Source organism: Streptomyces sp. NPDC018947 (assembly GCF_044390505.1).
Classification (GTDB): domain Bacteria; phylum Actinomycetota; class Actinomycetes; order Streptomycetales; family Streptomycetaceae; genus Streptomyces.
On sequence record NZ_JBIRZD010000010.1, the window covers coordinates 160,053 to 216,314 of the forward strand.

51 protein-coding genes, 5 tRNA genes and 1 pseudogene (1 of these 57 cut by a window edge) are annotated in these 56,262 nt (G+C 71.8%); 19 read left to right on the plus strand and 38 right to left on the minus strand.

Annotation, left to right across the window (positions count from 1 at the left end; translation table 11 throughout):
- Positions 1–121: 121 nt before the first annotated feature.
- A complete protein-coding gene (recG, locus tag ACH499_RS20415) occupies positions 122–2,347 on the minus strand; it encodes an ATP-dependent DNA helicase RecG (RefSeq protein ID WP_356200740.1) in 2,226 nt (741 codons plus the stop codon).
- A 49-nt stretch (positions 2,348–2,396) separates the two neighbouring features.
- Complete coding sequence (locus ACH499_RS20420) at positions 2,397–4,097, minus strand: DAK2 domain-containing protein (protein WP_356200738.1); 1,701 nt, start codon at positions 4,095–4,097, stop codon at positions 2,397–2,399.
- A 264-nt stretch (positions 4,098–4,361) separates the two neighbouring features.
- Here ACH499_RS20420 and rpmB point away from each other — a divergent pair, with 264 nt between their 5' ends.
- Positions 4,362–4,547, plus strand: coding sequence for a 50S ribosomal protein L28 (gene rpmB / locus ACH499_RS20425; protein ID WP_003993230.1), 186 nt, complete (start codon positions 4,362–4,364; stop codon positions 4,545–4,547).
- A 193-nt stretch (positions 4,548–4,740) separates the two neighbouring features.
- Here the strand turns inward: rpmB and thiD are convergent, their stop codons facing one another.
- Positions 4,741–5,538: a bifunctional hydroxymethylpyrimidine kinase/phosphomethylpyrimidine kinase gene (gene thiD, locus ACH499_RS20430; protein ID WP_356200736.1), complete on the minus strand. Its 798-nt coding sequence runs from the start codon at positions 5,536–5,538 to the stop codon at positions 4,741–4,743.
- On the minus strand, positions 5,535–6,503 hold the full coding sequence (locus ACH499_RS20435) for a thiamine-phosphate kinase (RefSeq protein WP_356200734.1): 969 nt from the start codon (positions 6,501–6,503) through the stop codon (positions 5,535–5,537). The genes thiD and ACH499_RS20435 overlap by 4 nt, the downstream gene beginning before the upstream one ends.
- Positions 6,504–6,730: 227 nt before the next feature.
- Between ACH499_RS20435 and ACH499_RS20440 the strand changes: the two genes are divergently transcribed.
- Both ACH499_RS20440 and ACH499_RS20445 read left to right on the plus strand, forming a co-directional pair.
- On the plus strand, positions 6,731–6,964 hold the full coding sequence (locus ACH499_RS20440) for an Lrp/AsnC family transcriptional regulator (protein WP_030612688.1): 234 nt from the start codon (positions 6,731–6,733) through the stop codon (positions 6,962–6,964).
- 20 nt (positions 6,965–6,984) lie between these two features.
- The gene (locus ACH499_RS20445) at positions 6,985–7,467 is read left to right on the plus strand and encodes a DUF3515 domain-containing protein (protein ID WP_399017384.1); all 483 of its coding nucleotides are present in this window, start codon (positions 6,985–6,987) and stop codon (positions 7,465–7,467) included.
- A 30-nt stretch (positions 7,468–7,497) separates the two neighbouring features.
- Here the strand turns inward: ACH499_RS20445 and ACH499_RS20450 are convergent, their stop codons facing one another.
- The 3 genes from ACH499_RS20450 to ACH499_RS20460 all read right to left on the minus strand — a co-directional run bounded on the left by ACH499_RS20450 (position 7,498) and on the right by ACH499_RS20460 (position 10,559).
- The gene (locus ACH499_RS20450) at positions 7,498–8,655 is read right to left on the minus strand and encodes a D-alanine--D-alanine ligase family protein (protein WP_399017387.1); all 1,158 of its coding nucleotides are present in this window, start codon (positions 8,653–8,655) and stop codon (positions 7,498–7,500) included.
- 93 nt (positions 8,656–8,748) lie between these two features.
- Positions 8,749–9,759, minus strand: coding sequence for an NAD(P)H-dependent glycerol-3-phosphate dehydrogenase (locus ACH499_RS20455; protein ID WP_399017389.1), 1,011 nt, complete (start codon positions 9,757–9,759; stop codon positions 8,749–8,751).
- On the minus strand, positions 9,756–10,559 hold the full coding sequence (locus ACH499_RS20460) for a lysophospholipid acyltransferase family protein (protein ID WP_356200727.1): 804 nt from the start codon (positions 10,557–10,559) through the stop codon (positions 9,756–9,758). Before ACH499_RS20460 ends, ACH499_RS20455 begins: the two co-directional genes overlap by 4 nt.
- A 143-nt stretch (positions 10,560–10,702) precedes the next feature.
- Here ACH499_RS20460 and cofC point away from each other — a divergent pair, with 143 nt between their 5' ends.
- Positions 10,703–11,341: a 2-phospho-L-lactate guanylyltransferase gene (gene cofC / locus ACH499_RS20465; RefSeq protein ID WP_356200725.1), complete on the plus strand. Its 639-nt coding sequence runs from the start codon at positions 10,703–10,705 to the stop codon at positions 11,339–11,341.
- A gap of 9 nt (positions 11,342–11,350) precedes the next feature.
- A complete protein-coding gene (locus ACH499_RS20470) occupies positions 11,351–11,554 on the plus strand; it encodes a hypothetical protein (protein WP_356200723.1) in 204 nt (67 codons plus the stop codon).
- Positions 11,555–11,659: 105 nt separating this feature from the next.
- On the opposite strand, the gene ACH499_RS20475 is transcribed toward ACH499_RS20470, so the two are convergent.
- From ACH499_RS20475 to leuC, 4 genes are all read right to left on the minus strand, one after another.
- Positions 11,660–12,313: an HU family DNA-binding protein gene (locus ACH499_RS20475; RefSeq protein WP_356200721.1), complete on the minus strand. Its 654-nt coding sequence runs from the start codon at positions 12,311–12,313 to the stop codon at positions 11,660–11,662.
- 136 nt (positions 12,314–12,449) lie between these two features.
- On the minus strand, positions 12,450–12,680 hold the full coding sequence (locus tag ACH499_RS20480; RefSeq protein ID WP_356200719.1) for a hypothetical protein: 231 nt from the start codon (positions 12,678–12,680) through the stop codon (positions 12,450–12,452).
- A 285-nt stretch (positions 12,681–12,965) separates the two neighbouring features.
- On the minus strand, positions 12,966–13,559 hold the full coding sequence (gene leuD / locus ACH499_RS20485) for a 3-isopropylmalate dehydratase small subunit (protein ID WP_399017392.1): 594 nt from the start codon (positions 13,557–13,559) through the stop codon (positions 12,966–12,968).
- Positions 13,560–13,564: 5 nt separating this feature from the next.
- The gene (leuC, locus tag ACH499_RS20490; RefSeq protein WP_356200715.1) at positions 13,565–14,995 is read right to left on the minus strand and encodes a 3-isopropylmalate dehydratase large subunit; all 1,431 of its coding nucleotides are present in this window, start codon (positions 14,993–14,995) and stop codon (positions 13,565–13,567) included.
- Between the two features lie 195 nt (positions 14,996–15,190).
- On the opposite strand from leuC, the gene ndgR reads away from it, so the two are divergent.
- Entirely contained in the window at positions 15,191–15,907 is a 717-nt protein-coding gene (gene ndgR, locus ACH499_RS20495) for an IclR family transcriptional regulator NdgR (RefSeq protein WP_010984119.1), read from the plus strand.
- A 119-nt stretch (positions 15,908–16,026) separates the two neighbouring features.
- On the opposite strand, the pseudogene ACH499_RS20500 reads toward ndgR, so the two are convergent.
- A pseudogene (locus ACH499_RS20500) lies at positions 16,027–16,308 on the minus strand (monooxygenase family protein); the annotation flags it as partial.
- 71 nt (positions 16,309–16,379) lie between these two features.
- Here ACH499_RS20500 and ACH499_RS20505 point away from each other — a divergent pair.
- Positions 16,380–17,024, plus strand: coding sequence for a MerR family transcriptional regulator (locus tag ACH499_RS20505; protein ID WP_356200713.1), 645 nt, complete (start codon positions 16,380–16,382; stop codon positions 17,022–17,024).
- Between the two features lie 46 nt (positions 17,025–17,070).
- On the opposite strand, the gene ACH499_RS20510 is transcribed toward ACH499_RS20505, so the two are convergent.
- From ACH499_RS20510 to ACH499_RS20550, 9 genes are all read right to left on the minus strand, one after another.
- Positions 17,071–17,143 (minus strand) — tRNA-Glu (locus tag ACH499_RS20510).
- A 28-nt stretch (positions 17,144–17,171) separates the two neighbouring features.
- A tRNA-Gln gene (locus ACH499_RS20515) sits at positions 17,172–17,243 on the minus strand.
- Between the two features lie 21 nt (positions 17,244–17,264).
- Positions 17,265–17,337 (minus strand) — tRNA-Glu (locus ACH499_RS20520).
- Between the two features lie 62 nt (positions 17,338–17,399).
- A tRNA-Glu gene (locus ACH499_RS20525) sits at positions 17,400–17,472 on the minus strand.
- Between the two features lie 39 nt (positions 17,473–17,511).
- Positions 17,512–17,583 (minus strand) — tRNA-Gln (locus tag ACH499_RS20530).
- 93 nt (positions 17,584–17,676) lie between these two features.
- Positions 17,677–18,411 (minus strand): HAD family hydrolase, encoded by a 735-nt coding sequence (locus tag ACH499_RS20535; protein WP_356200711.1) that lies wholly within the window; start codon positions 18,409–18,411, stop codon positions 17,677–17,679.
- 95 nt (positions 18,412–18,506) lie between these two features.
- Positions 18,507–19,991 carry a glutamate--tRNA ligase gene (gene gltX, locus ACH499_RS20540; protein ID WP_399017395.1) on the minus strand — a complete coding sequence of 495 codons (1,485 nt, stop codon included), beginning with the start codon at positions 19,989–19,991 and terminating at the stop codon, positions 18,507–18,509.
- Positions 19,984–20,760, minus strand: a complete 777-nt coding sequence (locus ACH499_RS20545; RefSeq protein WP_399017397.1) for a fumarylacetoacetate hydrolase family protein — start codon at positions 20,758–20,760, stop codon at positions 19,984–19,986. Before ACH499_RS20545 ends, gltX begins: the two co-directional genes overlap by 8 nt.
- 182 nt (positions 20,761–20,942) lie before the next feature.
- Entirely contained in the window at positions 20,943–21,131 is a 189-nt protein-coding gene (locus ACH499_RS20550; protein WP_356200706.1) for a hypothetical protein, read from the minus strand.
- A 603-nt stretch (positions 21,132–21,734) separates the two neighbouring features.
- On the opposite strand from ACH499_RS20550, the gene ACH499_RS20555 reads away from it, so the two are divergent.
- From ACH499_RS20555 to ACH499_RS20590, 8 genes are all read left to right on the plus strand, one after another.
- Positions 21,735–25,619 carry a nitrate- and nitrite sensing domain-containing protein gene (locus ACH499_RS20555; protein WP_399017399.1) on the plus strand — a complete coding sequence of 1,295 codons (3,885 nt, stop codon included), beginning with the start codon at positions 21,735–21,737 and terminating at the stop codon, positions 25,617–25,619.
- A 9-nt stretch (positions 25,620–25,628) separates the two neighbouring features.
- Positions 25,629–26,042 (plus strand): roadblock/LC7 domain-containing protein, encoded by a 414-nt coding sequence (locus ACH499_RS20560; RefSeq protein ID WP_003973453.1) that lies wholly within the window; start codon positions 25,629–25,631, stop codon positions 26,040–26,042.
- 111 nt (positions 26,043–26,153) lie between these two features.
- Positions 26,154–26,552 carry a DUF742 domain-containing protein gene (locus ACH499_RS20565; protein ID WP_003997626.1) on the plus strand — a complete coding sequence of 133 codons (399 nt, stop codon included), beginning with the start codon at positions 26,154–26,156 and terminating at the stop codon, positions 26,550–26,552.
- Complete coding sequence (locus ACH499_RS20570) at positions 26,533–27,108, plus strand: ATP/GTP-binding protein (protein WP_356200703.1); 576 nt, start codon at positions 26,533–26,535, stop codon at positions 27,106–27,108. The genes ACH499_RS20565 and ACH499_RS20570 overlap by 20 nt, the downstream gene beginning before the upstream one ends.
- A 402-nt stretch (positions 27,109–27,510) precedes the next feature.
- Positions 27,511–30,780, plus strand: a complete 3,270-nt coding sequence (locus ACH499_RS20575; protein WP_399017401.1) for a nitrate- and nitrite sensing domain-containing protein — start codon at positions 27,511–27,513, stop codon at positions 30,778–30,780.
- Between the two features lie 10 nt (positions 30,781–30,790).
- Complete coding sequence (locus ACH499_RS20580) at positions 30,791–31,204, plus strand: roadblock/LC7 domain-containing protein (protein ID WP_004983065.1); 414 nt, start codon at positions 30,791–30,793, stop codon at positions 31,202–31,204.
- Between the two features lie 94 nt (positions 31,205–31,298).
- A complete protein-coding gene (locus tag ACH499_RS20585; RefSeq protein WP_356200700.1) occupies positions 31,299–31,880 on the plus strand; it encodes a DUF742 domain-containing protein in 582 nt (193 codons plus the stop codon).
- A complete protein-coding gene (locus ACH499_RS20590; RefSeq protein ID WP_356200698.1) occupies positions 31,861–32,442 on the plus strand; it encodes an ATP/GTP-binding protein in 582 nt (193 codons plus the stop codon). The genes ACH499_RS20585 and ACH499_RS20590 overlap by 20 nt, the downstream gene beginning before the upstream one ends.
- A 193-nt stretch (positions 32,443–32,635) precedes the next feature.
- On the opposite strand, the gene ACH499_RS20595 is transcribed toward ACH499_RS20590, so the two are convergent.
- Positions 32,636–32,827 carry an acyl-CoA carboxylase epsilon subunit gene (locus ACH499_RS20595; protein WP_356200695.1) on the minus strand — a complete coding sequence of 64 codons (192 nt, stop codon included), beginning with the start codon at positions 32,825–32,827 and terminating at the stop codon, positions 32,636–32,638.
- Positions 32,828–32,844: 17 nt separating this feature from the next.
- A complete protein-coding gene (locus ACH499_RS20600; protein WP_356200694.1) occupies positions 32,845–34,428 on the minus strand; it encodes an acyl-CoA carboxylase subunit beta in 1,584 nt (527 codons plus the stop codon).
- A 354-nt stretch (positions 34,429–34,782) separates the two neighbouring features.
- Here ACH499_RS20600 and ACH499_RS20605 point away from each other — a divergent pair, with 354 nt between their 5' ends.
- On the plus strand, positions 34,783–35,382 hold the full coding sequence (locus tag ACH499_RS20605; protein ID WP_356200693.1) for a YceI family protein: 600 nt from the start codon (positions 34,783–34,785) through the stop codon (positions 35,380–35,382).
- On the opposite strand, the gene ACH499_RS20610 is transcribed toward ACH499_RS20605, so the two are convergent.
- Positions 35,369–35,707 carry a cysteine hydrolase family protein gene (locus tag ACH499_RS20610; protein ID WP_399017501.1) on the minus strand — a complete coding sequence of 113 codons (339 nt, stop codon included), beginning with the start codon at positions 35,705–35,707 and terminating at the stop codon, positions 35,369–35,371. The two genes, ACH499_RS20605 and ACH499_RS20610, sit on opposite strands and share 14 nt — an antisense overlap.
- 277 nt (positions 35,708–35,984) lie before the next feature.
- Here ACH499_RS20610 and ACH499_RS20615 point away from each other — a divergent pair, with 277 nt between their 5' ends.
- Entirely contained in the window at positions 35,985–37,151 is a 1,167-nt protein-coding gene (locus ACH499_RS20615) for a Cmx/CmrA family chloramphenicol efflux MFS transporter (protein WP_399017404.1), read from the plus strand.
- Between the two features lie 364 nt (positions 37,152–37,515).
- Here ACH499_RS20615 and ACH499_RS20620 read toward each other — a convergent pair whose 3' ends face one another.
- The 6 genes from ACH499_RS20620 to ureA all read right to left on the minus strand — a co-directional run bounded on the left by ACH499_RS20620 (position 37,516) and on the right by ureA (position 44,916).
- Complete coding sequence (locus tag ACH499_RS20620; protein WP_399017406.1) at positions 37,516–38,862, minus strand: hypothetical protein; 1,347 nt, start codon at positions 38,860–38,862, stop codon at positions 37,516–37,518.
- A gap of 60 nt (positions 38,863–38,922) precedes the next feature.
- Entirely contained in the window at positions 38,923–40,527 is a 1,605-nt protein-coding gene (cimA, locus tag ACH499_RS20625; RefSeq protein WP_356200687.1) for a citramalate synthase, read from the minus strand.
- Positions 40,528–40,835: 308 nt separating this feature from the next.
- Positions 40,836–41,438 carry a TetR/AcrR family transcriptional regulator gene (locus ACH499_RS20630; RefSeq protein ID WP_356200685.1) on the minus strand — a complete coding sequence of 201 codons (603 nt, stop codon included), beginning with the start codon at positions 41,436–41,438 and terminating at the stop codon, positions 40,836–40,838.
- Between the two features lie 9 nt (positions 41,439–41,447).
- Positions 41,448–42,482 carry an agmatine deiminase family protein gene (locus ACH499_RS20635; RefSeq protein ID WP_356200684.1) on the minus strand — a complete coding sequence of 345 codons (1,035 nt, stop codon included), beginning with the start codon at positions 42,480–42,482 and terminating at the stop codon, positions 41,448–41,450.
- A gap of 23 nt (positions 42,483–42,505) precedes the next feature.
- Positions 42,506–44,215: an urease subunit alpha gene (locus tag ACH499_RS20640; protein WP_399017409.1), complete on the minus strand. Its 1,710-nt coding sequence runs from the start codon at positions 44,213–44,215 to the stop codon at positions 42,506–42,508.
- Positions 44,212–44,916, minus strand: coding sequence for an urease subunit gamma (gene ureA, locus ACH499_RS20645; protein ID WP_399017411.1), 705 nt, complete (start codon positions 44,914–44,916; stop codon positions 44,212–44,214). The genes ACH499_RS20640 and ureA overlap by 4 nt, the downstream gene beginning before the upstream one ends.
- A 144-nt stretch (positions 44,917–45,060) precedes the next feature.
- Here ureA and ACH499_RS20650 point away from each other — a divergent pair, with 144 nt between their 5' ends.
- Complete coding sequence (locus ACH499_RS20650; RefSeq protein ID WP_399017413.1) at positions 45,061–46,515, plus strand: cytosine permease; 1,455 nt, start codon at positions 45,061–45,063, stop codon at positions 46,513–46,515.
- A 129-nt stretch (positions 46,516–46,644) separates the two neighbouring features.
- Here the strand turns inward: ACH499_RS20650 and ACH499_RS20655 are convergent, their stop codons facing one another.
- From ACH499_RS20655 to ACH499_RS20680, 6 genes are all read right to left on the minus strand, one after another.
- Positions 46,645–47,733 (minus strand): branched-chain amino acid aminotransferase, encoded by a 1,089-nt coding sequence (locus tag ACH499_RS20655; protein ID WP_356200677.1) that lies wholly within the window; start codon positions 47,731–47,733, stop codon positions 46,645–46,647.
- 261 nt (positions 47,734–47,994) lie between these two features.
- Complete coding sequence (locus ACH499_RS20660; RefSeq protein WP_356200675.1) at positions 47,995–49,047, minus strand: 3-isopropylmalate dehydrogenase; 1,053 nt, start codon at positions 49,045–49,047, stop codon at positions 47,995–47,997.
- Between the two features lie 81 nt (positions 49,048–49,128).
- Positions 49,129–49,260: a hypothetical protein gene (locus ACH499_RS20665; protein WP_302898735.1), complete on the minus strand. Its 132-nt coding sequence runs from the start codon at positions 49,258–49,260 to the stop codon at positions 49,129–49,131.
- A 249-nt stretch (positions 49,261–49,509) separates the two neighbouring features.
- Complete coding sequence (locus ACH499_RS20670; protein ID WP_399017416.1) at positions 49,510–50,052, minus strand: GNAT family N-acetyltransferase; 543 nt, start codon at positions 50,050–50,052, stop codon at positions 49,510–49,512.
- Positions 50,053–50,135: 83 nt separating this feature from the next.
- Positions 50,136–51,767, minus strand: a complete 1,632-nt coding sequence (gene pruA, locus ACH499_RS20675; protein WP_356200671.1) for an L-glutamate gamma-semialdehyde dehydrogenase — start codon at positions 51,765–51,767, stop codon at positions 50,136–50,138.
- A 62-nt stretch (positions 51,768–51,829) separates the two neighbouring features.
- Positions 51,830–52,756 carry a proline dehydrogenase family protein gene (locus ACH499_RS20680; protein ID WP_356200669.1) on the minus strand — a complete coding sequence of 309 codons (927 nt, stop codon included), beginning with the start codon at positions 52,754–52,756 and terminating at the stop codon, positions 51,830–51,832.
- 164 nt (positions 52,757–52,920) lie between these two features.
- On the opposite strand from ACH499_RS20680, the gene ACH499_RS20685 reads away from it, so the two are divergent.
- Entirely contained in the window at positions 52,921–54,192 is a 1,272-nt protein-coding gene (locus tag ACH499_RS20685) for a PucR family transcriptional regulator (RefSeq protein WP_399017419.1), read from the plus strand.
- Positions 54,193–54,355: 163 nt separating this feature from the next.
- Here the strand turns inward: ACH499_RS20685 and serA are convergent, their stop codons facing one another.
- Together serA and ilvC are read right to left on the minus strand one after the other, a co-directional pair.
- Positions 54,356–55,945 carry a phosphoglycerate dehydrogenase gene (gene serA, locus ACH499_RS20690; RefSeq protein ID WP_356200665.1) on the minus strand — a complete coding sequence of 530 codons (1,590 nt, stop codon included), beginning with the start codon at positions 55,943–55,945 and terminating at the stop codon, positions 54,356–54,358.
- 267 nt (positions 55,946–56,212) lie between these two features.
- A protein-coding gene (ilvC, locus tag ACH499_RS20695) for a ketol-acid reductoisomerase (RefSeq protein ID WP_356200664.1) crosses the window boundary here: on the minus strand, positions 56,213–56,262 show its final stretch. Its footprint extends 949 nt past the window's final position; only the last 50 of its 999 coding nucleotides appear in the window; its start codon lies off the right edge, out of view; the stop codon is at positions 56,213–56,215.

The window sequence follows — 56,262 nt, forward strand, 5'->3', positions numbered from 1 at the left end:
ACGGGGGGGGGGGGGGGGGGGGGGGGGGGGGGGGGGGGGGGGGGGGGGGGGGGGGGCCGGGGGGGGGGGGGGGGGGGCGGCGCCGCGGGGGGGGGCCGGGCGCCCCCCCCGCGCCCGGCCCTCAGCCCTTCTCCAGGTACTGCTCCCTCTCCTCGTCCAGGAGGGCGTCCAGCGCCGTGCGCAGGCCGGGCAGGCCGGTCAGCTCCGGGTCGGCCGCGACCACCGCGGCGGCCTCCTGACGGGCCTCGGCGATGATCTCCTCGTCCTCGATCACGGCGAGGACCCGCAGGGAGGTGCGGGCGCCGGACTGGGCCTGGCCGAGGACGTCGCCCTCGCGGCGCTGTTCCAGGTCGATGCGGGACAGCTCGAAGCCGTCGAGGGTGCCCGCGACGGCGTTCAGGCGCTGCCGGGCCGCACTGGCCTCGGGCATCTCGCTGACCAGCAGGCACAGGCCGGGGGCCGAGCCGCGGCCGACGCGGCCCCGGAGCTGGTGGAGCTGGGAGACGCCGAAGCGGTCGGCGTCCATGATCACCATCGCGGTGGCGTTGGGGACGTTGACGCCGACCTCGATGACGGTCGTGGCGACCAGGACGTCGGTCTCTCCGGCGGTGAACCGGCGCATGACCGCGTCCTTGTCGTCGGGCTGCATACGGCCGTGCAGGACTTCCACCCGAAGTCCCCGCAGCGGGCCCTCGGCGAGCTGCTCGGCGACATCGAGGACGGCGAGCGGCGGCCGCTTCTCGGCGTCGTCCTCCGGCGAGGTGCGCCGGGCGGCCTTCTTGCCCAGGGCGTCCTCCTCGTCGCCGATGCGCGGGCACACAACGTACGCCTGGTGGCCGTTGGACACCTCCTCGCGGACGCGCTCCCAGGCGCGGGCGAGGAAGTGCGGTTTGTCGGCGGCCGGGACGACGTGGCTGGCGATCGGTGAGCGTCCGGCCGGGAGCTGGTCCAGGACGGAGGTCTCCAGGTCGCCGAAGACGGTCATGGCGACGGTGCGCGGGATGGGGGTGGCGGTCATGACGAGCAGGTGCGGGGGCTGTTTGCCCTTGCCGCGCAGGGCGTCGCGCTGCTCGACGCCGAAGCGGTGCTGCTCGTCCACGACGACCAGGCCGAGGTCGTGGAACTGGACCTTGTCCTCGATCAGCGCGTGGGTGCCGATGACGATGCCGGCCTCGCCGGTGGCCAGGTCGAGCAGCGCCTGGCGGCGGGCGGCGGCGCCCATCGAGCCGGTGAGCAGGACGACCTTGGTGGCGTGCTCGGCGCCGCCGAGCATCCCGCCCTCGGCCAGCTCGCCCATCATCTCGACGACCGACCGGTGGTGCTGCTGGGCCAGCACCTCGGTGGGTGCCAGCATCACGGCCTGGCCGCCCGAGTCCACGACGGCGAGCATGGCGCGCAGGGCGACCAGCGTCTTGCCCGATCCGACCTCTCCCTGGAGCAGGCGGTGCATCGGGTGGTCGGTGGCGAGGTCGTCGAAGATCTCGCGGGAGACCTTGCGCTGGCCGTCGGTGAGCGTGAAGGGGAGGCGGTCGTCGAAGGCGGTGAGCAGTCCGTCCGGGCTCGGTTTCCTGGGGACGGCGGGCAGTTGGGTCTCGGCGTGGCGGCGGCGGGCGAGGGCGACCTGGAGGACGAAGGCCTCGTCCCACTTCAGGCGGGCGCGGGCGTCCTCGATGTCCGCCTTGGTGTGCGGGCGGTGGATCTTCAGCAGGGCCTCGGGCAGGGAGACCAGGCCGCGGCCCTCGCGCAGGGCGCCGGGGAGCGGGTCGACGGCCTCCTGGGCGCTGGGCAGCACCGTCTGGACCGCCTTGGCGATCTTCCAGGACTCCAGTTTGGCGGTGGCCGGATAGAGGGGGATGAGGGCGCCGGCCCAGGACTCCACGGTCTCGGCGCCGTCCTCTCCGTCACCGCCGCCGCGCAGCAACTCGTAGGCCGGATGGGCCAGTTGGAGCCGGCGGTTGAAGACGGAGACCTTGCCCGCGAACATCGCGCGCGTGCCCGGCAGGAGTTCCTTGTGGGGCTTGTGGACGCCGTTGCCGAAGAAGACGAGCTGGAGGCGCCCGCTGCCGTCCGTGATGGTCACCTCGAGGCGCTGCCCCTTGCCGCGCGGCGCCTTGGACGAGGCGAAGGTGTGCAGGCGGGCGTCCGCAACCTGGGCGACCACCGTGACGTGCTCGTCCATGGGGAGGTCGGCGAGGTGGGTGAGCTGGCCGCGCTCCTCGTATCTGCGGGGGTAGTGGTGGAGGAGGTCGCCGACGGTGTGCAGGCCGAGATGCTCGGCCATCACCTTCGCGGTGGCGGGGCCGAGCACCTTCTTGAGGGGTTCTTGCAGTGCGGGCACGAGATCCATTGCACACCACGGCACCGACAATCCCGTAGCGCCGACGGCGACGGGCGCGCTACTCGACGCCGATCAGGAGCGGCGATCCCTGCCGGCCGCCCCCGTAGACCACGGTGTCGACGGCGAGGTAGGCGGTACGGACCCGGTCCTCCAGGAAGGGGGCGAGGGTCTCGGGGGCGTCGTCGCCGACGACCAGGGTGACCAGTTCGCCGCCCGCCGCGAGCATGCGGTCCAGCACGGTGCCCGCGACTGCCTGGACGTCCGCGCCGATCACGGCCACGTCGCCGTCGATGAGGCCGAGGACGTCACCGGCCTGGCAGATGCCGGCCGTGGTCCAGGACCGGTGCTCGGCGACGGTCACCTCGGCGTGGCGGGTGGCGCCGGCCGCCGAGGTCATCGCCACCACGTCCTCGTCGAAGCGCCGGTCGGGCTCGTGCACGGCGAGCGCGGCGATGCCCTGGACCGCGGAGCGGGTCGGGATCAGGGCGACCCGGATGCCCTCGGTGCGGGCCTGCTCGGCCGCCGCGGCGGCGGTGTGGCGCAGTTCGTCGTCGTTGGGCAGCAGCACGACCTCCCGCGCGTGCGCCCGCCGCACGGCCTCGACCAGCTCGCCGCTGGCGGGCGGCTCACCGGGGCGGGCCAGCACCGTGGTCGCGCCCGCCTCGGCGCAGAGCCCGGCCAGGCCCTCGCCGGGCACGACGGCGACCACGGCGCGCTGGGTCCTCTCGCGCGGCGGGCGCCCGGCGCCGGTGGCGTGCGCGTCGCCGTGTCCGAAGTGGGTGATGCGGATGCGGTACGGCCGGCCGGCCTCGACGCCCGCCTCCACGGCCGCGCCGGCGTCGTCGACGTGCACGTGGACGTTCCACAGGCCGTCGCCGCCGACCACGACGAGCGAGTCGCCGAGGGCGTCGAGCCGCTGCCGCAGCCGGGCCACGGCGGCGTCCCCGGCCTCCAGGAGGTAGATCACCTCGAAGGCGGGGCCGCCCCCGGCGTCGTCCGCCGCCGCGCATTCCCCCGCACCCTGTCCGGCGTGCTCCACGCGCGCGTGCGGCACGGTCACCGCGGCGTCCGCCGGGCTCTGTCCGGTGAAGGTCTCCACCAGGGCGCCGAGCACGGTCACCAGGCCGCGCCCCCCGGCGTCGACCACCCCGGCGCGTTCCAGCGCGGCGAGCTGTCCCGGGGTGGCGGCGAGCGCGGTGCGGGCGCCCTCGTGGGCGGCGCGGGCGACGTCCGCGCAGTCGCCCTCGGCCTCCTCGGCGGCGTCGGCCGCGGCCGAGGCGACCGTGAGGACGGTGCCCTCGACGGGGTGGGCGACGGCCTGCCGGGCGGAGTCGGCCGCGTGCCGCAGGGCCACCCGCAGCCCCGGCCCGTCGGTGTGAGCGTGCTCGCCCCGCGCCGTGAGCACCTGGGCCATGCCGCGCAGGAGCTGGGCCAGGATGGTCCCGGAGTTGCCGCGCGCCCCGATGAGCGCGCCGTGCGCCATGGCGCCGACGGCGTCGGCCAGGGTGGGCCCGCCGGCCGGCTCCGCGTTCTTGCCGGTCCGCGCCGTGCCGACCTCGTGCGCGGCGAACACCGCCTCCACCGCGGCGACGGCGGACTCGACGGTCAGGTAGAGGTTGGTGCCGGTGTCCCCGTCCGCGACCGGATAGACGTTGATCGCGTCGATCTCCTCGCGCGCCCGCCCCAGCGCGCGCAGCGACAGGCCGCACCAGGTACGCACCGCCAGAGCGTCGAAGAACCTCTGCGGCACCTGCGCCACCTGCGCCTCCTTGAGCTGCTGGACGTGGCAGGCAGCGTAGACCCCGCACGGGTGCCCACCGGAAGAGGGCCGGGGGCGGGGCGCCGACCCGCCATGGTAGTTTCGTTGTGCGGGAGCAGCCGTTGTATGCTGCTCCGGTTGCCCGATCCGATCGGGCTCTCCCCCTGGCACCGCCACTCAGATCACGGACCGTTCGCGCTCGAGATCCTGATCCCGGCATGCCGGGATCAACCGTAAGTGCATCTGAAGTCTTTGGAGTGACCCGTGGCTGCCAACTGCGACGTCTGCGGCAAGGGGCCGGGCTTCGGCAACAACATCTCGCACTCGCACCGCCGTACGTCCCGTCGCTGGAACCCGAACATCCAGCGTGTGCGTACCGTGGTGGGCGGGACGCCGAAGCGCGTGAACGCTTGCACCTCGTGCATCAAGGCCGGCAAGGTCTCGCGCTGACGCGTCAGCTGAGCGCGCGGCCACTGTCCGGTTCGCTGCACTGAGCCGGTCCACTTCGGTGGGCCGGCTTTTTGCGGTACCCGGAATCTCCCGCCGCCCGCCCTGCGCCTCGACACCGGGCTGCTGACCGGCCGGCGTGGCACCGAACCCTCGGCCGGTGCCGCGCACGCCCTCCTCGTACTCCTCCCGCCGCTCAGGCGCGGTCCGGCCCGAGTGCCCAGCCGTGGCCGACCGGGCCGATGCCGGCGCCGAGCGCGAAGCCGGCCGCGATCGCGCCGGTGACGTACTCCTTCGCCGCGGCCACGGCCTCCGGCACCGACAGCCCCTTCGCCAGCCCGCACGCGACCGCCGACGCCAGCGTGCAGCCCGTGCCGTGCGTGTGCCGGTTGTCCAGGCGCGGCGAGCGCAGCCAGTGCTCCTCGGATCCGTCGGTGAGCAGGTCCACGGCGTCACCCGACAGATGCCCGCCCTTGATCAGCGCCCACCGCGGGCCGTACTCCAGGACGGCGTCGGCCGCCCTCCGCAGATCGGCGTCCGACTCGACGCGTACGCCGGTGAGTTGCTCGACCTCGTCCAGGTTCGGCGTGGCGACGGTGGCCACCGGCAGCAGCTTGCGGCGTACGGAGTCCAGGGCGGAGGCTGCGAGCAGCGCGTCACCGTGCTTGGAGACGCCGACCGGGTCGACGACGGCCGGGGCGTCGGTGCCGCCGATCAACTCGGCGACGGTCTCCACGAGTTCGGCGGAGGCGAGCATGCCGGTCTTGACCGCCTGGACGCCCATGTCGTCCACGACGCTGCGGTACTGGGCGCGCACGGCCTCCACGGGCAGTTCCCAGGCGCCCTGCACTCCGAGGGAGTTCTGCGCGGTGACCGCGGTGAGGACGCTCATGCCGTGCGTGCCGAGGGCGAGCATCGTCTTCAGGTCGGCCTGGATGCCGGCGCCGCCGCCGGAGTCGGACCCGGCCACGGTGAGGACCAGGGGCGGCCTCATGCCTCACCCTCCCCGCCGAAGTGGTCCCAGCCGCCCTTGCTGGTCCAGGGGGCGCCGTCGACGGTCACCTGGGGCAGCGCGGAGGGGTTGAGGACCTCGCCGATGACCTTCCAGCGGGCGGGCAGCTTCACGTCCGGCGGGAAGGTCGCCACGATCGCGTGGTCCTCTCCCCCGGTCAGTACCCACTGCATGGGGTCGACGCCGACGGCCTGGCCGATGTCGTTCATCTGGGTGGGGATGTCGATCTGGCCCGAGCGGATGTCGATGCGCACCTTGCTGGCCTCGGCGATGTGCCCGAGGTCGGCGATCAGCCCGTCGCTCACGTCGCACATGGCGGTGGCGCCGAGCCCGGCGGCGGCCGGGCCCGCGTGGTACGGCGGCTCGGGGCGCCGGTGGGCCTCGACGAAGGCGCGTGGCGAGCGGAAACCGCGGGAGAGCACGGCGAACCCGGCCGCGGACCAGCCGAGCCAGCCGGTCACCGCGACGATGTCGCCGGGCTGGGCGCCGCCCCGGGTGACGGGCTCCTGGTTGCGCAGGTCGCCGAGGGCGGTGATGGACACGGTGATGGTGTCGCCGCGCACCACGTCGCCGCCGACCACGGAGGCGCCGGCGACCTGGCACTCGTCGCGCAGCCCGTCCATCAGCTCGGTCGGCCAGGTCACCGGGAGTTCGGCGGGCACCACCAGGCCGAGCAGCAGCGCGGTCGGCACGGCGCCCATCGCGGCGATGTCGGCCAGGTTCTGGGCCGCCGCCTTGCGACCCACGTCGTAGGCGGTCGACCAGTCCCTGCGGAAGTGCCGCCCCTCCACGAGGACGTCGGTGCTGGCCACCACCCTGCGGTCGGGCGCGGCGACCACCGCGGCGTCGTCGCCGGGGCCGACCCGGACCGCCGGAGTGGAGGTGAGACGGGAGGTGAGCTCCCTGATGAGCCCGAACTCCCCGAGCTCACCAACAGTGCCCTTCATTGCCTTGACTCCCCTTCTGTCCCTGTCCGTGCCCGGTCGCGCGTCATCTCTGTCCTGGTTACGGTCGAAATGGCCGTCACCACGGTCGGCGTGGTCGTCAACTCGCGTCCTCACCACACCCCGGCGCGCGATACCCGTGTCCCGCGGGTCTCCCCGCGGAGAGCGACGACGCGATACCGTGGCGTTCCTTTTCCCCACATGATCCTCGTGGCCGCTCTGGAGGTTCCGTGGTACAGGCGTACATCCTGATCCAGACGGAGGTCGGCAAGGCGTCGACCGTCGCCGAGACGATCAGCAAGCTCCCTGGAGTGATCCAGGCCGAGGACGTGACGGGACCCTACGACGTCATTGTCCGCGCCCAGGCCGACACCGTCGACGAACTGGGTCGCATGGTGGTCGCCAAGGTCCAGCAAGTGGACGGCATCACCCGCACCCTCACCTGCCCGGTCGTCCATCTCTAGCCCCCGTCTACGCTGGTCCGGTGAACATCACCCGTCACCGGTACCTCCGCCTGCCCGCACTCGCGGTGCTGATCGCCGCCGCAGGCTGTTCCTCGGCAGACGGCGGCGCCTCGGCGGTGGTTCCCAGCCCGGACGCGAAGGTCACCGAGCTGTGCCAGAACCTGGACAAGGCGCTGCCGTCGACGGTGGACGGCCTGAACCGTGAGGATCCCGAGCCCGCCTCCGCACTGACGGCGGGCTGGGGAAACCCGGTGATCATACTGCGCTGCGGGGTGGAACGGCCCGCGGAGATGAACGACGACAAGGCCGACGCCGTCGAGGTCGACGGTGTGGGCTGGCAGTTGCAGAAGCAGGAGAACGGAACGTTCCGGTTCACCTCGACGCTGCGCGAGGCGTACGTCGAGGTGACCATCCCCGAGGAGCGTGCCGGGAACGGCATGGCGCCGCTGGTCGACCTCGCCCCGGCCGTGAAGAAGGCGATCCCCGAGGGGATCGCCTCCTGAGACACATGGGGCGACCGCGCCCGGTACGCGTCAGCGCAGACCGGTCGGCCTCCGCAGCGCCGCCTGGACCAGGCGGTCCACCAGCTCGGCGTAGCCGACGCCGCTGGCCTCCCACATCTTGGGGTACATCGAGATCGGCGTGAAGCCGGGCATCGTGTTGATCTCGTTGATCACGAACTCGCCGTCCTCGGTGAGGAAGAAGTCCGCGCGCACCAGGCCCTCGCAGGACGCCGCGTCGAACGCCGCGACGGCCAGCCGCCGCACCTCGTCGGTCTCCCCGGGCGTCAGCGGGGCGGGCACGACGCCGGGCGTCGAGTCGATGTACTTGGCCTCGAAGTCGTAGTAGGCGTGGGCCGAGGGCGGCGGGATCTCGGCGGGTACGGACGCCCGGGGGCCGTCCTCGAACTCCAGCACCCCGCACTCGATCTCCCGGCCGCGCAGCGCCGCCTCGACCAGGATCTTCGGGTCGTGGCGCCGGGCCTCCTCGATCGCCTCGTCGAGTCCGGCGAGGTCGTCGACCTTGGTGATGCCGATGGAGGAGCCCGCGCGGGCCGGCTTCACGAACAGCGGCCAGCCGTGCTCGCCGGCGAAGTCGACGATCCTCCTGCGGGCGGCGGATCGGTCCTGCTCCCACTCGCGCGGCCGGATCACCGTGTACGGGCCGACCTTGAGCCCGTAGGAGGTGAACACCGCCTTCATGTACTCCTTGTCCTGGCCGACGGCCGAGGCGAGGACGCCCGAGCCGACGTACGGGACGCCGGACAGTTCCAGCAGGCCCTGGAGGGTGCCGTCCTCGCCGTAGGGGCCGTGCAGCACGGGGAAGACGACGTCGACCTCGCCCAGCGCCTTGGGCACGGAGCCCGGTTCGCTGTAGACGACTTCGCGGCTGGCGGGGTCGACGGGGAGCACCACGGCGCCCTCGGTCGACTCGGCGAGCTGGTCGACGCTCGGGGTGCGCCGTTCGGTGATCGCCATGCGCTCCGGCTCGTCGGCGGTGAGCGCCCAGCGCCCGTCCTGGGTGATGCCGATCGGCAGGACGTCGTACTTCGTCCGGTCGATGGCCGCGAGGACGGCGCCGGCGGTGACCACGGAGATCCCGTGTTCGGAGCTGCGCCCGCCGAACACGACGGCCACACGCTGCTTGCGCGGCGGCTGCTCGGGGCTCTGGGGGAGGTTCTCGGTGCTCATATCGCGTCGAGAGTACCCGCCCTCAGGACCGCGAGACAGCGTCGGCGGGGCCGCGTGGCGCGCGCCGTCCCCCGAGTGCCGCCCCGGTGTCGCTCAGCGTCGTTCGGGCTTCGCGCTGCGCGACATCAGCTCCTTGAGCGCGACCACCGGGGGCTTGCCCTCGTGCACGATGCCGACGACCGTCTCGGTGATCGGCATGTCGACACCGTGCCGGCGGGCCAGATCCAGCACCGACTCGCAGGACTTGACGCCCTCGGCGGTCTGCTTGGTGACCGCGATGGTCTCCTGGAGGGTCATGCCCTTGCCGAGGTTGGTGCCGAAGGTGTGGTTGCGGGACAGCGGCGAGGAGCAGGTCGCCACCAGGTCGCCGAGCCCGGCGAGTCCGGAGAAGGTCAGCGGGTCCGCGCCGAGGGCGACACCGAGCCGCGTGGTCTCGGCGAGGCCGCGCGTGATGAGCGACCCCTTGGCGTTGTCGCCGAGCCCCATGCCGTCCGCGATGCCGACGGCCAGCCCGATGACGTTCTTCACGGCGCCGCCGAGTTCGCAGCCGACGACGTCGGTGTTGGTGTACGGGCGGAAGTACGGGGTGTGGCAGGCCCGCTGGAGCCGCTGGGCGACGGCCTCGTCGGAACAGGCGACCACGGCAGCGGCCGGCATGCGGGCGGCGATCTCCCGCGCCAGGTTGGGTCCGGTGACCACGGCGATCCGCCCGGCGCCGACGCCCGCGACGTCCTCGACGACCTCGCTCATCCGCATCGCGGAGCCTAGTTCGACACCCTTCATCAGCGAGACGAGCACGGTGTCCGGCGCCAGCAGCGGCGTCCACTCGGCCAGGTTGGCGCGCAGCGTCTGGGAGGGGACCGCGAGCACGGTGAAGTCGGCGTCGCGGGCGGCCTCGGCGGCGTCGGTGGTGGCCCGCAGGTTCTCGGGGAGTTCGACGCCGGGCAGGTAGTCCGGGTTGGTCCGGGTGGAGTTGACGGCGTCGGCGAGTTCGGCGCGGCGCCCCCACAGGGTGACCTCGCACCCCGCGTCGGCGAGGACCGTCCCGAAGGCGGTGCCCCACGATCCGGTGCCGAAGACGGCCGCCTTGACGGGCTTGCTCACGTGCCCTGCCCTTCCGCCTGCTGCTGCGGCGCCGCTGTCTGTACCGGGGTCTGTGCCGTGCCGCGCTGCGCCTGCGTCCGGCGGCGCTGTTCGATCCGCTCGCGGCGCGGGTCGTAGGGGGTCTCGGGGGCCTTCTCGCCCCGGATCTGCTCGAGCTGGCGGGTGACGGCGGCCATGATGACCTCGGTGGCCTCCTTCAGGAGTTCCGCGGTCATCTCCTGGTCGTAGAAGCGCGACAGGTCCACCGGGGGCCCCGCCAGCACGTGGTGGGTCTTGCGCGGCAGGATGCGCGGCTTCTTGCTGTACGGCGGCAGCAGTTCGTTGCAGCCCCACTGGGCGACCGGGATCACCGGGCACTTGGTCTGCAGGGCGACGCGCGCGGCACCGGTCTTGGCGGTCATCGGCCAGCCGTCCGGGTCGCGGGTGAGGGTGCCCTCGGGGTAGAAGGCGACGCACTCGCCGCGCTCCACGGCGTCGATGGCGGCCCGGAAGGCGCTGAGCGCGTCCGTGCTCTCGCGGTAGACGGGGATCTGTCCGGTGCCGCGCATCGCGGCGCCGACCAAGCCCTTCCTGAAAAGGCCGCTCTTCGCGAGGAATCGCGGCACGCGCCCGGTGTTGTACTGGTAGTGCGCGTACGCGAAGGGGTCGACGTGCGAATTGTGGTTCACGGCGGTGATAAATCCGCCGTCGGCCGGAATGTTCTCCATTCCCCGCCAGTCCCGCTTGATCAGAACCACCAGCGGCGGTTTGCAGATCACCGCGGCGAAGCGGTACCAGAAGCCGATTCTGCGGCGGGGCACGCGGACACCTTTCCTCCAGGGCCTGGGGCCGGACAAGTGTCGCCCCGGGCCGTCCGTCTGTCGAGAACACCGTACGCCCCGGCGAGTGAACCGCCAGATCCCGCAGGTGACAATGGCGGCGTCGACAGAAGGACGGAACCCTGGTGCAGTGGACCTTGGTCGTGCCCGTGAAGACCCTCGCCCGGGCCAAGAGCAGACTGGCCGACACCGCGCACGACGGGGTGCGTCCGGGGCTCGCGCTGGCGTTCGCGCAGGACACCGTGGCGGCCGCGCTGGCCTGCCCGGCGGTGGCGGATGTGGCAGTAGTCACGGACGATGCCCGGGCGGGCCGGGCGCTGGCCGGACTGGGCGCCCGGGTCGTCGCCGACGAGCCGGGCGGGGGTCTGAACACCGCCCTGGCGCACGGGGCGGCGACCGTACGGGCATCGCGTCCCGACGCCCCCGTGGCCGCTCTCAACGCCGATCTTCCCGCGCTGCGCCCCGGGGAATTGGCGCGAGCACTGACGGCGGCCGCGCAATTCGGGCGGGCTTTTCTCCCCGATGCCGCCGGAATCGGAACGACCCTGCTCACCGCCGCGCCGGGCCGTGAATTGGCCCCGGTATTCGGCCCGGATTCCCGCGCCCGCCACCGCGCCTCGGGAGCGGTGGAACTGCGTCTCGACGCGGTGGATTCCGTACGGCAGGACGTCGACACCGGCGGTGACCTGCGCACCGCGCTGGCCCTCGGGGTGGGGCCTCATACGGCCGCGGTGGCGGCGCGGTTGCTGATCGCCGGGCAGTAGGCTGCGGACATGCAGGCGACCGCATACACGTACGACCCCGACAGCCGCAGCGGGCAGGTGCTGCTCGACGACGGCACGCCCCTGCCCTTCGACGCGGCGGCGTTCGACGCGGGGGGCCTGCGGCTGCTGCGGCCCGGGCAGCGGGTGCGCATCGAGACCGAGGGGACGGACGCGGACCGCCGGATCACGCTGGTGACGCTCCAGACGTTCTGAACCTCCTGGTCCACGGGGCGCCGCACGGCCCCGGACACGCCGCGGGCCGGACTCCCTGGGGAGTCCGGCCCGGCGCGTGAGTGCCCCTGTGGCCCGTTGCCCGTGTTACTTCTTGCGGGCGGTGGCCTTCTTGGCGGTGGTCTTGCGGGCGGTCGACTTCTTGGCGGGAGCCTTGGTCGCCGTCGCCTTCTTGGCGGGAGCCTTCTTCGCCGTCGTCTTCTTCGCCGCCGTGGTGGTCTTGGCCGCGGACTTCTTCGCCGGGGCCTTCTTCGCCGCCGTCTTCGCCGCGCCGGCGGTCTTCTTCGCGGTGGTCTTCTTCGCGGCCGCGGTGGCCTTCTTCGCCGCGCCCGCGGCCTTCTTCGCCGCACCCGTCGTCTTCTTGGCGGCGGCCTTCTTGCCCGCGGCCTTGGCGATGGTGGGCGTCGGGCCGGAGAGGCTGCCCTTGGGGGCCTTCTTGACCGCGATGTCGTTCTTCGGAAGCTTCTTCGAGCCGCTCACCAGGTCCTTGAAACCCTGGCCCGCGCGGAAGCGGGGCACGGAGGTCTTCTTGACCCGAACCCGCTCGCCCGTCTGGGGGTTGCGGGCGTAGCGGGCCGGACGGTCGACCTTCTCGAAGGAACCGAAGCCGGTGACCGAGACCCGGTCGCCCGCGACCACAGCGCGGACGAGGGCGTCCAGGACCGCGTCGACAGCGTCGGCGGCCTGCTGCCGTCCGCCCAGCTTGTCGGCAATCGCTTCTACGAGCTGCGCCTTGTTCACGTCTTCCCCTTCGGAGACATCGCCAGAACGAATGTGTTCAAGCTTTTTCGCACGTTAGGCAGATATATACCGCAAATCAAACACGAAACGGGCTAATCACCCTTGTGCCGCAACGGACTCGACTGTCCCGGCCTGTTCAGGGTTCCTCGTCGGGGAATCGACCCTCGTCGAGGTCCGCGGTGAACCGGTCCAGACGCCTTGCCGCGCCGGCGAGATCGTGTTTGGCCGCGGCCGTAATGACCAGCAGCTTCCGGGTCAGCGCCATCCGTACGCCCTCCGGGACTTGCAGTGCGCGCACTCTTGTGTGCGCTTCCTTGAGCCGGACCGCGACCGCCGCATACAGCTGGAGTTGGCCGTCGTGTTCCATGCACAGATTGTGCCATCTGGGGCGAGTTGTCGCCTGCGCAGGGGGCAACTGCCGCCCCGGAAGGCGTCTTCGGCACCCGCGGAGCATGGGGTTCCACTACTCGACTACCCCGCCAATCACAGCCGTAACGTGGGAAGTTGATCGCCGGATCGACGGTCTCGGCAGCCGAAGGGGCCCGGACACGGCCGTACCCCCGATCGGGGTGATCGGGGGTACGGAGGGGGGTGCTGTGTGGCCGAAACTCGACCTTGTGCGGGGCAGGTGGGGCGCGAGGGGCAGCCGGGGTCAGACCGGGAGCGTCCGCGGCTTGAACGACGGGCGCTTCGTCTCGTACGCGGCGATCTCGGCCTCGTTCTGGAGGGTGATCGAGATGTCGTCGAGCCCGTTCAGCAGCCGCCAGCGGGAGTTCTCGTCCAGCTCGAAGGAGGCGGTGATGCCCTCGGCGCGCACCTCGCGGGCCTCGAGGTCGACGGTGATCTCGGCCTTGGGGTCACGCTCGACGAGCTCCCAGAGTGCGTCCACGATCTTCTGGTCGAGGACGACCGTGAGCAGGCCGTTCTTCAGCGAGTTGCCGCGGAAGATGTCGGCGAAGCGGGACGAGATCACGGTCTTGAAGCCGTAGTTCTGCAGCGCCCAGACCGCGTGCTCGCGCGAGGAGCCGGTGCCGAAGTCGGGGCCGGCGACCAGCACGGTCGCGCCCCGGCGCTCGGGCCGGTTCAGCACGAACTCCGGGTCCTTGCGCCAGGCCTCGAAGAGCCCGTCCTCGAACCCGTCCCGCGTCACCTTCTTGAGCCAGTGGGCGGGGATGATCTGGTCGGTGTCGACGTTGCTGCGGCGCAGCGGGACGGCCCGGCCGGTGTGCGTGGTGAATGCTTCCATGACTCTCAGACTCCAGCGGGCGTGGGGGCGTCGGCGGCGGACAGGTCGGCCGGGGAGGCCAGGTGGCCCAGCACGGCCGTCGCGGCCGCGACCTGCGGCGACACCAGGTGGGTGCGGCCGCCCTTGCCCTGCCGCCCCTCGAAGTTGCGGTTGGAGGTGGACGCGGAGCGCTCACCGGGGGCGAGCTGGTCCGGGTTCATGCCGAGGCACATCGAGCAGCCCGCGTGCCGCCACTCGGCGCCGGCCTCCTTGAAGACCACGTCCAGGCCCTCGGAGACGGCCTGCAGGCCCACCCGCGCGGAGCCCGGCACGACCAGCATCCGCACGCCGTCGGCGACTTTGCGGTCCCGGACGATCTCGGCGGCGGCGCGCAGGTCCTCGATGCGGCCGTTGGTGCAGGAACCTACGAAGACGGTGTCCACCTTGATGGAGCGCAGCGGCTGCCCGGCCTCCAACCCCATGTACTCCAGGGCCTTTTCGGCGGCGAGGCGCTCCGAGGCGTCTTCGTACGAAGCCGGGTCGGGGACGGCGGCGGAAAGCGGGGCGCCCTGGCCCGGGTTGGTGCCCCAGGTGACGAACGGCGACAGCTCGGCGGCCTCGATGACGACCTCGGCGTCGAACTCGGCGTCGTCGTCGGTGCGCAGCGTCTTCCAGTACTCGACCGCCGCGTCCCAGTCCGCGCCCTCGGGGGCGTGCGGACGGCCCTGGAGGTAGGCGAAGGTGGTCTCGTCGGGGGCGATCATGCCCGCGCGGGCGCCGGCCTCGATCGACATGTTGCAGATGGTCATGCGGGCCTCCATCGAGAGCTTCTCGATGGCCTCGCCCCGGTACTCCAGGATGTAGCCCTGGCCGCCGCCGGTGCCGATCTTCGCGATGATCGCGAGGATCAGGTCCTTGGCCGTGACACCGTCGGGCAGTTCGCCGTTGACGGTGATCGCCATGGTCTTCGGACGCGCCATGGGCAGCGTCTGGGTGGCCAGCACGTGCTCGACCTGGGAGGTGCCGATGCCGAACGCCAGCGCGCCGAAGGCACCGTGCGTCGAGGTGTGCGAGTCGCCGCAGACCACGGTGGTGCCGGGCTGGGTCAGGCCGAGCTGCGGGCCGACGACGTGCACGACGCCCTGCTCGACGTCGCCCAGCGGGTGCAGCCGGACGCCGAACTCGGCGCAGTTCTTGCGCAGCGTCTCGAGCTGGGCCCGGGAGACCGGGTCCGCGATGGGCTTGTCGATGTCGAGCGTCGGGGTGTTGTGGTCCTCGGTGGCGATGGTCAGGTCGAGCCGGCGCACGGGGCGGCCGCTCTTGCGGAGGCCGTCGAAGGCCTGCGGGCTGGTCACCTCGTGCAGCAGGTGCAGATCGATGAAGAGGAGGTCGGGCTCGCCCTCGGCGCGCCGGACGACGTGGTCGTCCCAGACCTTCTCCGCGAGTGTCCTACCCATCGCTTTCCCTCCGGCCGGCGGCAACGCGCCGACCCAACTAGAGATCGTGAGGAGGCGGCGCCCTCACCCCGGTTTCCGGGCAACCGCCGCCAGGCCCTTTCGTCACGGGCCGCTGTGACTTCGTGGAATCCAGAGTGGCGTGTTCCACGGAAAATTGAACTTGCGTTTCACAGAGTGAGACGGGAGTATCGTTGCATGGACAACAGTAGCGGCGTCGGCGTTCTGGACAAGGCGGCCCTCGTCTTGAGCGCTCTGGAGTCCGGTCCGGCCACCCTCGCGGGCTTGGTCGCGGCGACCGGACTGGCACGACCCACGGCCCACCGCCTGGCCGTGGCGCTGGAACACCACCGTATGGTGGCGCGCGACATGCAGGGCCGGTTCATCCTCGGCCCCCGCCTGGCCGAACTGGCCGCGGCGGCCGGCGAGGACCGCCTGCTCGCCACGGCGGGCCCGGTGCTCACCCACCTGCGCGACGTGACGGGCGAGAGCGCCCAGCTCTACCGACGCCAGGGCGACATGCGCATCTGCGTGGCCGCGGCCGAGCGTCTGTCGGGCCTCAGGGACACCGTCCCGGTCGGCTCCACGCTCACCATGAAGGCGGGCTCCTCGGCGCAGATCCTCATGGCCTGGGAGGAGCCCGAGCGCCTGCACCGCGGCCTCCAGGGCGCCCGGTTCACGGCGACCGCCCTGTCCGGCGTACGGCGCCGCGGGTGGGCCCAGTCCATCGGCGAGCGGGAGCCCGGCGTGGCGTCCGTCTCCGCGCCCGTGCGCGGCCCCTCCAACCGCGTGGTGGCGGCCGTGTCGGTCTCCGGCCCCATCGAGCGGCTGACCCGCCACCCGGGCCGCATGCACGCCCAGGCGGTCATCGACGCCGCCGGCCGTCTCTCGGAGGCCCTGCGCCGTACCGGCTGACGCCCCCCCTTCGCCCACCCGGGCCCGGGGACGGACCCGCCCCAACGCCGCGGCGGGTCCGTCCCCGGGCTCACGCCTCTGGCGAGGGGGCCGTCCCGGGGCCTTGCGCGACCGGTACCGAACCGGTCCTCGGCGCGTCTGCCCCGCTGCTCGACGGGCACCTGCCCGTGGGTCGCCGCGAGCGCGAAGGCCGGCATGTCGGCGTAGATCGACCCGTACGACCCCTCGGGCACGACGTAGGCCTCGTGCCACAGCCCGACGTGCCCGCGCACCTTCCCCGCCAGCTCCTTGCGGTTGATGATCGCCCAGTCCCGGTCGTGGAACATGTCGGGCGAGTGGGCGTACCGGTACGGCTTCTCCTGGCACTCCCCGTACTGGACGACGCAGTACGTGCGCGGCGCGTGTTGGTGAGCCGCACTGTCCAATGGCCCCTGCCTGGGAGAGTGCGGGTATCCAGGAAGGGGCGCAAGGGATGCGACTGGCCGATCTGAGCAAGCGCAGCGGGATCTCCGTCACGACGATCAAGTACTACCTGCGCGAGGGCCTGTTGCCGCCCGGCCGGCAGCTCAACGCGACCACGGCCGAGTACGGCGAGGAGCACCTGCGCAGACTGCGGCTGGTGCGGGCGCTGATCCAGGTGGGCAAGGTGCCGGTGGCGACGGCGCGGGAGGTGCTCGGGCACGTCGACGACGAGTCGCTGGGCCGCACGGTCCGGCTGGGCGCGGCCCTGTGGGCACTGCCGCAGGAGCCGGAGCCGGACGAGGAGGACCCGGCCGTGGTCGCGGCGCGGGCCGAGGTGGACCGGCTGCTGCACATGCTGGGCTGGGAGACCGCCCGGGAACTGGCCCCGCTGTCCCCCGTGCACCGTTCGCTGGTGGTGGCGGTGGCCGCGCTGCGGCGGCTGGACTTCCCGTGGGACGCCGAACTGATGGCGCCCTACGGGGAGTTGATGCACGAGGTGGCGCGGCGGGACCTGGACTTCATGGAGAGCCACGCCTCGGAGGCCGAGCAGGTGGAGCTGGCGGTCGCGTCGACGGTGCTGTTCCAGCCGGTCCTGCGGGCGCTGCACCGGCTGGCGCAGGAGGAGGAGTCAGCACGGCGCTACGGCATCGAGTGAACGCCGAAGGGGGCTCCCGCCTGAGCGGGAGCCCCCTTGGGACTCGTACCCCCGACCGGATTCGAACCGGCGCTACCGCCTTGAGAGGGCGGCGTGCTAGGCCGCTACACAACGGGGGCGTGGACTCTGCGTTTCCGCAGGTCCGAGCTGGTCTACCTGGACTCGAACCAAGACTAACTGAACCAGAATCAGTCGTGCTGCCAATTACACCATAGACCAATGATGGTTTAGACCAGTCAGTACCCCCGACCGGATTCGAACCGGCGCTACCGCCTTGAGAGGGCGGCGTGCTAGGCCGCTACACAACGGGGGCCCTAGCGATCCTGCATCGAGCACAGCGGGAGCTACCCTTACTGTCCTCGCGGGAAGGATCTGTACCCCCGACCGGATTCGAACCGGCGCTACTGCCTTGAGAGGGCAGCGTGCTAGGCCGCTACACAACGGGGGCTTTGCGGATGGGATCCGCGACGCAGATAAGCTCTGCGAGCTGGCCTACCTGGACTCGAACCAAGACTAACTGAACCAGAATCAGTCGTGCTGCCAATTACACCATAGGCCACTGGAACGCAAGCCCCAGAGGGGATCTTGTTCTAGCTTCGCGCTTCCGGTTCCCGGCCCTTTCGGCCCGCTCCCCGGCGGCGCAGGAAGAACATTACCCGAAGGTGGACGGGGCTCCAAAACGAGTATCGGCGCCGAGGATCGCGGGGAGTTCGGAGAGGGACGCGATGCGCCGTGGACCGGCGGGCGGGTCGACGGCGGCGCGGGCCGTGCCGCGGTCGATCCAGACCGACAGCAGCCCCGCGTCGGCGGCCCCGCGTCCGTCGATCTCCGGGTGGTCGCCGACGTAGGCGACCTGGTGCGGGGGGAGGCAGAGCGCGTCGCAGGCGGCGAGGAACGCGCCCGCCGCGGGCTTGGAGACGCCCAGCTCGGCGGCGCACAGGATGACCTCGAAGCGGTCGTGCAGACCGAGGACGCGCAGCTTGCGGTCCTGGACGGTCAGGCTGGAGTTCGACAGCACGGCGTGCCGGTGGCCGGCGGCGAGCGCGTCGAGGACGGGCAGCACGTCCGGGAAGAGGGACCAGGCGGCCTCGTAGTGCGTGACGTAGCGCAGGAACCAGTCGTCGGCCTCGGCGTCCGTCAGCTCCGGCCGGTCCAGGAAGACCCGGGTGCGGTCGCGCCGCTGTGTGACGAAGTCCACCTCGCCGGCCGCGAAGCGGGCCCACTGCCGGTCGGTGATCTCCCTCCAGCGCGCGAGGGCCTCCTCGGCCGATCCGTACCCGTCGAGCAGGCCCTCGGCGGCCAGGTGGGCGCGCATTCCCTCGCGGTCGGCGGTGGTGTAGTCGAAGAGGGTGTCGTCGACGTCCCAGACCACGGCGCGAATCGTCATGACCCGACCGTAACCCCGGGAGGCGGGACGCGTCCGGGACAACGGCGAAGGGGCGGCACCCGGACCGGGTGCCGCCCCTCACGCACGGGCGGGTGTCACGCGGCGAGCCGCGCCAGGGCCGCGTCGATGCGGGCCAGCGCCTTCTCCTTGCCGAGGACCTCCAGGGACTCGAAGAGGGGCAGGCCGACCGTGCGGCCGGTGACGGCGACGCGGACGGGGGCCTGGGCCTTGCCGAGCTTGAGGCCGTGGGCCTCGCCGGCGGCCAGGACGGCCTCCTTGAGGGACTCGGGGGACGTCCAGTCGGCCGCGTCCAGCCTCTCCCGGGCCGTGCGCAGCAGGGCGTCCGAGCCCTCCTTCATGGCCTTGGTCCAGCTCGCCTCGTCGAAGACCGGCTCCGGCAGGAACAGGAAGTCGACGTTGTCCGTGATCTCGGAGAGGACCTTCAGGCGGGTCTGCGCGTGCGGCGCGACGGCCAGCCACTTGGCCTCGTCGAAGTCCTCCGGCGCCCAGGGGGCGGCGGGGGCCTTGAGCCAGGGGCGGCAGCGCTCGGCGAAGTCCTTCGCGTCGAGCATGCGGATGTGGTCGGCGTTGATCGCCTCGCACTTCTTCAGGTCGAAGCGGGCCGGGTTGGGGTTCACGTCGGAGATGTCGAAGGCGGCGACCATCTCGTCGATCGTGAAGATGTCCTGGTCGGCCGAGAGCGACCAGCCGAGCAGGGAGAGGTAGTTGAGCAGGCCCTCGGGGAGGAAGCCGCGCTCGCGGTAGAGGTTGAGGCTCGACTGCGGGTCGCGCTTGGAGAGCTTCTTGTTGCCCTCGCCCATCACGTACGGCAGGTGGCCGAAGGCCGGGATGTCCTTGGCGACGCCCAGCTCGATCAGCGCCTTGTACAGGGCGATCTGGCGGGGGGTGGAGGAGAGCAGGTCCTCGCCGCGCAGGACGTGGGTGATCTCCATCAGGGCGTCGTCGACCGGGTTGACCAGCGTGTAGAGCGGGGCGCCGTTGGCACGGACGATGCCGTAGTCCGGGACGTTCTCGGGGAGGTAGGTGATCTCGCCGCGGACCAGGTCGGTGAAGGTGATCGTCTCGTCGGGCATCCGGAAGCGGACGATCGGCTCGCGGCCCTGGGCCCTGTACTCCTCGACCTGCGCGGCGCTCAGGTCGCGGCAGTGGCCGTCGTAGCCGGAGGGCTTGCCGGCGGCGCGGGCGGCCTCGCGGCGGGCGTCCAGCTCCTCCTGGGAGCAGTAGCAGTGGTAGGCGTGGCCGGAGTCGAGCAGCTTCGCGGCGACGTCCTTGTAGATGTCCATGCGCTGCGACTGGCGGTACGGCGGGTGGGGGCCGCCGACCTCGGGGCCCTCGTCCCAGTCGAAGCCCAGCCAGCGCATCGCGTCGAGGAGCTGGTTGTACGACTCCTCGGAGTCGCGGGCGGCGTCGGTGTCCTCGATGCGGAAGACCAGGGTGCCCTGGTGGTGCTTGGCGAACGCCCAGTTGAACAGGGCGGTGCGGACCAGGCCCACGTGGGGGTTACCGGTGGGCGAGGGACAGAAACGGACGCGTACGGAGGAGCCGGATGCGCTAGCCACGCTTGACAACCTTGTTGGTGAGAGTGCCGATGCCTTCGATGGTGACGGCGACTTCGTCGCCGACGTTGAGGGGGCCGACTCCGGCCGGGGTGCCCGTGAGGATCACGTCGCCGGGGAGCAGCGTCATGGCCTCGGTGATGTTGACGATCAGGTCGGCGATCGGGTGGATCATCTCGCTGGTGCGGCCGAGCTGGCGCTGGGCGCCGTTGACCGTGAGCTGGATCGTCAGGTCGTCCGGGTCGAGGTCCGTCTCCACCCAGGGGCCCAGCGGGCAGGAGGAGTCGAAGCCCTTGGCGCGGGCCCACTGCTTCTCGCGGCGCTGCACGTCGCGGGCGGTGATGTCGTTGGCGCAGGTGTAGCCGAGGATGACGTCCTTGACGCGGTCGCGCGGGACCTCCCGGCACATGCGGCCGATGACGACGGCGAGCTCGGCCTCGTGGTGCAGTTCCTCGGAGAAGGAGGGGTACTGGATCGGGTCGCTGGGTCCGATGACCGAGGTGGACGGCTTGAAGAAGGCGAACGGGGCGTCGGGCACCTCGTTGCCGAGTTCGCGGGCGTGCTCCGCGTAGTTGCGGCCGAAGGCCACGACCTTGTTGGGGAGCACCGGCGGCAGCAGCCGTACCTTGCTCAGCGGCACCTTGGTGCCGGAGAGCTCGAAGTCCGCGAAGGGGATGCCCTTGATGATGTCGAGGACGAGCTCGTCCGGCTGGTCGCCCTCGACCGCGCCGAAGGCGACGTTCCCGTCGATGGAGAACCTGGCGATGCGCACGGGTTGCTTGGCCCCTTGACTGAGCTGGCTGGAGTCTGACGCTCCAGGCTAACGCGGCACAGCGCGGGCGCCTCGCGCAATCGCCCGCCGTGACTCCCGAGGGGTACGGCGTGGTGCGGTGCGCGGGCGCCCGTGGTCCCGTGCGTGCGGCCGGCCGGCGAAGGTGCGCGGCGGGCGGCGTACTACTCTGCGGCGGAGGCCGGGACGGGGATCTCCATGAGGACGGTGCGCCGGGGGTTGGCGGTCTGGGCGGGGAGCTCGACGGCGTGCTCCGGCTGCTCCGGCGTCCGCAGCTCGTCGGCGCCGTCGAGGTGCGCCAGCGTCGTGCGTCGCGGGTTGGCGATCTTGTGGAACATCATCGTCGTCTTCACGGTTGTACGAGACCCTGTCGTGTCCGGGCGCCTGGAGGGGCGGGGACCCCTGCCGGGGGGCGCGGGTTGTCGGTTTTGCCATTTCTGTAAAGCGTCAGGCTAAACACGCGATTCCCGCCCGACGCGAGGAGAGTCCGCGATCAGCGTGTGAGTTTGCTCACTTATCAAGGGTCAAACCGGTCAATTCAGACGGGTGGCACACTCCGACGAAAGCGACATTGACCCACTGAAGGCACCATTCCGCTCCTGATCATGGCGACTGGGACACCGCACCCCCGCCGGCGACTCGCGGACATACGTCCGGTTTGCGGGTGATCATTTTCTACCAGCGGTGATCCGCCCCTCACGTGCTGTCACGTAGTCGGCGGGGTGCCCCACGGGCCTTGTTGGAGATCCGGCACTGTGCTGGAATTCCACGGACCGCCGCAGGATCGAGCCGGCGCGCAGGGGGCGCACCACAGCGCCGAGCGGTGGCACGAAGGGGGAATCCAGCGCCGGTCACTCACGACCACAACGGGGGCGTATTCAGGACGCCCCTTTGACGCCGACACCGTGCTCAGCCGTTCACGCGGCCGGGCGCCTGGTCCAGAGGTTGCGACGCTAGTGCAGGGACGTTTCAAGAGGGATGGCAGCGCTTCGGCGGAGCCGGGGCCGCACGGCGGGAATGGCCCCAGGGCCGTCAGCTCCTCGCCCCAGCACGCCCAGAACCCGGCGCAGGCCCCGTCCGGCGACAGCGGCGACCACCGCCCCGGACGCCCCGGGCAGTCGGCCGCCCCGGCGTCCGCAGGCCAGAAGCCGCCCGCGAAGCCGGCCACGGGCGCGACCGGCCCGGGCCCGCGCATAGCCCTGCGCAACTGGCGTATCTCCACCCGTCTCGTGTCGCTGCTCGCCCTTCCGGTGGTCGCGGCCACCTCGCTGGGCGCGCTGCGCATCAACGAGTCGATGGACAACATCCAGCAGCTCGACAACATGAAGCTGCTGACGGAGATGACCAAGCAGGCCACCGAGCTGGCCGCCGCGCTCCAGGAGGAGCGCGACCAGTCCGCCGGCCCCCTGGCGCACGGCTCGAAGTCCAGCGCGATCGCCGTCAAGGGCGACCGGGAGAAGACCGACCGGGCCCTGAAGAACTTCCTCGACCAGTCCGAGGAGATCGACACCGCGAGCAAGGACGGCAACCTCGTCGGCGTCCGCGACAGCCTCGTCGGCCTCGCCCGCGACCTGAACGACCTGAACAAGATCCGCAACACCGCCTACCAGGCGAAGGAGAACTCGACCCAGACCGTCGAGGCCTACCACCGCCTGATCACCAACCTGCTCGACCTCTCGCAGGACATGGCGGAGGCGACCAGCAACCCCGAGATGATCCAGCGCACGCGTGCCCTGGCGGCCTTCTCCTCGGCCAAGGAGTACGCGTCGATCCAGCGCGCGGTGCTCGCGGCGGCGCTTCCGGCGAACAACACCAGCAAGGGCAATCTCGCCGAGAACGACCGGCTCTACGCCCAGTCCGCGCTCCAGAGCCAGACCTCCGAACTGCGCAGCTTCAGCAGCATCTACGGCGACGGCGCCGAGGACGTCCTCAAGCCGATCTCCCAGGGCAACCCGGTGATCGTGTCGTCCGACCAGTACGCCGGCCGCGCGCTCGGCCGTGTCGACGGCCTGGCCGACCTGGACCCGCGCTCGTACCAGGACTGGCTGGACGACAGCTCCACCAAGATCCAGCAGATGAAGAACATCGAGCTGCGTCTGCTGGAGGACATGGAGCAGAAGGCCCGTGAGCTGCGCAGCGAGTCGGAGCAGGAGGCCATCGTCTCCGGTGTGCTGATCCTGCTCGTGCTCGGTGTCTCGCTGGTCGGCGCGTTCGTCGTGGCCCGGTCCATGATCCGCTCGCTGCGCCGCCTGGAGGAGACCGCGACCAAGGTCGCCCAGGACCGTCTGCCCGAGCTGGTCAAGCAGCTCTCGGAGACCGACCCGCAGGACGTGGACACGTCGGTGGAGTCGGTCGGTGTGCACTCGCGGGACGAGATCGGCCGGGTGGCCGCGGCCTTCGACGACGTGCACCGCGAGGCGGTCCGCCTCGCCGCCGAGCAGGCCCTGCTGCGGGGCAACGTCAACGCGATGTTCACCAACCTCTCGCGCCGCTCCCAGGGCCTCATCCAGCGTCAGCTCTCGCTCATCTCCGAACTGGAGTCCCGCGAGGCCGACCCGGACCAGCTCTCCTCGCTGTTCAAGCTCGACCACCTGGCGACGCGCATGCGCCGCAACGGTGAGAACCTCCTCGTCCTCGCCGGTGAGGAGCCCGGCCGCCGGTGGACCCGTCCGGTCCCGCTGGTCGACGTGCTGCGCGCCGCCGCCTCCGAGGTGGAGCAGTACGAGCGCATCGAACTGTCCTCCGTGCCGACCACCGAGGTGGCCGGCCGCGTGGTCAACGACCTCGTGCACCTGCTCGCCGAGCTGCTGGAGAACGCGACGTCGTTCTCCTCCCCGCAGACCAAGGTCAAGGTCACCGGTCACGCGCTGCCCGACGGCCGGGTGCTGATCGAGATCCACGACACCGGTATCGGCCTGTCCCCCGAGGACCTCGCCGCGATCAACGAGCGGCTCGCCTCGCCGCCGACCGTGGACGTCTCCGTCTCCCGCCGCATGGGTCTGTTCGTGGTCGGCCGCCTCTCGCAGCGCCACGGCATCCGCATCCAGCTCCGTCCGTCCGACTCCGGTGGTACGACCGCGCTGGTCATGCTGCCCGTCGACGTGGCCCAGGGCGGCCGCAAGCCGCAGCCCAAGCCGGGTCAGCCGGGCGCGGGCGGCGGCGGTCCCGCGGCGGCACAGGCCGCGGCCGGTGCCGCGGCGGCCCGGCGCGGCCAGGGCGGCGGCCAGGACGGCGGTGCCTTCGGCGGTGGCGGTGCCTTCGGCGGCGGCGACGCCTTCGGTGGCGGCCCCCAGGGCGGTGGCGCCCTCGGCGGTGGTCAGGGCGGTGGCCGGCTCGGCGCCGGTCAGGGACCGCGGGCCGCGCTGCCCGGGCGCGACGGCGGCGGTCGTCCGGGGGCGCCGGGTGGCGCGCGCGGACCCCAGGCCCCGACGCCTGCCGGTCAGCAGGGGCGTCAGGCTCCGGCCGGTGCGGGCGCCGGTGCCGGTGCCGGTCAGGCGCCCGGTGCTCCGCAGGGGCTGCAGGCCGCGGGCATGAACGCCCCGCAGGGGAACGCCCCGCAGGGCCAGGATCCCTTCGGCGACCGCGGTCCGGTGCCCCCGCAGCGGGGTCGGCGCAAGAACAAGGGCGGCAACGGCGACGCCGAGCAGGGCCGTCGTCCGCAGCTTCCGCCGCGCGGCGGTCCGCGGGCCGAACTGCCCGGCGGCAACCCCCAGCCCCGTGTGCCCAGTTGGAGCGACGAGAACGCCCAGCCGCCCGTGCCCCGCGCCTCGCTGGACGCCCCGCGCGGCCACGAGGAGCCGGACACGTCCCGCTACGGCGACCAGCAGGGTCCCGGCGCGACCGCCGAGTTCCCGGCGTTCCCCGGGCACGGCGACGTGCAGGGCCCCGGCGCCACCGCGGAGTTCGCCCGCCCGGACTTCGACGCCCCGGCGCCCCGCCACGACAACCAGCAGCAGACGGGCCAGTTCCCCGCGCCGGGACAGGACCTGTTCGGCCAGGGCGGTATGAACGCCCGGGCGGACGACCCGTTCGCGCGCCCCGAACCGGCCGCCCCGCAGCACGACTCCGGCCCGTTCGTCCGCTCGGACGTCTTCGGCGGGCAGCCGCAGCAGGGCCCGAGCGACCCGGGCCGCACGGGCCGGTTCACCGGAACCCCGGCGTACGGCGAGGGCTCGACCGGGCAGCACCGCCTGCCCGAGCGCCAGGACCCGGCCGTCACCGGGCAGTTCGAGCGCCCGCAGACCGACGGCGCGCACGGAGGCGGCGACTTCGGCGCACCGCGTCCGCCCGCCCCCGAGCAGCGGCCGGTCCAGCAGGAGCCCGGCCGGGACACCGCCGCCCGGCAGCAGCGGCCGGCCGACGGATGGGCCCTGCCCCCGGCCCCCGGGCCCGGTGACGGACGCACGCCGCTGTACGACACGCTGGAGACCAACTGGTTCCACGGCGACCGCCGGGAGCGCGCGGAGGGCAACTCCCCCGCGCCGGCCGCGGAGCCGCAGGGCCAGACCCAGCCCCAGACCCCGGCGGCGTCCCAGCCGCCGGCCACCTCCGCCTGGCGCAGCTCGCCGAACGACGACCTCGTCCGGCAGGCGGAACGCGTCCGGCAGCCGGCCGCGGGCGGTGTCACCACCTCCGGTCTGCCGCGCCGGGTGCCCCGGGCCAACCTGGTCCCGGGCACGGCTCAGCAGCAGTCGCACCAGAACGGTCCGCAGGTCTCGCGCGCGCCCGACGACGTGCGTGGCCGGCTGACCAATCTCCGTCGGGGAATCGCACAGGGCCGTCAGGCCGGTACCAACCAGACCGGCAGCTACCCGCGGCCCACTCACCAGCAGGAGCGTTAGTTGAGCCCGATGAGCCAGGCGGCACAGAACCTCAACTGGTTGATCACGAATTTCGTGGACAACACCCCAGGGGTGTCCCACACCGTCGTCGTGTCCGCCGACGGTCTCCTTCTGGCGATGTCGGAAGGCTTCCCGCGCGACCGCGCCGACCAGCTCGCGGCGGTCGCCTCGGGACTGACCTCGCTGACCGCCGGGGCCTCCCGGATCTTCGAGGGCGGCAACGTGGCGCAGACCGTCGTGGAGATGGAACGCGGGTTCCTCTTCCTGATGTCCGTCTCGGACGGCTCGTCCCTGGCCGTTCTCGCGCACCCGGAGTGCGACATCGGCCTCGTCGGCTACGAGATGGCGCTGCTGGTCGACCGGGCGGGCGCGGTCCTCACCCCGGACCTCCGCGCCGAGCTCCAAGGCAGTCTGCTCCACTGATCGGTCCCGGCACCACCCGTCTCACCAAATCACCGTCCGGCCGCCACAATCCCCCCACCGGCCTCGTCAGACGGCACGACTGACCAACCTGCTGTCCCGCCCGGAGGATTCATGACCCCGCCCACCGCCTCTCATGATCCGTACGCGGAGCCGTACGAGGACGAGGGCGACCAGCCGCTGGTACGTCCGTACGCGATGACCGGCGGCCGGACCAGGCCGCGCTATCAGCTCGCCATCGAGGCGCTGATCAGCACGACGGCCGACCCGGCTGCGCTCATGGGGCTGCTCCCCGAGCACCAGCGCATCTGCCACCTGTGCCGCGAGGTCAAGTCGGTGGCGGAGGTGTCGGCACTGCTGTCGATGCCGCTGGGCGTGGCCAGAATCCTCGTCGCGGACCTCGCAGAGGCGGGGCTCGTCGCCATCCACCAGCCGGGCGGCGACGAGAACAACGGCGGTGCACCGGACGTGACACTGCTCGAAAGGGTGCTCAGTGGACTTCGCAAGCTCTGACGGAGGACGGGCGACCACCTCCGCGAAGATCGTGGTGGCCGGCGGCTTCGGCGTCGGCAAGACCACGTTCGTGGGCGCCGTCTCCGAGATCAACCCGCTGCGCACCGAGGCCGTGATGACCTCCGCCAGCGCGGGGATCGACGACCTCACGCACACCGGGGGCAAGACGACCACCACGGTCGCCATGGACTTCGGACGCATCACGCTGGACGAGGACCTGATCCTGTACCTGTTCGGTACGCCCGGTCAGGACCGGTTCTGGTTCATGTGGGACGACCTGGTGCGCGGCGCCATCGGCGCGATCGTGTTGTGCGACACCCGCCGACTGGCCGACTGCTTCCCGGCGGTGGACTACTTCGAGAACAGCGGTCTGCCGTTCGTGGTCGCGCTCAACGGCTTCGACGGGCAGCAGCCCTACAGCCCGGACGAGGTGCGCGAGGCGCTGCAGATCGGCCCCGACACCCCGATCATCACGACCGACGCCCGGCACCGGGCGGACGCCAAGAGCGCGCTGATCACGCTGGTGGAGCACGCGCTGATGGCACGGCTGAGGTAGGTCCGGCGGCCGGGAAGATCCAAGTCTGCAGGTAACTACGGCAGTTGTCGTAGGCGTACCGGAGCCGGTCTGTGTCCTTTGACACGGTCGGCTCCGGTGTTCATAACGTTTCGGCAGAGGAAATGGGTGATGCCGACACAGCTCGCGTTCGACCGGTGTCGCTGTGCGCACGAACGTCCCGTCTTTTGACGGGCCTCGCTCTTTATGACCGTTTTATCTGGGGCTTACCTCACGTGTAACCCCCCGGTTCCACTGTTTGGAAGAGCACAGGTCGTCGTGCTGGAATGCGAGAACTGCCCGACGGCCGAGACGTACTCAGCAGTAACACGTACTCGACGGCGTATCGGGCGCTGAGACACTGCGGCACGCGTAGGTGCCGACCGCCGAGAGGTTGTTGGTCGAGTGAGGCGAAGCAATAACAGTCCCGAGCCATCGGCCCGGGGCAACTTCACCCCGCCGCCGCGCGCAGCGGCGCCCTCCCCCGTACCGGCTGCGGAACCTACGGCCGCGCCCGCCTCCAGTGGCGGCCGCTTCTCCCCGCGCAACTGGCGGGTGCCCGCCCGACTGAACGCGATCCTGCTCATACCCGCGCTGGTCGGCCTCGTCATGGGCGGCATCCAGGTCAAGAGCTCGATCGACACCTGGCAGGACGCCGAGGACGCCGAGAACACCGCGCGCCTGGTGCGGGCCTCCCTCCACTACGCCAACACCCTCTACAACGAGCGCGACAGCACCGCCGCCCCGCTGCTGAGCGGCAAGGGCGACAAGGACGAGACGGTCGTCAAGGCCCGCCGGGCCACCGACGCCGCCGCAGCCGCCTTCGACGAGGCCGCGCGGAACATGCCCGCCAAGCCCGGTCTGGAGCGCCGGCTGAAGGTCTTCCTCGACCAGGAACCCAAGCTCCAGACGCTGCGCGCGGCCGCCTACACCTCCAAGCTCAAGGGCGTGGAGACCGAGGAGGGCTACACCGCGGTGGCCCACCCCCTGATGGAGTTCGCCAACGAACTCGGTCTGGGCACCGGCAACATCACCTCCTACGGCCGTACCGTCTACGCGATCTCCCTGACCAAGGCGGCGCTCTCGCTGGAGCGCTCCATCGGCATGCACATGCTGGTCAAGCCGGGTCCCGAGCCGAGCCACCTCGCCAGCCAGCGGGTCGCCCTGTCCTCGTACGCCTACCTCGAGCGCATCGCCGTGGAGGAGTACATCGGCGGCGGTACCGAGGCGGACGCGCAGAAGCTCAAGGACGCCGAGGCGAAGGTGAAGGAGGACGGCGCGGCCATGGCCAAGGAGGCCAAGGCCAAGGACGCGGACTACGTGCCGCCGCCCGCGAACCCCACCACCATGGTCTCCGAGCTGGCCGGGCTGGACTCCACGGGCGCCGGTGCCCGCGCCGACCTGGCGGAGCAGGGCATCACGCCGGAGAACTGGTGGGCCGTCAACACCCTCAAGTTCGACGCCTACAGCGAGATCGAGACGGATCTGGCCGACAAGGCCGTGGCCGAGGCGTCCGCCATCGCCGACGACGCCGAGCAGGACACCTACATCACCGGTGCGGCGGTCGTCGTCGCCCTGCTGGCCGCGTTCGTCCTGGCCGGCATGGTGGCCCGCCAGATGAGCCGCTCCATGCGCCGGCTCCGCAACGCCGCCTTCGGCATCGCCGAGCAGCGCCTGCCGATGCTGGTCGACCAGCTCTCCCGCACCGACCCGGGCCGGGTCGACACCCGGGTGGCCCCCATCCCGATCACCTCCACCGACGAGATCGGCGAAGTCGCCCGCGCCTTCGACCAGGTGCACCGCGAGGCGGTCCGGCTCGCCTCCGAGCAGGCCCTGCTCCGGGGCAACATCAACGCGATCTTCACCAACCTGTCGCGCCGCAACCAGTCGCTGATCGAGGGCCAGCTCGGCCTGATCACCGAACTGGAGAACAACGAGGCCGACCCGGACCAGCTCGAGAACCTCTTCCGGCTGGACCACCTCGCCACCCGTATGCGCCGCAACGGCGAGAACCTCCTGGTCCTCGCCGGCGAGGAGCCCGGCCGCCGCTGGGACCAGCCGGTCCCGCTGGTCGACGTGCTGCGCGCCGCCTCCTCCGAGGTGGAGCAGTACGAGCGCATCGAGCTGTCCGGGGTCCCGGATGCCGAGATCCACGGCCGGGCCGTGACCGACCTCGTGCACCTGCTCGCCGAGCTGCTGGAGAACGCGACGACGTTCTCCTCCCCGCAGACCAAGGTCCGCGTCACCGCGACCCGGCTGCCCGACGGCCGCGTGATGGTCGAGATCCACGACAAGGGCATCGGCCTGACCGCCGAGGACTTCGCGGACATCAACCACAAGCTGGCCAACCCGCCGACCGTGGACGCCGCGATCTCGCAGCGCATGGGCCTGTTCGTGGTCGGCCGGCTGTCCGACCGGCACGGCATCCGCGTCCAGCTCCGCCCCTCCGGCGAGCAGGCGGGCACCACCTCGCTGGTCATGCTGCCGGACGCCATCACGCACGGCGGCGGCGGCGAACAGCAGATGCAGCGCGACGAGTTCACCGTCTCGCAGATCATCCCGGAGCAGGACTTCCAGAGCGAGGGCTTCGGCCAGGTCGGCCAGCCCATGCGCACCGCCGCCGAGCTGGGCTTCGACGACAGCCGTTACAGCGACGTCCCCGACGACCTCCGCGATCTCGACCCCGTCGGCCGCTCCCTGATGCGCGAGGGGCGCCGCGCGGCCCTGGAGGCCCAGGCGCACCCCGAGCAGCCCGGTGCCGCGGAGCACGAGCACGCCGAGCAGTCCGGCTACCAGGACCAGTTCACCGGCCGGCAGCCCGTCTACGACCAGGGTCAGGGCGGCTACCAGGACCAGCAGACCGGTTCGTACGAGCAGCCGTCGGCCTACACCGGCGGGCAGCCGGTGTACGAGGAGCCTCAGCAGCCGGCGTACGACGAGCAGTACTACGCGCCTAACGGCGGCATGCCGCAGGGCGACGGCTACGCGGCGGACGGCGGCTACGCCGGCCCGGCCTACGCGGAGCCGGACACCCACGGGCACCGGCCGGCCGGCGCCGACGGCCAGGAGGCCTTCCCGGCCTTCGAGCAGCGTCGCCACCAGGACGACTGGCCGCAGCAGGACGGCTACCACAACGGCTACGGGGACCAGTACCCTGCGGAGGCCCAGGAGACGGGATCCGCCCAGGCCACTGACGTGGCGGACGCGGAGCACGTAGGCTTCGACCGTCCGGGGCCGGCCTCCTCCGCCGCCCACGAACTCACCGACGCCGGCCTTCCGCGCCGCGGTTCCACCGCGGGCGGTCCGGGCGAGGCGAGGCGCGTGGACCACGAGTCGCCGGCCGCGCCGCCGGCGGGCGGCGGCACCGGCGGCTGGCGCTCGGCCAACGACGAGCGCTGGCAGCAGGCCTCACAACTGCGCAAGCCGAAGGCGGGCGGGGTCACCTCCTCGGGCCTGCCGCGGCGGGTGCCCAAGGCCAACCTGGTCGAGGGCGCCGCCGAAACCACCCCTCAGGGAGGCCCGCAGGTCTCCCGCGCCCCGGAGGACGTCCGGGGCAGGCTGAGCAACCTGCGGCGCGGCGTCCAACGGGGCCGCAACGCAGGCAGTGAATCGAACGGCCAGGACACGGGGACTGAACACCGTGGTCCTGACAGCACCTACAACCAGGAGCGTTAGTGTGAGCCCGATGAGCCAGGCGGCACAGAACCTGAACTGGTTGATCACCAACTTCGTGGACAACACCCCGGGGGTGTCCCACACCGTGGTGGTCTCCGCCGACGGACTCCTTCTGGCGATGTCCGAAGGGTTCCCGCGCGACCGCGCCGACCAGCTCGCCGCCGTCGCCTCCGGTCTGACCTCGCTGACCGCCGGCGCCTCGCGCATCTTCGAGGGCGGCAGCGTGAACCAGACGGTTGTGGAGATGGAGCGGGGATTCCTCTTCATCATGTCCATCTCCGACGGTTCCTCGCTCGCCGTTCTCGCACACCCGGAGGCGGACATCGGCCTCATTGGGTACGAGATGGCCCTTCTGGTGGACCGTGCCGGCACGGTCCTGACGCCGGATCTGCGCGCCGAGCTCCAGGGGAGCCTTCTCAACTAAAGGACAGACGGTGCGTTTTGGCGTCCCGTGGCCGTAAAGTTTCGGGACGCGGCTCCACAGTGATGGGTGCCAGGCACAGTCGGAGGAGGAGAAAGTGGCAACACCCCCAGACGGTCCGTCTTCGGGCAACTGGTCGTACGGCCCCGCACAGGGCCGTGGCGACGTCTCGGCGAACGGGTACGACGGGTACGGCTTCCCCTCCGCACCGGGCCACCAGCAGCCGTACGCCCCGCAGGGCCCCGGCCCTTCGCCGTACGACCAGCCGCACGCTCCCCGCATCCAGCCCGTGCAGCCGCAGCGCCATACCCCTGAGCCGGCGCCCGCGGGGGCGTCGAACAACCCCCTGGTGCGCCCGTACGCCATGACGGGCGGCCGCACCAGGCCGCGGTACCAGCTCGCCATCGAGGCGCTGGTCCACACCACCGCGCAGCCGCACCAGATGCAGGGCCAGTTGCCCGAGCATCAGCGGATCTGCAACCTCTGCCGGGAGATCAAGTCGGTGGCCGAGATCTCGGCCCTCCTGACGATCCCTCTCGGCGTGGCCAGGATCCTCGTCGCCGACTTGGCGGAGGCGGGCCTGGTCGCCATCCATCAGCCCGGCGGCGACGAGAACGCCGGCGGCCAGCCAGACGTGACACTGCTCGAAAGGGTGCTCAGTGGACTTCGCAACCTCTAGCGGAGGGCCTTCCCGCTCCACCACGTCCGCGAAGATCGTGGTGGCGGGCGGTTTCGGCGTGGGCAAGACCACGTTCGTCGGCGCCGTCTCGGAGATCAACCCGCTGCGCACAGAGGCCGTGATGACGTCCGCGTCGGCGGGCATCGACGACCTCACCCACACCGGGGACAAGACGACCACCACGGTCGCCATGGACTTCGGACGCATCACGCTGGACCAGGACCTGATCCTCTACCTGTTCGGTACGCCCGGTCAGGACCGCTTCTGGTTCATGTGGGACGACCTGGTGCGCGGCGCCATCGGCGCGGTCGTCCTGGTCGACACGCGGAGGCTCGCCGACTGCTTCCCCGCCGTCGACTACTTCGAGAACAGCGGCCTGCCGTTCGTGATCGCCCTGAACGGCTTCGACGGCCAGCAGCCGTACAACCCGGACGAGGTGCGCGAGGCGCTCCAGATCGGACCGGACACCCCCATCATCACGACGGACGCCCGGCACCGTGCGGACGCGAAGTCCACGCTGATCACTCTCGTGGAGCACGCCCTCATGGCCCGCCTGCGGTAACGTTCCGCGGCGTACGGGGCCGGCACCTCGTGGCGCCGGCCGTGCGAAGCCCCCTGCGGCCACCGGCCGCCGGGGGCTCCTGCATGGCCGGGTGCGGGCCGTCCATGGCTCGTCGTGCGGTCCCCCACGCCCCGTCGGGGCACGCGAAGAGGCCCCCTCCGTGACGGCGGGGGCCTCTTTCGTGTGTCCGGGGTCAGCGCCAGCTGTGCGGGGCGCGGAAGCCCGGCTCACGCTCCAGGCGGCGCCAGCCCGCGCGGACGCGGCCGTGGGACGGGGCGATCTCGGCCGGGCGGGCGGCGGCGCGAGCGAGGAGGAGGGCCGTGATCGCGGCGACCTCCTCGGGCTCGGCGTGGCCCTTCTCGACGCGGATGTCGGCAGGGGACATGGGAGTGGCTCCTCGGGTCACTGCGGCGGGTTGCCGTGCTTGCGGGAGGGCAGGTCGGCGTGCTTGGTCTGCAGCATCGCCAGGGACCGGATCAGCACCTCGCGGGTCTCCGCGGGGTCGATCACGTCGTCGACGAGGCCGCGTTCGGCCGCGTAGTACGGGTGCATCAGCTCCGCCTTGTACTCCTTGACCATCTTCTGCCGCATGGCCTCGGGGTCCTCGGCCCCCGCGATCTGACGGCGGAAGATGACGTTGGCGGCGCCCTCGGCACCCATCACGGCGATCTCGTTGGTCGGCCAGGCATAGGTCAGGTCGGCGCCGATGGACTGGGAGTCCATGACGATGTACGCGCCGCCGTAGGCCTTGCGCAGGATCAGCGAGATCCGCGGCACCGTCGCGTTGCAGTACGCGTACAGCAGCTTGGCGCCGTGCCGGATGATCCCGCCGTGCTCCTGGTCGACACCGGGCAGGAAGCCGGGCACGTCCAGGAACGTCACGATCGGGATGTTGAACGCGTCGCACATCTGCACGAACCGCGCGGCCTTCTCCGACGCCTCGATGTCCAGCACACCGGCGAGCGACTGCGGCTGGTTGGCGACGATGCCGACGACCTGCCCGTCCAGGCGGGCGAGCGCGCAGATGATGTTGCGGGCCCAGCGCTCGTGGACCTCGAGGTACTCGCCGTCGTCGACGATCTCCTCGATGACCTTCGTCATGTCGTACGGGCGGTTGCCGTCCGCCGGCACCAGGTCCAGCAGCACGTCCGAGCGCCGCTCGACGGGGTCGGAGCTCTCGGCGCGCGGCGGGTTCTCCCGGTTGTTCTGCGGCAGCAGCGACAGGAGGTAGCGCACCTCGGCGATGCACGTCTCCTCGTCGTCGTAGGCGAAGTGGCACACGCCGGAGGTCTCGGCGTGCACATCGGCGCCGCCCAGCCCGTTCTGGGTGATCTCCTCGCCGGTGACCGCCTTGACGACGTCCGGGCCGGTGATGAACATCTGCGAGGTCTCGCGGACCATGAAGACGAAGTCCGTCAGGGCGGGGCTGTAGGCCGCGCCGCCCGCGCACGGGCCGAGCATGACGCTGATCTGCGGGATGACCCCGGACGCCTTGGTGTTGCGCTGGAAGATGCCGCCGTAGCCGGCGAGCGCGCTCACACCCTCCTGGATGCGGGCGCCGGCGCCGTCGTTCAGGGACACCAGCGGGGCACCGGCCGCGATGGCCATGTCCATGATCTTGTGGATCTTCGTGGCGTGCGCCTCGCCCAGCGCGCCGCCGAAGATCCGGAAGTCGTGCGCGTAGACGAAGACCGTCCGGCCCTCCACCGTGCCCCAGCCGGTGATGACACCGTCCGTGTACGGCTTCTTCGCCTCCAGACCGAACCCGGTCGCCCGGTGCCGGCGCAACTGCTCGACCTCGCGGAAGGACCCGGGGTCCAGGAGCAGCTCGATGCGCTCCCGGGCCGTCAGCTTGCCCTTGGCGTGCTGCGCCGCCGTCGCCTTCTCGCTCGGCCCGGCCAGAGCCTGCGCACGGATCCCGTGCAGCTCGGCCACCCGCCCGCGCGCGTCCGTCGGCTCACCGAGCGCCTCATCCAAAACGGTCATGTAGCGACTCTACGAAGGAGACGGCGAAAGCGAGCCGTCGACTCCGTACAGTCTCCGACGCGTTTTCCTGGTACCACTGAACAGAACCTCCTCACCATGCAGCCGTTTCGACTGCTCAGAGGGCCTGGAGCTTGTAGAGGTCTCACAAAGCGGGTACCTGAGAGCCGTTTCACTTTCCTGCATGGTTCATACCACCTCTGGAGTGACACGGAGGGTGCGGCCGACGGCCGGAGGCGCTCGCCCGAAGAAACTTCCGCCGAGGATGTTGAATATTGAACGGAATAGCGCTACGGTCGTTCCCGTTGGTGATTGAACATTCAACGAATCCGTTGAACCGCATCCAAGGAGAACGTCATGGGACTCTTCGGCAAAAAGACCGCCACCCCCGCCGCCCCCGCCGCCGTCAGCCCCGACCTGGCCGCGCTCACCGGTGACTACCAGATCGACCCGTCGCACAGCACGATCGGCTTCGTCGCCCGCCACGCCATGGTCACGAACGTCAAGGGCAAGTTCCTCGACTTCACCGGCACGCTGCGCCTGGACGGTACCGACCCGTCGCGTTCCACGGCGTCCCTCGACGTCACGATGGACAGCATCGACACCGGCTCCGCCGACCGCGACGGCCACCTGAAGAGCGCGGACTTCTTCAAGACGGACGAGTTCCCGGCGATGACCTTCCGCTCCACCAAGGCGGAGGCACTCGGTGGCGACGACTACCGCATCACCGGTGACCTGACCATCCTCGGCACCACCAAGCCGCTCACCATCGACCTGGAGTTCAACGGCTCCGCCACCGACCCGTTCGGCAACGAGCGCGTCGGCTTCGAGGGCAAGGCGGAGATCCTGCGCTCCGAGTGGGGTCTGACCTGGAACGCGGCCCTGGAGACCGGTGGCGTCCTGGTCTCCGACAAGATCAAGCTCAACTTCGACATCTCGGCGATCAAGCAGGCGTGAGGCGTCCGGCCCCCTCGGGGGCGGTGAAGTCCACATCGGCGGCGGCCCGGACCCGAACACGGCGGCCGGGCCGGCCGATCGTCCGGCAGATCGCGTTGTACTGGGCGATCGAGCGGTCCGCCCGGACCAGATCGGTGTCCTGCTCACCGCGCCGCGAGGTGGTGTGCCCGTCGGCCACGACGACGAGGTCGTACCCCCGGCTCAGCGCCTGCCGCGCCGTGGTGTCCACGCAGATCTCCGTGGCGAACCCGGTCACGATCAGCTCGGTGACGCCGACAGCCTCCAGCGTCGGGCCGAGATCGGTGCCCAGGAAGGTGCGCGACAGGGGATCACGCCAACGACCGCGCGCCGGTGCCGTCTCCGCTTACCGCGCACCCGTTCAAATCACTCGTGCCGGGCCCGCTCAGGCGCTAGCCTGTCCTGCGTGAACAGCCCCGAAGCGTCAAGACCCAGGCCACCGGCTCTCCGGTGGCCTTTCGTGATGCCGAGCTGAAGGGGCGCGCTCCGCGCGTACCCGAAGTCGCCGCTGTCGTGAACGCCACCGGACGGCCGTCCCGCCGTGTCGTGTCCGACGTCGACTTCCGGGTTGCGGAGTTTTCTTCATGCCGTTCGCTCTTCTTCTTCTGGGCCTTGCCGTGTTCGCCCAGGGGACATCCGAGTTCATGCTGTCCGGGCTGGTGCCGGACATCGCCGAGGACCTGCGGGTCTCCGTCCCGGCGGCGGGGGCGCTGACCTCCGCCTTCGCCGTGGGGATGGTCGTCGGGGCGCCGCTGATGGCGGGGCTCGCCCGCCGATGGTCGCGGCGCGGGGCCCTGCTGGGGTTCCTCCTCGTCTTCCTGTCCGTCCATGTCGTCGGTGCCCTCACCGGCAGTTTCGCCGTGCTGCTCGTCACCCGGGTGGCCGGCGCCCTGGCCAACGCGGGCTTCCTTGCCGTCGCCCTGGTGACCGCCGCCTCCCTGGCCGGGCCCGGGGCGAAGGGGCGGGCCACGTCCATCCTGCTGGGCGGTGTCACGCTGGCCTGCGTGATCGGGGTGCCCGCCGGGGCGCTGCTCGGGCAGGTGTGGGGCTGGCGGTCGGCGTTCTGGGCGGTGGCCCTGCTGTCGGTGCCCGCCGTCGTCGCCGTCGCCCGCTCGGTGCCGGCCGGGGCCGCCGACGCCGCGGCTCCCCCGCTCCGTGGCGAGCTGGGTGTCCTGCGCGGGCCGCGGCTCCAGGCCGCGCTGCTGCTGGGCGCGCTGGTGAACGGCGCCACGTTCTGTACGTTCACCTACCTCGCGCCGCTCGCCACCGAGGCCGGCGGGCTGGACGGCGCGTGGACGCCCGGGGTGCTGGCGCTGTTCGGTGCGGGGTCGTTCGCCGGGGTGAGCGCGGCCGGGCGGTTCGCCGACCGGCGCCCGGTGCTGGTGGTGACGGCGGGCGGGGCCGCGCTGTGCGCCGGGTGGGCCGTCCTCGCGCTCGGCGCCGGCGACCCGGTGCTGCTGCTCGGGCTCGTCTTCGTGCAGGGCGCGCTGTCCTTCGGCGTCGGGTCCACGCTGATCGCCCAGGTGCTGTACGCGGCGCAGGGCGCGCCGACCCTGGCCGGCGGCTTCGCCACGGCCGCGTTCAACGTGGGCGCGGCGCTGGGCCCGTGGGCCGGGGGCGCGGCCATCGGGGCGGGGCTCGGCTACCGCTCGCCGGTGTGGGTGAGCGCTGCCCTCGCCGCGAGCGCCGTCACCCTCGCCCTCGCCACGGCGCCGGGTGCCGTACGGGCCTGGCGCACCGGGCGCGCCTGAGCCGGGGCTGCGCGGGGCGGGTCACCGCTCGGCCCGGGCCGCGGAGGACCGGCGCACGCCGGTCCCTGTGCCCGGGCCGCGCGGCAGCGGACGGCACACGACGGGCCGGGCCCGGCGAGGCGACTGCTCACCGCTACGGCGGAAGCGGTGCGGCGGCCCGGCACGGCTTGCGGGCACCGCGACGCGGACGCTCGCGGTTACGGGGCGCAGTGCCCCGACCCGGTCGGTCGGCCGGGCACCGCGAGGAGGCTGCTCGAAGGTGCGGCGGTGCGGGGCCTGCCACGCGTGCTTCCCGGTGGTGGTCCGGGGCGGCGCGGTGCCGCTGGTGTCCGGCGTCGGGACGTGCGCGCCGGGCGGGGCCCGGTCAGAAGCCTCCGCCGAAGTCGCCTCCGCCGCCGAAGTCCCCTCCGCCGAAACCGCCCCCGAAGTCGCCGCCGAAGTCGCCGGGGTCGAAGTCGGCGCCGGAGACGTCGCCGCCGCCGTAACCGCCGAAGTCGCCGTACCCGGCGCCGTAGTCGGCCGCGTAGGCCGGGGTGGCCATCATGCTGCCCAGCATCGTGCCGACGAGCAGGCCGGGCAGGATGCCGCCGCCGAAGTAGCCGCCCGCCCAGGGGCCGTAGGCCGGGCCCGCGTCCCAGTAGGGGCGGCGGCCGTAGTCGGTGTCGACCTCGCGGACCATGGGGTCCCGGCCGTCGGAGAGACGGGCCCGGTCGGCCGCGCAGACCGGCACCTCGCGGGTGGTGCCGCCCGGCGGCGTCCAGGTGGCGTCGGCGACGGACGGGCCGTGGCGCGGGTCGAAGAAGCAGGGCGGCCGGCGTTCGGGCAGGGGCCTGCCCTCACGGCGGGCGGCGAGCTGCGCCAGCGAGAAGCGCCCGTCCTCCAGCGCTTCGGTGACCCCGCGCACGTCCTCCGGCCTGCGGGCGTCGGCCATGTACCGCTTGGCCTGGTCGTAGGCGTCCAGCGCGCGTTCGTAGTCGGCGCGCATCGCGTCGTCCGCGCCGGGTTCGGCGGGGTGGAAGTCCAGGCGGTCGAGTTCCTCGCCGAACGCGGTGATGTCCTCGTCGACCACCACCCGCAGCCGTTCCAGCGCCGCCCGCCGCTCCTCCTCGCGGCGGTGCCGGTTGCGCCGGGCCAGCGCGTAGGCGCCCGCGCCGCCCGCCACCACCACCGCGCCGGCGCCGATCAGGGCGCCCGTCGAGACGGAGGAGCCGCCCGAGTCCCAGGAGGCGGGGGCCGAGCCGTGCACGCTGCGCAGCGCGTCGTCGACGAAGTCGTTGAGCTGGGCCTTCGGGTCGCCCGCGCCCTGTACCGCCGTGACCAGGTTGTTCACGCCCTGGCGGCTCAGCACGCTGCTGTCGGCGCGCGCGTCGAAGCGGTCGCCGAGGCGGATGCCGTACAGACCGGTGACGCCGGTCTCGGTGCGGAGGTTCTGGAAGAGGTTCTGCGTCGGGTAGTCCGCCGGCAGGACCGTGACGAAGACCGGCTCGTCGGCGCTCTTGATCTTGTCGGCGAGCGCCTCGGCGTCCGCCTTCGACAGCAGGTCGGAGGCGGCCGGGTCCACGTACACGGGACTCTCCCGCAGCGCCGCGCCGATCGCGGACACGTCCGTGGCCGCGTGGGCGCCGGGCGCGCCGGCCATCAGTACCGCCAGGGCGGCGACGACCGGCACGACCAGGAGGCGTATGAGGACTTGCGTGCTAGCGCCCTTCATACGTTCGAAAGTACCCGAATCGCCATCAATGAGACACCGGCGCGGGGGCCGGCCGCCCGCTCACCGGGCCGGCGAGACCCCCGCTCGCAGGAGGCCGTAGGTGTACGCGTCCTCCAGCGCCTGCCAGGACGCGGCGATGACGTTGTCCGCGACGCCCACCGTGGACCACTCCCCCGCCCCGTCGGTCGTGGAGATGAGGACCCGGGTCGTGGACTGGGTGCCGTGCACGCCCTCCAGGATGCGGACCTTGTAGTCGACCAGCTCCAGCTTGGCGAGCTCCGGGTAGATCTTCTCCAGCGCCACGCGCAGCGCGCGGTCCAGGGCGTTGACCGGGCCGTTGCCCTCGGCCGTGGCGACGATGCGCTCGCCCTTGGCCCACAGCTTCACGGTCGCCTCGTTGGCGTGGCTGCCGTCGGGGCGGTCCTCGACGATCGCGCGCCAGGACTCGACGTCGAAGTAGCGCAGCGGCTTGCCCTCGGCCTCCGCGCGCAGCAGCAGCTCGAAGCTCGCGTCGGCCGCCTCGTAGGTGTAGCCCGCCAGCTCGCGTTCCTTCACCCGCTCCACGACCCGGCCGACCAGTTCGCGGTCGCCGCCGAGGTCGATGCCCAGCTCCTTGCCCTTGAGCTCGACGGAGGCGCGGCCGGCCATGTCGGAGACCAGCATCCGCATGGTGTTGCCGACCAGCTCGGGGTCGATGTGCTGGTACAGGTCCGGGTCGACCTTGATCGCGGAGGCGTGCAGCCCGGCCTTGTGCGCGAAGGCGGAGACACCGACGTAGGGCTGGTGGGTGGAGGGAGTGAGGTTGACGACCTCGGCGATGGCGTGGGAGATCCGCGTCATGTCCCGCAGCCGGCCCTCGGGGAGCACCTTCTTGCCGTACTTCAGCTCCAGCGCGGCGACGACCGGGAAGAGGTTGGCGTTGCCGACGCGCTCGCCGTAGCCGTTGGCCGTGCACTGGACGTGGGTCGCGCCCGCGTCGACCGCGGCGAGGGTGTTGGCGACCGCGCACCCGGTGTCGTCCTGGGCGTGGATGCCGAGCCGCGCGCCGGTGTCGGCCAGCACCGTGGCGACCACGGCCTGGATCTGCGCCGGGAGCATGCCGCCGTTGGTGTCGCACAGCACGACGACGTCGGCGCCCGCCTCGGAGGCGGCGCGGACGACGGCCTTCGCGTAGGCGGGGTTGGCGCGGTAGCCGTCGAAGAAGTGCTCGCAGTCGACGAAGACCCGGCGGCCCTCGGCCTTCAGGTGGGAGACCGTGTCCGCGACCATGGCCAGGTTCTCGTCGAGCGTGGTGCGCAGCGCCAGTTCGACGTGGCGGTCGTGGGACTTGGCGACCAGCGTGACGACCGGGGCGCCGGACTCCAGCAGCGCCCTGACCTGGGGGTCCTCGGCGGCGGTCGTACCGGCGCGGCGGGTGGAGCCGAAGGCGACCAGTTGGGCGTGGCGGAACTCGATCTCCTGCTGGGCGCGGGCGAAGAACTCGGTGTCCCGGGGGTTGGCGCCGGGCCAGCCGCCCTCGATGAAGCCCACTCCGAAGTCGTCCAGGTGCCGTGCGATGGCCAGCTTGTCCGCGACCGTGAGGTTGATGCCCTCGCGCTGCGCGCCGTCGCGCAGGGTGGTGTCGAAGACGTGGAACGAATCGTCGAGTTCGCTGGGTGCGGTCATGATCTGAAGGCTCCTGACATGGGATCTCGGTCTACCGGAATGACCGGTTCCACCGCCCCTATGATCCCTCGCGCTCCCTTCCCGGATCGGGGTGGGCCGGGAAAACGAAAAACCTCTCGCGGGTGCGAGAGGTCTGCGCGCGGGTCGAGGACGACGGTGTCCACCCGTACCTGGTCGTACGCGGTGGTCACTGCGGACCGGCGCGCCTGCTGCCAATAATCATGGCGAACGAGAGCACGGGGGCAGTCTGGCACAGTCCGTCCCCTTGGTCTCCGCCCGTCTCAGGATGCGAGCGGACGGCGTCCGGATCAGGTGCGGACGTCGAGGTTCTCGGCGAGGAACTCCCGCACGTGCCCGAGGACCTGGGCCCGGTCGGTGCCGCGCAGGCCGATCGCCACATGGATGGCGAAGCCGTCGAGGAGGGCACGCAGCCGGGCCGCGAAACGGTCCGCGTCGACCGGGCGGAACTCGCCCCGTGAGACGCCCTCGGCGAGCAGCGCGACCAGGTCGCGGTGCCAGGCGCCCTCGATGGCGGCCTGCCGGTCACGGGCGTCGTCGGGGGCGTTCTGCGAGCGGTTCCACACCTCCAGCCACAGCGTCCAGTGCGGGTCGCGGTGGCCGTCGGGCACATAGAGGTCGACGTAGGCGTCGAGGCGTTCGCGGACCGTGCCCGGGCGGGTGAGCAGACGGCCGCGTTCGACGCCGAGCCGGCCCTCGCTCCACTCCAGGGTGCGCAGCAGCAGTTCGTCCTTGGAGTGGAAGTAGTAGAGGAGATGGCCGCTGCTCATGCCGACCTCGCGGCCGAGCGCCGCCATGGTGAGCTTCTCCAGGCCGCGCTCGGCGATCATCTCCATGGCGGCGGCGAGCACGTCCTCGCGCGGCGGGGCCTGTCTGCGCCCACCACCGGCCATCTGCTGCTCCTAGATCCTCGGCTGCTGCTGGGTGATGCAGTGGATGCCTCCGCCACCCGCGAAGATCGTACGCGCGTCCACCAGGGTGACCGTGCGCCGCGGGTGGAGACGGCGGAAGATGCCGGCCGCGATCTCGTCGCGCGGGTCGTCGAAGCCGCACAGGACGACGCCGTCGTTGCACAGGTAGTGGTTGATGTAGGAGTAGTCGACCCAGTGGCCGTCGGCCTCCAGGACGGTCGGGGCGGGGACCTCGACGACCTCCAGGGCGCGGCCGCGGGCGTCGGTGGCCGAACGCAGGATGCCGATGGCCTCCTTGGTGACCTCGTGGTCGGGGTGGGCCGGGTCGGGCTGGTGGTGGGCGACGACGACGCCCGGCGCGGCGAAGGCGGCGACGATGTCCACGTGGCCGAGGGTGCCGAAGCCGTACGGCGGATAGTCGGAGGTCAGACCGCGCGGCAGCCAGATCGCCCGGCTGGTACCGAGGTGGGCGTGGATCTCCGCCTCGACCTCTTCCCTGCTCCAGTGGGGGTTGCGCTCGGGGCCGAGCTGGACGGTCTCGGTGAGCAGCACCGTGCCCTCGCCGTCCACGTGGATGCCGCCGCCCTCGTTGACGAGGGAGGAGCGGTACGTCCGGGCGCCCGCGAGGTCGGAGACGAACGCGCCGATCTTCGCGTCGTGCTCCCAGCGGGCCCAGTCCTGGGCGCCCCAGCCGTTGAAGGTCCAGTCGACGGCGGCGAGTTCGCGGCCGTCGGTGAGGAAGGTGGGGCCGATGTCCCGCATCCAGGCGTCGTCCAGCTCGCGCTCGACCGTCTCTATGTCCTCGCCCAGCAGCGCCCGCGCCTCGGCGGACTGGCCGGGGCCGCAGACCACGGTCACCGGCTCGAAGCGGCGCACGGCGCGCGCCACGGACGCCCAGGCGGCGCGGGCCGCGGCCAGGTCCTCCGGGTCGTCGAAGGTGGGGTTGGGGCCGGGCCAGGCCATCCAGGTGCGCTCATGCGGGGCCCACTCGGGAGGCATGCGGAAGCCGTCGGCGGCGGGGGTCATGGCGGGTGCCTTCACAGGAACCTTCACAGGAAGTAGAGACGGTTGAGGGAGACGGACTCGGCCGGTTCGGAGCGCAGCGGGTCGCCGTCGAGGGTGACCAGGCCGGTGCGCTGGTCGACGTCGACCTGGCCGGTACGGGAGTTCAGGCGCAGGTCGGCCGGGCCGATGCCGCGGGTGCCGCGCACCGCGACGCGGCGGCGGCGGGTCGGCATGGTGTCGCGGCCCTGGTCGAGGGCGGCCTGGGCGACGAAGGCCACGGAGATGTCGGCGGGCGTGGCGCCGTGCGCGCCGAACTGCGGGCCCATGACGAGGGGTTCGCAGGTGTCGGTGGCCGCGTTCGGGTCGCCGACCACGCCGTACGCCGGGAAACCCGACTTCAGGACGAGCTGCGGCTTGGCCCCGAAGTACTCCGGGCGCCACAGGACGATGTCGGCCAGCTTGCCGACCTCGATCGAGCCGACCTCGTGGGCCAGGCCGTGGGCGATGGCCGGGTTGATGGTCAGCTTCGCCATGTAGCGCAGGACGCGCTCGTTGTCGTGCTCGTCGGGGGCGCCGAACTGGGCCTTCATCTTGCCGGCCATGGCGAAGGTGCGGCGGACGGTCTCGCCGGCGCGGCCCATGCCCTGGGCGTCGGAGGAGGTGATGCCGATGGCGCCCAGGTCGTGCAGCACGTCCTCGGCGCCCATGGTCCCGGCGCGGATGCGGTCGCGGGCCATCGCGGCGTCGCCGGGCAGCTCGGGCTTGAGGTCGTGGACGGAGACGATCATGCCGTAGTGCTCGGCGACCGCGTCCCGCCCGAAGGGCAGGGTGGGGTTGGTGGAGGAGCCGATGACGTGGGGGACGCCGGCCATCTTGAGCACGTTGGGGACGTGTCCGCCGCCGCAGCCCTCGATGTGGAAGGCGTGGATGGTGCGGCCCTCCAGGACACGGAGGGTGTCCTCGACGGAGAGGCATTCGTTGAGGCCGTCGCTGTGCAGGGCGACCTGGACGTCGTGCTCCTCGGCGACGCGCAGGGCGGTGTCGAGGGCGCGGGTGTGGGCGCCCATGTCCTCGTGCACCTTGAAGCCGGACGCCCCGCCCTCGGCCAGCGCCTCGATCAGCGGGGCCTCGTGGGAGGAGGAACCCCGGCCCAGGAAGCCGATGTTGACGGGCCAGGCGTCGAACGCGCCGAACGCGTGCTTCAGCGCCCAGGGAGAGTTGACGCCGACGCCCCAGACGGGGCCGAACTCCTGGCCGATGATCGTCGTCACGCCGGAGGCCAGCGACGCCTCCATGATGCGCGGCGAGAGCAGGTGCACATGGGTGTCGACGGCCCCGGCGGTGGCGATGAGGCCCTCGCCGGACACGATGGACGTGCCCGTGCCGACCACGACGTCCACGCCGTCGAGGGTGTCGGGGTTCCCGGCCCGGCCGATCGCCGAGATCCGGCCCTCGCGGATGCCGATGGAGACCTTCCTGATCCCCTGCACGGCGTCGATCACGACGACGTTGCTGATGACGACGTCGCAGGTCTCGCGGACGGCGGCGGCCTTGAGGTGGAGTCCGTCGCGGGCGGTCTTGCCGAAGCCGGCGAGGAACTCGTCGCCGTAGCGCTGGGCGTCGGACTCGACCCGGACGGTCAGCCCGCTGTCGCCGAGGCGGACGCGGTCGCCGGCCCGGGGGCCGTGGGTGGCCGCGTACTCGTACGGCGTGAGGTGGCGGGGTTCGGCCGGGTGGCCTCCGGGGCGGCTCATCGCTCGGCCTCCTGTTCCGTGGTGTCGGGTACGCCGAGGTAGCCGCAGGCGGCGGCCCTGCGCAGCGCCTCCTGCTTGGCGCCGGGCGCGTCCAGCGGTCCGTCGACCAGTCCGGCGAAGCCGACGGCGATCCGCGCGCCGCCGATCGGCACCAGCCCGACCTCGTGGGACTCGCCCGGCCCGAAGCGCACGGACGACCCGGCGGGGACCGCGAGCCGCATGCCGTAGGCCCGCTCGCGGTCGAAGTCCAGGCGGGGGTTGGCCTCGAAGAAGTGGAAGTGCGAGGTGACGGAGACGGGCACGGTCGCGGTGTTGGCGACCGTCAGCCGCACGTGGGCCTCGGGGTCGGCGTGCTGGGGGCCGGGCAGCAGCGCGCCGGGAGCCGCCTCGCCCAGCCCGCCGCCGATGGGGTCGGAGACGACCGCGAGCCGGGAGCCGTCGTCGAAGACGGCCTCGACGTGCACCTCGGTGACCACGTCGGCGACGCCGGGCAGCACGTCGTCGGGGCCGAGCACGGAGCGGGCGCGCTCGACGGCCTCCGCGAGGCGCGCGCCGTCGCGGGCGGCCTCGCACACGGTGTCCGCGATCAGGGCCGTCGCCTCGGGCACGTTCAGCCGCAGCCCCCTGGCCCGGCGGGCGCGGGCCAGCTCGGCCGCCCCGAAGAGCAGCAGCCGGTCACGTTCCGTGGGGGTCAGTCTCACGACGCGGCACCTCCTTGCCTTCCACAGATTAGAGCATCACTCTAAACGTCGAATTCATGGAACGGAACCGTTGACGTTTACACCTGGCGGACGTCACATTGAACGTCGCTCAAACCCTCTGGCGGCCGTCGAAGGAGACCAGCCATGCCGATAGAACAGCGCGGTGTCGACACCATCCCCGAAGCGGAACGCACCAGCGGGCCCCGGGACCTCGTCTCGATCCTGCTGGGCTCCAACCTCTGCCTGGGAGTGATCGTCTTCGGCTGGCTGCCGCCGTCCTTCGGCCTCGACTTCTGGGGTTCGGTCAGCTCGGTGGTGGCGGGCACGGTGGTCGGCACGCTGTTCACGGCCCCGCTCGCGCTGGTCTCGCTGCGTACGGCGACCAACCTGTCCACGTCCTCCGGCGCCCAGTTCGGCGTGCGCGGCCGGCTGGTCGGTTCGGTGGTCGGCCTGCTGCTGGCGCTCGGCTACACGGCGCTGACGGTGTGGATCGGCGGGGACGTCATGGTGGGCGTGCTCGGCCGGCTGTTCGGGCTGCCGGACGGCGGGGCCTCCTACGCCGTGGTGTACGGGCTGCTCGCGGCGGCGACGGTGGCGGGCGCGGTCTACGGCTACCGGGTACTGCTCGCCATGTCGCGGGTGCTGGCCTTCGCCATGACGGCGCTGCTGGTGCTGGGCGTGATCGCCTACGCGCCCGACTTCACGACCGCCGCCCTTCCCGAGGCGGGCGGCTATCTGCTGGACGGGTTCTGGCCGACCTGGCTGCTGTCCGCGGTGGCCGCCGGACTGTCCGGGCCGATCGCCTTCATCACGCTGCTCGGCGACTACACCCGCTACATCTCCCCGTCCCGCTTCTCCTCCCGGCGGGTGCTGCACGCGACCTGGCTGGGGCTGATGCTGGGCCTGCTGGTGCCGCAGCTCTTCGGCACGTTCACGGCGTTCGCGGCGCGGGCCGCGCTGGACTACGCGGGACCGCTGGTCGACGCCGCGCCGGGCTGGTACCTGGTGCCGCTGCTGCTGGCGGCCTCGGCCGGGTCGGTGGGCAACGCGGGTCTGATGCTGTACTCGATGGGCCTGGACCTGGACGCCATCCTGCCGCGCGCCTCCCGCGCCCGGGCCACGTACACGGTCGCCGTCGTCGCCACGGTCTGCGTCTTCGTCGGGCACTACGCGTGGGACGCGCAGTCGGCGATGACGTCCTTCGTGCTGCTGCTGACGGCCATCGGCACCCCGTGGGCGGTCATCACCCTCATCGGCTACGTCCGGTGCGGCGGGGAGTACGACGCCGACGCCCTCCAGGTCTTCAACCGGCGGGCGCGGGGCGGCGTCTACTGGTACCGCGGCGGCTGGAACGTCTCCGCGACCGCGGCCTGGGCGGCGGGCGCCCTCGTCGGTGTCCTCGCGGTGGCCCTGCCGTCGTACGAGGGCCCGCTGCTGCCCCTGACCGGCGGGGTGGACTGCAGCTTCCTGCTGTCGGGCCTGGTCGGCGGGGCGGTGTACCTGCTCTCGGCCCCGGCCCCCGCCACGGCGACACACCTCGCCCCGGAGCCGGCCGACCCCGCCTCCCGCCCGACCGAGCCGAGCAGCGACCGCGCCTAGCCCCCGCGCGAGGGCCCGGGGGCGGAGTCCCCGGCAAGGCCCGTTTCCCGCCCGACCGGTTCGGCCGGAGGGTGCGCGAAGACGGCCCGGGGCGGAGCCCCCGGTGGGGTCCGCCCCGGTGCCGGGGCGTCAGGCCAGGCGGTGCATCCAGCCGTGCTTGTCCTCGGCCGTCCCCCGCTGAATGTCCAGCAGCGCGTCCCGCAGCCGCTGCGTGACCTCACCGGTCTCCCCGCCGCTCTGCTGCCACTCGGCCCCGGCCCGCTTCACCGTGCCGACAGGCGTGATCACGGCCGCGGTGCCGCAGGCGAACACCTCGGTGAGGGACCCGTTCTCCGAGTCCCGCTGCCACTGGTCCACCGAGACGCGGCCCTCCTCGGCCTCGTACCCGAGGTCGCGGGCGACGGTGAGCAGGGAGTCACGGGTGACGCCCTCCAGGATGGAACCGGTGAGGGAGGGCGTGATGATCTTGTTGCCGTACACGAAGTACAGGTTCATGCCGCCGAGCTCCTCGACCCACTTGCGCTCCAGCGCGTCGAGGTAGCAGACCTGGTCGCACCCCTTGGCCGCGGCCTCGGCCTGCGCCAGCAGGGACGCCGCGTAGTTGCCGCCGGTCTTGGCGTCGCCCATGCCGCCCGGGACGGCGCGGACGCGGTCCTCGGAGACCCAGATGGAGACCGGCTTGAGGCCGCCCGGGAAGTAGGCGCCGGCCGGGGAGGCGATGACGATGAAGAGGTACTCGTTGGCCGGCTTCACGCCGAGCCCGACCTCGGTGGCGATCATGAACGGACGCAGGTAGAGGGACTCCTCACCACCGTGCGGCGGAACCCAGTCCTGGTCCTGCCGCACCAGCGCGTCGCACGCCTCGACGAAGGTCTCCACCGGCAGCTCCGGCATCCCGAGCCGGCGCGAGGAGGCCTGGAAGCGCTGGGCGTTCTTGTCCGGGCGGAAGGTGGCGACGGTGCCGTCGGGCCGACGGTAGGCCTTCAGCCCCTCGAAGATCTCCTGCGCGTAGTGCAGGACCATGGTGGCCGGGTCGATGGAGAGCGGGGCGTAGGGAACGAGCTGGCCGTCGTGCCAGCCGCGCCCCTCCGTCCACTTGATCGTCACCATGTGATCGGTGAAGTGGCGGCCGAACCCCGGGTTGGCCAGGATCGCCGTCCGCTCGGCGTCGGAGAGCGGGTGGGCGGAAGGCTTGAGCTCGATCGTGGGCGTCGTCATGGGTTGATGTCCTTCACCGGTTCGGTTGTGACGGGCCGCGGTCACGCCCGTACGGCCGGTGGCCGGTGCTAGGACGTCCGAGCATTCCCTCATGTCGCGGCTTCGCGTCCGATTATCGCTCGCGGCCGGCGACGGATGAAACGGGGTGAATGCGGCCCAGGGTTCGATGGTCGCACCTGGCGGACGCAGGAGAAAGCCGCCGGGTGCCTTGTTTTTCGGACCCGGCGGCTTCGAAAGGTTGGATATTCGAGCGGCGGCCGGTCAGCCCGCTACTCGTACGGCGAGCGCGTCGCCGATCTCGGAGGTGCTGCGGGCGGGCTTGCCGACGCGCTCGCCGAGGTCGGCGGCGACGGCTTCCTCGATCCGGGCCGCCTCGGCGTCGTGGCCGAGGTGGCGCAGCAGCAGGGCGACGGAGAGCACCGTGGCGGTGGGGTCCGCCTTGCCCTGGCCGGCGATGTCGGGCGCGGAACCGTGCACCGGCTCGAACATCGAGGGGAACTCGCCGGACGGGTTGATGTTCCCGCTCGCGGCGACGCCGATGCCGCCGGAGACGGCCGCGGCGAGGTCGGTGATGATGTCGCCGAAGAGGTTGTCGGTGACGATCACGTCGAAGCGCTCGGGCTGCGTGACGAGGTAGATCGTCGCCGCGTCCACGTGCATGTACTCGGTGGTGACCTCGGGGAACTCCGCGGCCACCTTGTCGAAGACGTTCGTCCACAGGTGGCCCGCGAAGGTCAGCACGTTGTTCTTGTGGATCAGCGCGAGCTTCTTGCGCGGACGGGCCTGGGCACGGGCGAAGGCGTCGCGGACGACGCGCTCGACCCCGTAGGCCGTGTTGACGGACACCTCGGTGGCGACCTCGTGCTCGGTGCCCTTGCGGATGGTGCCGCCGTTGCCGGTGTACGGGCCCTCGGTGCCCTCGCGGACCACGACGAAGTCGATCTCCGGCTGGCCGGCGAGCGGGGTGGCGACGCCCGGCAGCAGCTTCGACGGACGCAGGTTCACGTGGTGGTCGAAGGCGAAGCGGAGCTTGAGCAGGAAGCCGCGCTCCAGCACGCCGGAGGGGACCGACGGGTCGCCGATGGCGCCGAGCAGGATGGCGTCGTGCGCCTTGAGGGCGTCGAGGTCGGCGTCGGTGAGGGTCTCACCGGTGGCGTGGTAGCGCCGCGCGCCGAAGTCGTACTCCTTGGTCTCCAGCTTCACATCCTGCGGAAGGACGGCGGAGAGGACCTTGAGACCCTCGGCCACGACCTCCTGGCCGATGCCGTCACCGGGGATCACTGCGAGATTGAGGATGCGAGAGCTTGCCGACATGCGCAGCACACTACCTTTCGTCCCACGGGATGACATGCGGTGTCCGTCATACGGACACCGCACGGGCGTCCCGCGCCGGTCTCAGTGACCGGTGGAGCCGCCGTTGTCCCGGCGGTCGAGGGCGCGCTGGAGAGCGGCGGCGGCGTTCTTGCGGTCGGAGTCGCTCGTGCGGGAGATGTGGCGGACTCGGCGGCGGACGGTCGTCTCGGCCATGGGGAATCGACTCCTTCGACACGGATGCGGAGTGCGGAGAGGGGTTACGAGACGCCGGGGGCGGGGAGTCACGTGCCGCAGGGGTTGCCTGCACGGGGCACGGCTCACGACCGCCATTCGCTTGATCGAGCGAGACGTTCGGCTTGTTCCAAGCTAAGGGAGCGCGGACCGTCTGTCTGCATCATTACTCGGACTTCCTACTATCTGAGACGGTGCCGTCGGTCACACGCTCCTGAGCTGGGCGTATACCTACAGGACGTCGCCGTCGCGCCAGTCGAAGAGGAGTTCGCCGCCGTCGGCGCCGGCCGCCCCGGCGGAGGCGGGCCACACATAGGTGGAGCCCTCCTCCTCGGCGAGCCGGACCACGCCGTCGGGACCGAGCGCGTGGATCCGCCCGCCCCAGACGTGCCAGCCGCGGGCCGTGTAGAGCAGGGCGCCGTCGTCGCTCGCGGAGAGCGCGCCGAGGTCGTAGGCGCGGGTCACGATCTCCTCCAGGGCGCCCATGACCAGGCCGCCGAGCCCGGTGCGCCGCACGTCCCGGCGCACCGCGACCGCCTCGACGTAGCCGGTGCGCAGCCAGCGTCCGCGCAGCCTCACCCGCCGCATGACGAGCGAGCCGTGCGCGGCGATCCCGTGCTCGTCGTGGACGAGGGCGTGCACGCCGCCGAGCGCGTGGTCCCAGTCGTCGTCGCCGAAGTCGCCGTCGAAGGCGTCGTGCAACAGGGCGCGGACGGCGCTCAGTTCGTGGGCGGTGAGGTCGGCCGTGTGGGCGGTGCGGACGCGGTGGGTCATGGGAGCCATTGTGGCGGCCCGGCCGCTTCCGGGTACGCGAACGGGCCAGGTCCGCAGACCTGGCCCGTCCGGTGCGCCGCGTGTCAGCCCATGTGCGGGTAGCCGTAGTCGGTCGGGGCGACCAGCGTCTCCTTGATGGCGCGGGTCAGCGTCCAGCGCATCAGGTTCTGCGGGGCGCCGGCCTTGTCGTTGGTGCCGGAGGCACGGCCGCCGCCGAAGGGCTGCTGGCCGACGACGGCGCCGGTCGACTTGTCGTTGATGTAGAAGTTGCCGGCCGCGTAGCGCAGCTTCTCCATCGTGTACGCCGCCGCGGCGCGGTCGTTGGCGATGACCGAGCCGGTGAGGGCATAGTCGGACACCGACTCCATCTGGGTCAGCATCTCGTCGTACTTGTCGTCCTCGTAGACGTGCACGGCGAGGATCGGGCCGAAGTACTCGGTGCGGAAGACCTCGTTCTCCGGGTCGGTGCACTCGATGACGGTCGGGCGGACGAAGTAGCCGACCGAGTCGTCGTAGGAGCCGCCCGCGACGATCGTGCAGGCGTCGTCCTCCTTGGCCCGGTCGATGGCGGCCTTGTTCTTGGCGAACGACCGCTCGTCGATGACGGCGCCGATGAAGTTCGACAGGTCGGTGACGTCACCCATGGTGAGTCCGTCGATCTCGGCGGCGAACTCCTCCTTGAAGCCGTCGTTCCAGATCGACGCCGGGACGTAGGCGCGGGAGGTGGCGCTGCACTTCTGGCCCTGGTACTCGAAGGCACCGCGGGTCAGGGCGGTCTTCAGCACGGCGCGGTCGGCGCTCGGGTGGGCGACCAGGAAGTCCTTGCCGCCGGTCTCGCCGACCAGACGCGGGTACGTGCGGTACTTCTCGATGTTGTTGCCGACCGTCTTCCACAGGTGCTGGAAGGTCTTGGTCGAGCCGGTGAAGTGGATGCCGGCGAGGTCGCGGTGGTTCAGGGCGACCTCGGAGACCTCCAGGCCGTCGCCGGTGACCAGGTTGATGACGCCCTTGGGCAGACCGGCCTCCTCCAGCAGCTCCATGAGCAGCACGGCGGCGTGGGTCTGGGTCGGGGACGGCTTCCAGACCACCACGTTGCCCATCAGGGCCGGGGCGGTGGGCAGGTTGGCCGCGATCGCGCTGAAGTTGAACGGCGTGATCGCGTAGACGAAGCCCTCCAGCGGGCGGTGGTCCAGGCGGTTCCACACGCCCGGCGAGTTGGCCGGGGGCTGCTCGGCGAGGATGTTCCGCGCGTAGTGGACGTTGAAGCGCCAGAAGTCGACCAGCTCACAGGGGCTGTCGATCTCGGCCTGCTGGGCCGTCTTGGACTGGCCGAGCATGGTGGAGGCGGCGATGGTCTCGCGCCACGGGCCGGCCAGCAGCTCGGCGGCGCGCAGGATGATCGCCGCGCGGTCGTCGAAGGACATCGCGCGCCACGCGGGGGCGGCGGCCAGGGCGGCGTCGATCGCGTCCTGGGCGTCCGCCTGCGTGGCGTTGGCGTAGGTGCCCAGGCGCGCCTTGTGGTTGTGCGGCTGCACGACGTCGAAGCGCTCGCCGCCGCCCATCCGCTTCACGCCGCCGATGGTGCAGGGCAGGTCGATCGGGTTGTCGGCCAGCTCCTTGAGCTTGGCCTCCAGCCGGGCGCGCTCGGGCGAGCCGGGGGCGTAGCCGTGCACCGGCTCGTTGACGGGGGTGGGGACCTGGGTCACAGCGTCCATGGGTTCCGGGACTCCTTGACTTGAGCGGTTTCGAGCTGTGGTGCGGGCTCAGCCCGTGGTACTCAGCCCTTGCTGACCATCGAGCGGAGGAAGAAGCGCAGGTTCGCCGGCTTCTCCGCCAGACGGCGCATGAAGTAGCCGTACCAGTCGGTGCCGTAGGCGGTGTAGACGCGCATGCGGTGGCCCTCGGAGGCCAGCCGCACGTGCTCGTCGCTCCGGATGCCGTACAGCATCTGGAACTCGTACTCGTCGAGCTTGCGCCCGGCGGACCGGGCCAGCTCCTGGGTGATGGAGATGAGGCGGGGGTCGTGGGACCCGATCATCGGGTAGCCCTCGCCCTCCATCAGCGTGCGCAGGATGCGGACGTACGCCTTGTCGATCTCGTGCTTCTGCTGGTAGGCGACTTCTGCGGGCTCCTTGTAGGCGCCCTTCACCAACCGTACGCGACTGCCGCTGTCGGCGAGGCGGCGCGCGTCGGCCTCGGTGCGGAAGAGGTACGCCTGGATGACGCAGCCGGTCTGCGGGAAGTCCTTGCGGAGCTCCTCGTGGATGGCGAACATCGAGTCGAGGGTGGTGTGGTCCTCGGCGTCCAGCGTGACCGTGGTGCCGATGGCGGCGGCCGCCTCGACGACCGGGCGGACGTTCTTCAGGGCCAGCTCGTGGCCGCCGTCCAGCGCCTGGCCGAACATCGACAGCTTCACGGACATCTCGGCGCGGGTGCCGAGCTCCAGCGGGCCGAGCCTCTCGATCAGCTCCAGGTAGGCGTCGCGGGCGGCCTCGGCCTGCGCGGGGTTCGTGATGTCCTCGCCGACGACGTCCATCGTCAGCTCCAGGCCCTGGCCGGTGAGGTCCTGGATGATCGGCACGATCTCGTCGACCGTCTCGCCGGGGATGAACCGGTCGACGACCGGCTTGGTCACCGGCGCGGCCGAGACCAGACGTCGCATCCTGTCGCTGCGCGACGCGGCGAGAATCACGGGACCCAGCACGGGGCACCTCCACTTACCAAGCAACACAAGGCCGATACCCGACGATTCGGGAACGGCACGGAGAACCACCGTGAAATCTAGGGACATCCCCGATCGTCGGCCATCGACACCTGTCACGCATCCGTGCCGGGGATCTCAGACAGATGTATGAAGGGCGCGCTCAAATGCGGCAGAATGCCCGGGTGACGTCCGATTCCCAAGGATCCAGAGGTCCCGGAGGCTCCCGCGGTGACTACCAGGAGCTGGTCGACGAGATCTCCGAGCTGCTGGGCGCGCCCGCCACGCTGGAGAACCGCGACTTCGAACTGATCGCCTTCGGCGCGTACGACAGCGAGGGCGACCTCGACCCCTCGGCACTGGACCCGGTGCGCACCCGCTCGATCCTGACCCGCAGGTCGACGGCGGCCGTCCGGGCGTGGTTCGAGGGCTTCGGCATCACCCGAGCGAAGGGCCCGGTACGCATTCCGCCGACCCCGGAGGCGGGGGTGTACCGGGGACGGATCTGCCTGCCGGTGCGGCACCGGGGTGTCGTCCTCGGGTACGTCTGGCTGCTGGACACCGACCCGGGCCCCACGGAGCGGCGGCTCGCGGCGGCGATGGACGTCACGGTCCGGATCGGCGCGCTGCTCGCGGACGAGGCGCAGCACGGCGCGGATCTCAGCCGGGAGCTGCGGGCCGTGCTGACCGCCGAGCGCGACTGGCAGCGCGACATGGCCGTGGCCGAACTGCGCACCGCCCTCGGCTCCCGCGCGGACACCCCGCACACGGTGGTGTGCGTGGCCCCGTGGCCGTCCGCCTCCCCGGACGACGCCCCGTCGGTGCGTACGGTCCCGGGGGCGACGGCGCTGTGCACGGTGCCGTGGGACCGGGGCGCCGCCGGCGTCTTCGGCACGGTGGGGCCGGTACCGCAGTCGGTGGCGCTGCTGGTGCGGCTGCGCTCGGCGGAGGCGCCGGCCACGGCGGCCTCGGCGGCGGGGCGGCTGCTGGAGCGGGCGCGGGCCATGGCGGGAGCCGGCGCGGCGGCCGAGGTCGCGGCCGGCATCTCGGCTCCGCGCACCGGGCTCGCCGAGCTGACGGACGCCTGGTGGGAGGCGTCGGCGGCGGCCCGCGCGGCGCTCGCCGAGCCGCGGCTGGGTCCGGTGGCCGAGTGGGCGTCCATCGGTCCGTACCGTCTGCTGACCGCGCTGCCCCCGCGCACCGCCCGCGACTCCGTCGTACGGTCGCTGCTCTCCCCCGCGCACCACGAGCTGGCCCGCACCGCCGAGGTGTACCTCGACCGCGCGGGGCAGGCCGGCCGGGCCGCGGCGGAGCTGGGCATCCACCGGCAGACCTTGTACTACCGCCTCTCGCGGGTCGAGCAGCTCACCGGCCTGGACCTGGACGACGGCGAGGACCGGCTGCTGCTGCACATGGCGCTCAAGGCGCACCGCCTGTAGCGCCGCGGCCGTCCGGCGCGGTCCCCGGGCGCGCTCTTCGGGCCGAGGGCGCGCCCGGGCAAGGAAAAACGCCGGACGGGCTGAGCGAGTCAGCCCGTCCGGCGTGCGAGGAGCGCGGCCCGTTCAGGGCCGCGGCGGGGCCGGGACCCCGGGGACCGTCACCTCAGACGAGGTTGACCGACCGCGCGGACGTCGCGCCGATCTCCGAGGCGACCTCGGACAGCACGGCCGGGGGCACCGTGTCGTCGACGGTCAGCACGGCGAGGGCCTCGCCGCCGACCGTCGCACGGGCGACCTGCATGCCGGCGATGTTCAGGCCCGCCTCGCCGATGATCCGGCCGACGGTGCCGACGACGCCCGGACGGTCCTCGTAGCGCAGCACCACCATGTGGTCGGCGAGGGCCAGGTCGACGTCGTAGTCGCCGACGGCGACGATCTTCTGGACGTGCTTCGGGCCGGCCAGCGTGCCGGAGACCGACACCTCCTGGCCGCCCGCCAGCGTGCCGCGCACGGTGACGACGTTGCGGTGCTCGGCCGACTCGGAGCTGGTCGTCAGCCGGACCTCGACACCGCGCTCCTGGGCGAACAGCGGCGCGTTGACGTAGGAGACGGTCTCCTCGACGACGTCCTCGAAGACGCCCTTGAGGGCGGAGAGCTCCAGGACCTTCACGTCGTGCTGGGTGATCTCGCCGTAGACCTCGACGTCGAGGCGGACGGCGACCTCGCCGGCCAGCGCGGTGAAGATCCGGCCGAGGCGCTCGGCGAGCGGCAGACCGGGCTTCACGTCCTCGGCGATGACACCGCCCTGGACGTTGACCGCGTCGGGGACCAGCTCACCGGCGAGGGCGAGGCGCACGGACCGGGCGACGGCGATACCGGCCTTCTCCTGGGCCTCGTCGGTGGAGGCGCCGAGGTGCGGGGTGCACACGACCTGGTCGAACTCGAACAGCGGCGAGTCGGTGCAGGGCTCCTTGGCGTACACGTCCAGGCCGGCGCCGGCGACGCGGCCCTCCTTCAGCGCCGAGTACAGCGCCTGCTCGTCGACGATGCCGCCGCGCGCGGCGTTGACGATGCGGACGCTCGGCTTGACCTTGCGCAGCGCCTCGTCGCCGATCAGACCGATGGTCTCGGGGGTCTTCGGCAGGTGGACGGTGATGAAGTCGGAGACCGCGAGCAGCTCGTCCAGCGACAGCACCTTGACGCCCATCTGCGCGGCCCGCGCGGGCTGCACGTAGGGGTCGTAGGCGACGACCTTCATGCCGAAGGCCGACATGCGCTGCGCGACCAGGGCACCGATGCGGCCGAGGCCGACGACGCCGAGGGTCTTCTCGGCCAGCTCGACACCGGTGTACTTGCTGCGCTTCCACTCGCCGTTCTTCAGCGCCGCGTTCGCCTGCGGGATGTTGCGGGCGGTGGCGATGAGCAGGCCGCAGGCCAGCTCGGCGGCGGTCACGATGTTGGAGGTCGGGGCGTTGACGACCATCACGCCGGCCTTGGTGGCGGCGGAGACGTCGACGTTGTCCAGGCCGACGCCGGCTCGTGCGACGACCTTGAGCTTCCTGGCGGCGGCGACGGCCTCGGCGTCGACCTTGGTCGCGGAGCGGACCAGGATCGCGTCCACGTCCGCGATGGCGGGGAGCAGTTCGGCCCGGTCCGCGCCGTTGCAGTGGCGGATCTCGAAGTCGGGGCCAAGCGCGTCCACGGTGGCGGGCGACAGCTCTTCAGCGATGAGTACGACGGGTTTCGAGCTCACGTGAGTCCTCACAAGTCCAATGCGGACGGCCGTCCCGACGGCCGCAGGCGGTGGAGGGTTGAGTGGCCGCGTGGAAGACGCACGACGCTGTGAGCCTGACGCGTATGTTGTGCAGCAGTCTAGTGGCGTGGCGGAGGTCGTCCTGCGCCTCTGCGGAAGGATCACCCGTCCGGGGTGGACGGGTTGGACAACGCCGTACCCACGACGTTACCCCGGGTTCGCCGAAGGGGCCGGGGCGGAGTGCCCCGGCCCCTTCGCGCGGGCGGCTTACGCCTCCTCGTCGACCCAGCTCATGAGCTTGCGCAGCTCCTTGCCGG

Coding starts and splice junctions, on each gene's coding strand:
- recG (WP_356200740.1), bottom strand. CDS start 2,347: ATGGATCTCGTGCCCGCACTGCAAGAACCCCTCAAGAAGGTGCTCGGC.
- thiD (WP_356200736.1), bottom strand. CDS start 5,538: ATGAGGCCGCCCCTGGTCCTCACCGTGGCCGGGTCCGACTCCGGCGGC.
- ACH499_RS20435 (WP_356200734.1), bottom strand. CDS start 6,503: ATGAAGGGCACTGTTGGTGAGCTCGGGGAGTTCGGGCTCATCAGGGAG.
- ACH499_RS20450 (WP_399017387.1), bottom strand. CDS start 8,655: ATGAGCACCGAGAACCTCCCCCAGAGCCCCGAGCAGCCGCCGCGCAAG.
- ACH499_RS20470 (WP_356200723.1), top strand. CDS start 11,351: ATGCAGGCGACCGCATACACGTACGACCCCGACAGCCGCAGCGGGCAG.
- ACH499_RS20480 (WP_356200719.1), bottom strand. CDS start 12,680: ATGGAACACGACGGCCAACTCCAGCTGTATGCGGCGGTCGCGGTCCGG.
- leuD (WP_399017392.1), bottom strand. CDS start 13,559: ATGGAAGCATTCACCACGCACACCGGCCGGGCCGTCCCGCTGCGCCGC.
- leuC (WP_356200715.1), bottom strand. CDS start 14,995: ATGGGTAGGACACTCGCGGAGAAGGTCTGGGACGACCACGTCGTCCGG.
- ndgR (WP_010984119.1), top strand. CDS start 15,191: ATGGACAACAGTAGCGGCGTCGGCGTTCTGGACAAGGCGGCCCTCGTC.
- ACH499_RS20505 (WP_356200713.1), top strand. CDS start 16,380: ATGCGACTGGCCGATCTGAGCAAGCGCAGCGGGATCTCCGTCACGACG.
- ACH499_RS20535 (WP_356200711.1), bottom strand. CDS start 18,411: ATGACGATTCGCGCCGTGGTCTGGGACGTCGACGACACCCTCTTCGAC.
- ACH499_RS20560 (WP_003973453.1), top strand. CDS start 25,629: ATGAGCCAGGCGGCACAGAACCTCAACTGGTTGATCACGAATTTCGTG.
- ACH499_RS20565 (WP_003997626.1), top strand. CDS start 26,154: ATGACCCCGCCCACCGCCTCTCATGATCCGTACGCGGAGCCGTACGAG.
- ACH499_RS20580 (WP_004983065.1), top strand. CDS start 30,791: ATGAGCCAGGCGGCACAGAACCTGAACTGGTTGATCACCAACTTCGTG.
- ACH499_RS20595 (WP_356200695.1), bottom strand. CDS start 32,827: ATGTCCCCTGCCGACATCCGCGTCGAGAAGGGCCACGCCGAGCCCGAG.
- ACH499_RS20600 (WP_356200694.1), bottom strand. CDS start 34,428: ATGACCGTTTTGGATGAGGCGCTCGGTGAGCCGACGGACGCGCGCGGG.
- ACH499_RS20605 (WP_356200693.1), top strand. CDS start 34,783: ATGGGACTCTTCGGCAAAAAGACCGCCACCCCCGCCGCCCCCGCCGCC.
- ACH499_RS20615 (WP_399017404.1), top strand. CDS start 35,985: ATGCCGTTCGCTCTTCTTCTTCTGGGCCTTGCCGTGTTCGCCCAGGGG.
- ACH499_RS20620 (WP_399017406.1), bottom strand. CDS start 38,862: ATGAAGGGCGCTAGCACGCAAGTCCTCATACGCCTCCTGGTCGTGCCG.
- cimA (WP_356200687.1), bottom strand. CDS start 40,527: ATGACCGCACCCAGCGAACTCGACGATTCGTTCCACGTCTTCGACACC.
- ACH499_RS20630 (WP_356200685.1), bottom strand. CDS start 41,438: ATGGCCGGTGGTGGGCGCAGACAGGCCCCGCCGCGCGAGGACGTGCTC.
- ACH499_RS20635 (WP_356200684.1), bottom strand. CDS start 42,482: ATGACCCCCGCCGCCGACGGCTTCCGCATGCCTCCCGAGTGGGCCCCG.
- ACH499_RS20640 (WP_399017409.1), bottom strand. CDS start 44,215: ATGAGCCGCCCCGGAGGCCACCCGGCCGAACCCCGCCACCTCACGCCG.
- ACH499_RS20650 (WP_399017413.1), top strand. CDS start 45,061: ATGCCGATAGAACAGCGCGGTGTCGACACCATCCCCGAAGCGGAACGC.
- ACH499_RS20655 (WP_356200677.1), bottom strand. CDS start 47,733: ATGACGACGCCCACGATCGAGCTCAAGCCTTCCGCCCACCCGCTCTCC.
- ACH499_RS20660 (WP_356200675.1), bottom strand. CDS start 49,047: ATGTCGGCAAGCTCTCGCATCCTCAATCTCGCAGTGATCCCCGGTGAC.
- ACH499_RS20665 (WP_302898735.1), bottom strand. CDS start 49,260: ATGGCCGAGACGACCGTCCGCCGCCGAGTCCGCCACATCTCCCGCACG.
- ACH499_RS20670 (WP_399017416.1), bottom strand. CDS start 50,052: ATGACCCACCGCGTCCGCACCGCCCACACGGCCGACCTCACCGCCCAC.
- pruA (WP_356200671.1), bottom strand. CDS start 51,767: ATGGACGCTGTGACCCAGGTCCCCACCCCCGTCAACGAGCCGGTGCAC.
- ACH499_RS20685 (WP_399017419.1), top strand. CDS start 52,921: ATGCGGCAGAATGCCCGGGTGACGTCCGATTCCCAAGGATCCAGAGGT.